The sequence below is a fragment of the Waltera sp. genome (assembly GCF_046969025.1).
GTDB classification, from domain to species: domain Bacteria; phylum Bacillota; class Clostridia; order Lachnospirales; family Lachnospiraceae; genus Acetatifactor; species Acetatifactor acetigignens.
Genome location: NZ_JBKVQF010000002.1, coordinates 1 through 57,671, shown reverse-complemented (window position 1 = coordinate 57,671; position 57,671 = coordinate 1). Strand labels below are relative to the sequence as shown.

The 57,671-nt window shown below is 47.8% G+C and carries 48 protein-coding genes (1 of these 48 running past the window's edge); 43 read left to right on the top strand and 5 right to left on the bottom strand.

What is annotated here, in order from left to right; translation table 11 throughout:
• The 3 genes in view from queA to ACLTOH_RS01290 are tightly spaced (each overlapping or abutting the next) and all read left to right on the top strand, a layout consistent with a single transcriptional unit that may run on beyond the window.
• Positions 1–122: the final stretch of a tRNA preQ1(34) S-adenosylmethionine ribosyltransferase-isomerase QueA gene (queA, locus tag ACLTOH_RS01300; protein ID WP_227064067.1), read on the top strand. It extends 922 nt beyond the left edge of the window; the window shows 122 of its 1,044 coding nt (coding positions 923–1,044); the start codon falls outside the window, past its left edge; the stop codon is at positions 120–122.
• The gene (locus ACLTOH_RS01295) at positions 122–460 is read left to right on the top strand and encodes a PilZ domain-containing protein (RefSeq protein ID WP_117464977.1); all 339 of its coding nucleotides are present in this window, start codon (positions 122–124) and stop codon (positions 458–460) included. The genes queA and ACLTOH_RS01295 overlap by 1 nt, the downstream gene beginning before the upstream one ends.
• A complete protein-coding gene (locus tag ACLTOH_RS01290; RefSeq protein WP_227064064.1) occupies positions 447–971 on the top strand; it encodes a VanZ family protein in 525 nt (174 codons plus the stop codon). The genes ACLTOH_RS01295 and ACLTOH_RS01290 overlap by 14 nt, the downstream gene beginning before the upstream one ends.
• A gap of 43 nt (positions 972–1,014) precedes the next feature.
• Here the strand turns inward: ACLTOH_RS01290 and ACLTOH_RS01285 are convergent, their stop codons facing one another.
• Complete coding sequence (locus tag ACLTOH_RS01285) at positions 1,015–2,115, bottom strand: prephenate dehydrogenase (protein WP_117464979.1); 1,101 nt, start codon at positions 2,113–2,115, stop codon at positions 1,015–1,017.
• Between the two features lie 199 nt (positions 2,116–2,314).
• Here ACLTOH_RS01285 and ACLTOH_RS01280 point away from each other — a divergent pair, with 199 nt between their 5' ends.
• From ACLTOH_RS01280 to leuS, 3 genes are all read left to right on the top strand, one after another.
• Positions 2,315–3,160, top strand: coding sequence for a formate/nitrite transporter family protein (locus ACLTOH_RS01280; RefSeq protein WP_118537236.1), 846 nt, complete (start codon positions 2,315–2,317; stop codon positions 3,158–3,160).
• Positions 3,161–3,801: 641 nt separating this feature from the next.
• Positions 3,802–5,895 (top strand): elongation factor G, encoded by a 2,094-nt coding sequence (locus ACLTOH_RS01275; protein ID WP_117467169.1) that lies wholly within the window; start codon positions 3,802–3,804, stop codon positions 5,893–5,895.
• A 312-nt stretch (positions 5,896–6,207) separates the two neighbouring features.
• The gene (gene leuS / locus ACLTOH_RS01270) at positions 6,208–8,619 is read left to right on the top strand and encodes a leucine--tRNA ligase (protein WP_412223147.1); all 2,412 of its coding nucleotides are present in this window, start codon (positions 6,208–6,210) and stop codon (positions 8,617–8,619) included.
• A 179-nt stretch (positions 8,620–8,798) separates the two neighbouring features.
• Here the strand turns inward: leuS and ACLTOH_RS01265 are convergent, their stop codons facing one another.
• The 3 genes from ACLTOH_RS01265 to ACLTOH_RS01255 all read right to left on the bottom strand — a co-directional run bounded on the left by ACLTOH_RS01265 (position 8,799) and on the right by ACLTOH_RS01255 (position 9,974).
• Positions 8,799–9,101, bottom strand: a complete 303-nt coding sequence (locus tag ACLTOH_RS01265; RefSeq protein WP_412223146.1) for a hypothetical protein — start codon at positions 9,099–9,101, stop codon at positions 8,799–8,801.
• Positions 9,064–9,555, bottom strand: a complete 492-nt coding sequence (locus ACLTOH_RS01260) for a hypothetical protein (protein ID WP_412223144.1) — start codon at positions 9,553–9,555, stop codon at positions 9,064–9,066. The genes ACLTOH_RS01265 and ACLTOH_RS01260 overlap by 38 nt, the downstream gene beginning before the upstream one ends.
• A gap of 152 nt (positions 9,556–9,707) precedes the next feature.
• Positions 9,708–9,974 (bottom strand): chorion class high-cysteine HCB protein 13, encoded by a 267-nt coding sequence (locus ACLTOH_RS01255; RefSeq protein WP_117467173.1) that lies wholly within the window; start codon positions 9,972–9,974, stop codon positions 9,708–9,710.
• 162 nt (positions 9,975–10,136) lie between these two features.
• On the opposite strand from ACLTOH_RS01255, the gene srtB reads away from it, so the two are divergent.
• The 7 genes from srtB to ACLTOH_RS01220 all read left to right on the top strand — a co-directional run bounded on the left by srtB (position 10,137) and on the right by ACLTOH_RS01220 (position 22,426).
• Positions 10,137–11,426 (top strand): class B sortase, encoded by a 1,290-nt coding sequence (gene srtB, locus ACLTOH_RS01250; protein WP_412223143.1) that lies wholly within the window; start codon positions 10,137–10,139, stop codon positions 11,424–11,426.
• A 3-nt stretch (positions 11,427–11,429) separates the two neighbouring features.
• Positions 11,430–16,328 (top strand): leucine-rich repeat protein, encoded by a 4,899-nt coding sequence (locus ACLTOH_RS01245; RefSeq protein ID WP_412223141.1) that lies wholly within the window; start codon positions 11,430–11,432, stop codon positions 16,326–16,328.
• Between the two features lie 24 nt (positions 16,329–16,352).
• Positions 16,353–17,660, top strand: a complete 1,308-nt coding sequence (locus ACLTOH_RS01240) for a leucine-rich repeat domain-containing protein (RefSeq protein WP_337418346.1) — start codon at positions 16,353–16,355, stop codon at positions 17,658–17,660.
• Between the two features lie 93 nt (positions 17,661–17,753).
• Complete coding sequence (locus ACLTOH_RS01235; protein ID WP_412223140.1) at positions 17,754–18,674, top strand: S8 family peptidase; 921 nt, start codon at positions 17,754–17,756, stop codon at positions 18,672–18,674.
• Positions 18,675–18,863: 189 nt separating this feature from the next.
• On the top strand, positions 18,864–20,276 hold the full coding sequence (locus ACLTOH_RS01230) for a 2-isopropylmalate synthase (protein WP_117467185.1): 1,413 nt from the start codon (positions 18,864–18,866) through the stop codon (positions 20,274–20,276).
• Between the two features lie 44 nt (positions 20,277–20,320).
• Complete coding sequence (locus ACLTOH_RS01225) at positions 20,321–21,025, top strand: GntR family transcriptional regulator (RefSeq protein ID WP_022312873.1); 705 nt, start codon at positions 20,321–20,323, stop codon at positions 21,023–21,025.
• Between the two features lie 192 nt (positions 21,026–21,217).
• Positions 21,218–22,426, top strand: a complete 1,209-nt coding sequence (locus tag ACLTOH_RS01220; protein ID WP_412223137.1) for an NADP-dependent isocitrate dehydrogenase — start codon at positions 21,218–21,220, stop codon at positions 22,424–22,426.
• A 504-nt stretch (positions 22,427–22,930) separates the two neighbouring features.
• Here ACLTOH_RS01220 and ACLTOH_RS01215 read toward each other — a convergent pair.
• On the bottom strand, positions 22,931–24,862 hold the full coding sequence (locus ACLTOH_RS01215) for an ABC-F family ATP-binding cassette domain-containing protein (RefSeq protein ID WP_412223136.1): 1,932 nt from the start codon (positions 24,860–24,862) through the stop codon (positions 22,931–22,933).
• Between the two features lie 138 nt (positions 24,863–25,000).
• On the opposite strand from ACLTOH_RS01215, the gene ACLTOH_RS01210 reads away from it, so the two are divergent.
• The 30 genes from ACLTOH_RS01210 to ACLTOH_RS01065 all read left to right on the top strand — a co-directional run.
• Positions 25,001–25,642: a redox-sensing transcriptional repressor Rex gene (locus ACLTOH_RS01210; RefSeq protein WP_262594802.1), complete on the top strand. Its 642-nt coding sequence runs from the start codon at positions 25,001–25,003 to the stop codon at positions 25,640–25,642.
• A 156-nt stretch (positions 25,643–25,798) separates the two neighbouring features.
• Entirely contained in the window at positions 25,799–26,437 is a 639-nt protein-coding gene (locus ACLTOH_RS01205; protein WP_337417290.1) for a hypothetical protein, read from the top strand.
• A 1-nt stretch (position 26,438) separates the two neighbouring features.
• Complete coding sequence (locus ACLTOH_RS01200; protein ID WP_412223135.1) at positions 26,439–27,953, top strand: NAD(P)H-hydrate dehydratase; 1,515 nt, start codon at positions 26,439–26,441, stop codon at positions 27,951–27,953.
• 20 nt (positions 27,954–27,973) lie between these two features.
• On the top strand, positions 27,974–29,149 hold the full coding sequence (gene alr / locus ACLTOH_RS01195; RefSeq protein WP_118503801.1) for an alanine racemase: 1,176 nt from the start codon (positions 27,974–27,976) through the stop codon (positions 29,147–29,149).
• 73 nt (positions 29,150–29,222) lie between these two features.
• Entirely contained in the window at positions 29,223–29,564 is a 342-nt protein-coding gene (locus tag ACLTOH_RS01190) for a type II toxin-antitoxin system PemK/MazF family toxin (protein WP_022312232.1), read from the top strand.
• A gap of 55 nt (positions 29,565–29,619) precedes the next feature.
• Positions 29,620–31,020, top strand: a complete 1,401-nt coding sequence (locus ACLTOH_RS01185) for a hemolysin family protein (protein ID WP_022312233.1) — start codon at positions 29,620–29,622, stop codon at positions 31,018–31,020.
• An 81-nt stretch (positions 31,021–31,101) separates the two neighbouring features.
• Entirely contained in the window at positions 31,102–31,830 is a 729-nt protein-coding gene (locus ACLTOH_RS01180; protein WP_118669137.1) for a YebC/PmpR family DNA-binding transcriptional regulator, read from the top strand.
• A gap of 23 nt (positions 31,831–31,853) precedes the next feature.
• Positions 31,854–32,798 (top strand): glycosyltransferase family 2 protein, encoded by a 945-nt coding sequence (locus tag ACLTOH_RS01175; protein WP_022312235.1) that lies wholly within the window; start codon positions 31,854–31,856, stop codon positions 32,796–32,798.
• Complete coding sequence (locus ACLTOH_RS01170) at positions 32,798–34,372, top strand: hypothetical protein (RefSeq protein WP_337763377.1); 1,575 nt, start codon at positions 32,798–32,800, stop codon at positions 34,370–34,372. Before ACLTOH_RS01175 ends, ACLTOH_RS01170 begins: the two co-directional genes overlap by 1 nt.
• A gap of 106 nt (positions 34,373–34,478) precedes the next feature.
• A complete protein-coding gene (locus ACLTOH_RS01165; RefSeq protein ID WP_337763378.1) occupies positions 34,479–35,222 on the top strand; it encodes a ClpP family protease in 744 nt (247 codons plus the stop codon).
• A gap of 44 nt (positions 35,223–35,266) precedes the next feature.
• Positions 35,267–38,059: a DNA translocase FtsK gene (locus ACLTOH_RS01160; RefSeq protein WP_337763379.1), complete on the top strand. Its 2,793-nt coding sequence runs from the start codon at positions 35,267–35,269 to the stop codon at positions 38,057–38,059.
• 42 nt (positions 38,060–38,101) lie between these two features.
• A complete protein-coding gene (locus ACLTOH_RS01155) occupies positions 38,102–39,772 on the top strand; it encodes a formate--tetrahydrofolate ligase (protein WP_412223133.1) in 1,671 nt (556 codons plus the stop codon).
• Positions 39,773–39,790: 18 nt separating this feature from the next.
• Complete coding sequence (gene folD / locus ACLTOH_RS01150; protein WP_337417287.1) at positions 39,791–40,645, top strand: bifunctional methylenetetrahydrofolate dehydrogenase/methenyltetrahydrofolate cyclohydrolase FolD; 855 nt, start codon at positions 39,791–39,793, stop codon at positions 40,643–40,645.
• 4 nt (positions 40,646–40,649) lie between these two features.
• Positions 40,650–42,122 carry an FN3 associated domain-containing protein gene (locus ACLTOH_RS01145; protein ID WP_227733236.1) on the top strand — a complete coding sequence of 491 codons (1,473 nt, stop codon included), beginning with the start codon at positions 40,650–40,652 and terminating at the stop codon, positions 42,120–42,122.
• Between the two features lie 28 nt (positions 42,123–42,150).
• Positions 42,151–43,029: a sulfide/dihydroorotate dehydrogenase-like FAD/NAD-binding protein gene (locus tag ACLTOH_RS01140; protein ID WP_337417286.1), complete on the top strand. Its 879-nt coding sequence runs from the start codon at positions 42,151–42,153 to the stop codon at positions 43,027–43,029.
• Between the two features lie 50 nt (positions 43,030–43,079).
• On the top strand, positions 43,080–44,465 hold the full coding sequence (gene gltA / locus ACLTOH_RS01135) for an NADPH-dependent glutamate synthase (protein WP_117466340.1): 1,386 nt from the start codon (positions 43,080–43,082) through the stop codon (positions 44,463–44,465).
• 44 nt (positions 44,466–44,509) lie between these two features.
• The gene (locus tag ACLTOH_RS01130) at positions 44,510–44,809 is read left to right on the top strand and encodes a Dabb family protein (RefSeq protein WP_117466339.1); all 300 of its coding nucleotides are present in this window, start codon (positions 44,510–44,512) and stop codon (positions 44,807–44,809) included.
• A 15-nt stretch (positions 44,810–44,824) separates the two neighbouring features.
• Positions 44,825–45,724 carry a TFIIB-type zinc ribbon-containing protein gene (locus ACLTOH_RS01125; RefSeq protein ID WP_117466338.1) on the top strand — a complete coding sequence of 300 codons (900 nt, stop codon included), beginning with the start codon at positions 44,825–44,827 and terminating at the stop codon, positions 45,722–45,724.
• Positions 45,724–46,203, top strand: a complete 480-nt coding sequence (gene rlmH, locus ACLTOH_RS01120; protein WP_412223210.1) for a 23S rRNA (pseudouridine(1915)-N(3))-methyltransferase RlmH — start codon at positions 45,724–45,726, stop codon at positions 46,201–46,203. The genes ACLTOH_RS01125 and rlmH overlap by 1 nt, the downstream gene beginning before the upstream one ends.
• Positions 46,204–46,222: 19 nt before the next feature.
• Positions 46,223–46,858 (top strand): endonuclease III domain-containing protein, encoded by a 636-nt coding sequence (locus ACLTOH_RS01115; protein ID WP_022312807.1) that lies wholly within the window; start codon positions 46,223–46,225, stop codon positions 46,856–46,858.
• 44 nt (positions 46,859–46,902) lie between these two features.
• Entirely contained in the window at positions 46,903–48,207 is a 1,305-nt protein-coding gene (locus tag ACLTOH_RS01110; protein WP_412223132.1) for a pyrimidine-nucleoside phosphorylase, read from the top strand.
• Positions 48,208–48,255: 48 nt separating this feature from the next.
• The gene (locus tag ACLTOH_RS01105; RefSeq protein ID WP_412223131.1) at positions 48,256–48,525 is read left to right on the top strand and encodes a YabP/YqfC family sporulation protein; all 270 of its coding nucleotides are present in this window, start codon (positions 48,256–48,258) and stop codon (positions 48,523–48,525) included.
• A 24-nt stretch (positions 48,526–48,549) separates the two neighbouring features.
• Positions 48,550–49,785, top strand: a complete 1,236-nt coding sequence (locus ACLTOH_RS01100) for a sporulation protein YqfD (RefSeq protein WP_412223130.1) — start codon at positions 48,550–48,552, stop codon at positions 49,783–49,785.
• Between the two features lie 7 nt (positions 49,786–49,792).
• Entirely contained in the window at positions 49,793–50,806 is a 1,014-nt protein-coding gene (locus ACLTOH_RS01095; protein ID WP_118503757.1) for a PhoH family protein, read from the top strand.
• 2 nt (positions 50,807–50,808) lie between these two features.
• On the top strand, positions 50,809–51,984 hold the full coding sequence (locus ACLTOH_RS01090) for a hypothetical protein (RefSeq protein ID WP_118503759.1): 1,176 nt from the start codon (positions 50,809–50,811) through the stop codon (positions 51,982–51,984).
• Positions 51,968–52,483 carry an rRNA maturation RNase YbeY gene (gene ybeY, locus ACLTOH_RS01085; RefSeq protein ID WP_022312801.1) on the top strand — a complete coding sequence of 172 codons (516 nt, stop codon included), beginning with the start codon at positions 51,968–51,970 and terminating at the stop codon, positions 52,481–52,483. The genes ACLTOH_RS01090 and ybeY overlap by 17 nt, the downstream gene beginning before the upstream one ends.
• 33 nt (positions 52,484–52,516) lie before the next feature.
• A complete protein-coding gene (locus ACLTOH_RS01080; protein ID WP_412223129.1) occupies positions 52,517–54,115 on the top strand; it encodes a hypothetical protein in 1,599 nt (532 codons plus the stop codon).
• A gap of 84 nt (positions 54,116–54,199) precedes the next feature.
• Complete coding sequence (locus ACLTOH_RS01075) at positions 54,200–54,862, top strand: TM2 domain-containing protein (protein ID WP_118669129.1); 663 nt, start codon at positions 54,200–54,202, stop codon at positions 54,860–54,862.
• A gap of 23 nt (positions 54,863–54,885) precedes the next feature.
• Positions 54,886–56,112, top strand: a complete 1,227-nt coding sequence (locus ACLTOH_RS01070; RefSeq protein ID WP_118669145.1) for an NAD(P)/FAD-dependent oxidoreductase — start codon at positions 54,886–54,888, stop codon at positions 56,110–56,112.
• An 86-nt stretch (positions 56,113–56,198) separates the two neighbouring features.
• Positions 56,199–57,671 (top strand): NAD(P)/FAD-dependent oxidoreductase (locus tag ACLTOH_RS01065; RefSeq protein ID WP_412223128.1); only part of this gene is annotated, 1,473 nt, incomplete at its 3' end.

The window sequence follows — 57,671 nt, the reverse complement described above, 5'->3', positions numbered from 1 at the left end:
TATCGGCACTTGCGGGAAGAGAACATATCCTGCACGCCTACGAAGAAGCAATCCGTGAAAAATACAGATTTTTCAGCTTTGGAGACGCTATGTTCATCGCTGACTTAAAAGGAGAAAAATAGTGGAAGAAAGAAGACGAAGCAAGCGTACAGAAATGAGTTCCACCCTGATGGTAAAGCGCCTGGACCAGGGAGACATGCAGGAAGTCAGCATAGACATCGTAGATGTATCTCCCAACGGAGTGGGCTTTTTGTGCAAGGAAGTGTTAAGTATCGGTGCAGTGTATGAATCGAAACTGAGGATTTGGACGCATGAAGTGCTGCATGCGTTCTTACAGATCGTCAGGATCGAAATGAAGGGAGATTCTTATACGTACGGGGCTGTCTTCATCGGAATGTCGGAGAGTGATGCGGCAAGAATCCGCGTATACCAGACGATTAACGACGATGAAAAACAATAAGAAAAAAATAGCAGTCAGTGTTGTGGCTGCTATTTTACTTGTACTGTTATATCTGTTGATTTTCGCTTTTTCTGGTCAGGACGGTGAGGAATCAGGCTCACTGAGTTCTATGATCTCGGAAAAATGTGCGGAGCTTCTGAATGCTATTTCCAGGAAACACTGGACACAGAATGTGATCAACAGTATGGCAGCTTATTTTGAACATCCAATCCGTAAACTGGCTCATTTCTCCGAGTATGCATGCATGGGAGTGCTGCTGTACGGTGTGTGGAGACCCTGGAAGGAGAGGAACCGGAAGCTGTATCTGCTGATCGTACTCTGGGTGTTTGTCTCCGCCGGAGCGGACGAGTTCCATCAGTTATTTGTCCCAGGACGCTATGGGTGTTTTGCGGATGTGGTGCTGGATACCTGTGGCGGTGCGTTTGGACTGCTCGTATGTGGCTGTGTGGAGAAAATAGTGCGGCGAAGGAAACAGAAGCGGAAAGATAAGGAAAAAGAGATCACTTTGTAGGTGATCTCTTTTTGTGTAGTGCGATGAGCCAGGTACAGGTTTTCTACTTCCTGTTGTGCAGACTGTAGCCCTTTTCGCAAAGAATCTTTGTGGATCTCTCGATGGCTTCTTCCTGATAGAATTCAATGCGCAGAACGCCGCCTTCGTACTCTCGGTTATGGACGATGCCGATGTTTTTGATACTGATATTTTTCAGGGCAAGAATCGTAGCCACGGCGGCAATCTCACCGGGTTCGTCGGCAATGTCAATGGTGATTGCATAAGAAGATTTTAACGGGCCGCTGGCAGTGTTGATGAAGGAATCCCGGTAGATTCTGGCACTGTCGAACAGTTCATACAGGTCATCACCGCTTTTGGCATTTAATTCCTGCTGAATCCCCTGCAGGGAAGCAATGTAGGAGGACAACAGTGTCGAGATATTTTCTGTATTGGTCAGGCAGATCTGCTGCCATACCGCAGCGGAAGAAGAGGCAATTCTGGTAATGTCCTTGAAACCTCCGGCAGCGATCATCTTCATCAGTCCGTCCGCAGAATCCTTGTCCCGCACCAGATTTACCAGAGATGCGGCAATGATATGGGGGAGATGACTGACAGCTGCAGTAACGTAATCATGCTGTGCCGGCTCCAGAATCATAGGGATGGCACCCAACTGCTGTACAAGATTTTTATAATCCGTGACTTTGTTTTCCGGAACGGAATCCGTGGGCGTGAGAATGTAATAGGCATTCTCCAAAAGAACGGCCTTGGAATTGATAAAGCCTATACGGTCACTTCCGGCCATGGGATGACCGCCGATAAACTGTCCTTCCAGACCGGCTTTTTTGATCTCTGTATGAATCTCACTCTTGACACTTCCCACATCAGTGAGCAGTGTCTTTGGTGAGAGAATTTCTTTTACAGCTGAGAGGTTCTCGTCATTTTTCTGTACCGGAGCACAGAGGAAAAGATAATCGCAGTCGGAGAAGGAAGCATCGATCCTTGTGGTGATCACGTTGGCAACACCACACTGGGCAGCCTCCCGCAGGGTATCTGCATTGATATCGTATGCAATGATCTGAGACTGAGGGAGATTCTGACGGATCGCCCGGGCGATGGAACCGCCGATCAGACCCAGACCGATAAAACCAAATGTAAGAGTACTCATGTAGATTTCCTCGATTCTGTTATTTGCTGCAAATAAATAGTATGACAAAGTCGGAAGATGTCCGTTTGTCCTTTAAACACTATAGCAAATTAACGTGCGAAAATCAAGAGAAGGAAATATTCTTTTCGGATTTGCTTGCAAGAGCTTTAGAAATATGGCAAGATGGAACTGTTCAAAAAGGATAAGGAGGAATTTGGTTATGCATTCACCTTTGGAAATTGCAAGAAATTATATAGAAGTCGGGATCCACAAGGTAAATCTGTCGATCTTTAAGACGATTCTGTTGGGATTTTTTGCCGGTATGTTCATCGGTTTTGCAGGAATTGCTTCGACTACGGCATCCAGCACCATCGGCATCGCATCGGTGGCGAAGCTGGTAGGCGCTGCGGTATTCCCAGCGGGTATGGCTATGGTACTGGTAGCGGGCAGCGAGCTATTCACCGGCAACAATCTGATCATACTGGCAGTGCTGGAGAAGAAAGTCACGGTATGGAAGATGCTGAAAAACTGGCTGTTTGTTTACATCGGCAACTTCCTCGGTGCGGCTTTTGTGGCAGTACTGGTAGTGGTGGGACGGACACCGGATCTTTTCGGAGAGCAGCTGGCACAGGCCATTGTTAATGCCGCGGCATCCCGGACAAATTTAAGTGTGGGTGAGGCTTTCGTAAGAGGTATCCTGTGTAATATTCTGGTGTGCATCGCGGTATGGATGTCCTTTGCTGCGAAGCGGGTCTCCGGCAAGCTTCTGACCAGTTACTGGCCCGTGATGCTATTTGTATTATGCGGCTTCGAGCACAGTATCGCAGATATGTATTTCGGTGTATGCGGTCTTCTGACAGCGCAGGTCTACGGCATTGCAGCAGAGAGCCTGACCTGGTTCAATTTCCTCGTAAAAGCCCTGTTGCCTATTACCCTTGGCAACATCGTTGGTGGTGCTGGGATCGTAGGATGCGGCTACTGGCTGGCATACCTCCACAGAACCCCGTACTCTGCAGATACTACAGCTGCCGAGCAGGAAGAGATTGATATTGCGGAAGAGTACTAAATTGAGAGTTAGTGAAATAATCCCGTAGCCCTTGGCAGGGTATAAGAAACGCGGCACGCTCGCGCTCTGTCGCAGAGCGTAGCGGTACATAAGCGGTCACAATACGACCGCTAAGTACCGACGTCTGCTTACGGCACTGCTTATTCTTATACCCAGCCGGGGCTACTGTTTTTTTAAAACTTTCCAAAATGCAGAACGCCCATGGCGGACGGAATGTCCTTCCGAGGATGTTTGTCGGGAGGTGGTGATATTTTCTCGAAAAGTGTAGAAAAACAGGGTGGAGCGAACAGGACGTTCGCGACAGGCGGACGTTGCCATGGATGGCAACTGGAGCCGTGCCCGTGCGGTTTAGAACCGCTACTCACTTTTCGTCAGAAAATTCCCACCGGGAGACCTTACATCGAGGAAGGACATTCCGTCCGCCATGGGCGTTCGTGGATTTGTTTCACTAACTCTCAATTTACCTGTCTTGTCCAATTATTCATGCTGCAAAGTTCTGACAACTTACAAAAATATGAAATAATTAACAATATTTACTTGTAATAGTAACATATATTTAGTAAAATACACGTAAGGGGTTAAAAATCCAATCCAACGGCTGGACAAAATACCCAAAATGCAGAATAAATGGAGGATGGGATATGAATATTTACACAACAGACAAGATCCGTAACGTAGTATTACTGGGCCATGGCGGCAGTGGCAAGACCAGTCTTGCAGAAGCCTTTGGTTATCTGTCAGGTATCACCTCCCGTATGGGCAAGGTAGATGACGGCAATACCCTCAGTGATTACAGTAAAGAAGAACAGAAACGTCATTTCTCTATCAGTACCTCCGTGATCCCCATTGAGTGGGAAGGATACAAGATCAATATTATTGATACACCGGGTTATTTTGATTTCGTGGGAGAAGTGGAAGAGGCAGTCAGTGCCGCAGGAGCAGCCATCATAGTAGTTAACGGCAAGTCCGGCATCGAAGTCGGCACCCAGAAGGCATGGGAGCTTTGCGAGAAATACAAGCTGCCCCGTTTTATCTATGTCTCCAACATGGACGTGGATAATGCCTCCTTCCGTCAGGTAGTGGAAGATATGACTAATCTGTACGGCAAGAAGATGGCACCGTTTCATCTGCCAATCCGTGAGAACGAGAAATTCGTAGGATACATCAATGTTATCACCGAGAGCGGTAACCGCTGGGAGGGTAAGGAAGTTGTTCCCTGTGAGGTACCGGATTACAGCCAGGCCAACCTGCAGATCTGCCGTGATACTCTGATGGAAGCCGTAGCCGAGACCAGTGAAGAATTCATGGAGCGGTATTTCGGCGGAGAGACCTTCTCTGAGGCAGAGATCCGTGCAGCACTCCGTACCAATGTCTGCGATGGCAGCATCGTTCCCATGACCATGGGTTCCAACATCCTGTGTCAGGGTATGTACACACTGTTAGATGATATTGTCAAATACATGCCCAGTCCCGAGAACAGAGAAGTGGCGGGCATCAATTTAAAGACCAATGAGATTTACCATGCGGATTACGATTTCGCCAAGGCAAAATCCGCCTATATCTGGAAGACCATAGTGGATCCTTTCATCGGAAAATACTCTCTGATCAAGGTAAACTCCGGTGTACTTAAGACCGACGACCTGCTGTACAACGTAGACCGTGACATTGAGGAAAAGATCGGCAAAATCTATGTACTGCAGGGCAATAAGCCCATTGAAGTCAGCGAGCTGCATGCCGGAGATATCGGAGCACTGGCGAAACTGACCGCAGCGAGAACCGGCAACAGTCTCTCTACCAAGGCCACGACCATCAAATATGGCAAGTTCGATATTTCCACTCCTTATACCTATATGCGGTATAAGCCGAAGAATAAGGCGGACGTGGATAAGATCTCCCAGGCATTGCAGAAGATGACCCATGAGGATCTGACCATCAAAGTAGTAAATGATGCAGAAAACCGTCAGACCCTGCTCTATGGTATGGGCGACCAGCATCTGGATATCGTGGTAAGCAGACTGCTGAACGAATACAAAGTAGAGATTGAGCTGTCCAGACCGAAGATCGCATACAAAGAGACTATCAAGAAACAGTCCGATGTGGAATATAAGTACAAGAAACAGTCCGGTGGACACGGCCAGTACGGTCATGTAAAAATGCGTTTTTCACCTTCCGGCGATCTGACCAAACCCTATGAGTTCGCAACAGAAGTCGTAGGTGGCGCGGTACCGAAGAATTTCTTCCCTGCGGTGGAAAAAGGTATTCAGGAATCCGTAGGCAGAGGACCTCTGGCGGCCTACCCGGTAGTCGGTGTCAAAGCGGTACTGTATGATGGATCCTATCATCCGGTAGATTCTTCGGAAATGGCATTTAAGACCGCGGCTATCCAGGCTTTCAAGAAAGGTGTCATGGAAGCAGGCCCCGTTCTGTTGGAGCCCATCATGTCCTTAAAGGTTACCGTGCCGGATGCCTATACCGGAGACATCATGGGAGATCTGAACAAGAGAAGAGGCCGGGTGCTGGGCATGACACCCATGAGCGGTGGCAAGCAGATCATCGAAGCGGATATTCCCATGAGCGGATTATTCGGTTATTGCACAGATCTGCGTTCCATGACCGGAGGCAGAGGGGATTATTCCTATGAATTCGCTCGTTACGAGCAGGCACCTTCCGACGTACAGGAGAAGGAAGTAGCGGCCAGAGCAGCAAAGGTTGCGGAGAACAATGCAGAAGACTAACGAGTAATTACATAACATACACAACAAAAAGAGACCGGTTGGCTTTCCGGTCTCTTTTTCGGTAGTGCGCAGTAAATATCATCGATATCGCTGCATCAGATTGATCAGTAATGTGATCCATGCAAACATGATTCATCACCTCTCGTATACAGCATATGCCCCGGCAGACGAAAATATGCAAAAAACCATGCGGATAGAGCCGCAGTCCTTGACAGTATCGGGAAAACACGATAAAATAATCGATAGTTTTTTAACGACTTGAGAACAAAAAATTTAAATAGAAAGCTTCTCATAGTTTAGGAGGAAATAATTATGGCAGTACCTTACAATCACAGAGAGGTAGAGAAAAAATGGCAGACTGTCTGGGATGATGAAAAAGCATTCAAGACTTCCGACGATTTCTCCAAGCCCAAATATTACGCACTGGTAGAGTTCCCTTATCCTTCAGGACAGGGATTACATGTAGGTCATCCGAGACCTTATACCGCACTGGATATCGTAGCACGTAAGCGCAGAATGCAGGGCTATAATGTGCTGTATCCCATGGGATGGGATGCATTCGGTCTCCCTACTGAGAACTACGCAATTAAAAATCACATCCATCCGAAGATCGTAACCAAGAACAACGTGGCAAGATTCAAGAATCAGCTGCATTCCTTAGGTTATTCTTTCGACTGGGACAGAGAGATCAACACCACAGATCCTGAGTATTATCACTGGACCCAGTGGATCTTCTTAAAGCTGTTCAAGGCAGGACTGGCTTACAAAACGGAGATGCCTATCAACTGGTGTACCTCCTGTAAGGTAGGTCTGGCAAATGAGGAAGTAGTGAACGGCGTCTGCGAACGTTGCGGTTCCGAAGTCATCCGTAAGGTCAAGAGCCAGTGGATGTTAAAGATCACCGAATATGCTGACAAGCTGATCCAGGGACTGGATACCGTAGATTATATCGAGCGTGTCAAAGTCTCCCAGAAGAACTGGATCGGTAAGTCCCAGGGTGCCGAGGTTGATTTCACCCTGACAGGCAAGGATGAGAAGCTGCGCATTTACACCACCAGACCGGATACTCTGTTCGGGGTTACTTACATGGTAGTATCTCCGGAGCATCCTGTTCTGGATAAATATAAAGATGAGATCAAGAACTGGGATGACATCGTGGCATATCGCGAGATGGCTGCGAAGAAGTCCGATTTTGAACGTACCGAACTGGCAAAGGATAAGACCGGTGTCTGCATTCAGGGCCTGACCGCTACCAACCCCGTGAATGGCAAGGAAATCCCTGTTTGGGTATCCGATTATGTACTGATGACTTACGGTACCGGCGCTATCATGGCAGTTCCTGCCCACGATGAGAGAGACTGGGAGTTCGCGAAGAAATTCGGTATGCCTATCATTGAAGTTGTTGCAGGGAGCCCTGTCAGCGTAGAAGAAGCTGTATATACCGATGTTGCTGATGGTACATTGGTCAATTCCGATTTCCTGAACGGCCTGTCTGTGGCAGAAGCCAAAGAGAAGATCATGAACTATCTGGAAGAGAAGGGCATCGGTAACCGCAAGACCAATTATAAATTAAGAGACTGGGTATTCTCCAGACAGCGTTACTGGGGTGAGCCGATCCCTATCGTACATTGCGATAAGTGCGGATATGTTCCCATTGATGAGAGCGAGCTTCCTCTGCAGTTACCCGATGTAGAGAGCTACATGCCTACCGATACCGGAGAATCTCCTTTGGCTGCCATGACTGACTGGGTAAATACCACCTGTCCCTGCTGTGGCGGTCCGGCAAAGAGAGAGACCGATACCATGCCTCAGTGGGCAGGTTCTTCCTGGTATTACCTGCGTTATACCGATCCTCACAATGACAAGGCACTGGCAAGTCCTGAAGCATTGAAGTACTGGCTGCCGGTTGACTGGTACAACGGCGGTATGGAACATACCACACTGCATCTTTTGTACTCCCGTTTCTGGCACAAGTTCCTGTATGATCAGGGCGTAGTACCTACTCCCGAACCTTACCAGAAGAGAACCAGCCACGGTATGATCCTGGGATCCAACGGTGAGAAGATGTCCAAGTCCCGTGGCAATGTGGTAAATCCGGACGATATCGTACAGGATTACGGTGCAGATACTCTGCGTACCTACGAGATGTTTATCGGTGCCTTTGATCTGAGCGCTTCCTGGAGTGAGGAAGGCGTAAAGGGCTGCCGCAGATTCCTGGAGAGAGTATGGAAGTTACAGGATATCCTGACAGACGAGGAAGGCTACAGCGCAGACTTAGAGACTAAGATGCACCAGACCATCAAAAAGGTCAGCAGCGATTTCGAGAACCTGAAGTATAACACCGCCATCGCAGCTATGATGTCCCTGATCAACGAGTTCTATAAGAAGAACACCATTACCAGAGGCGAATACAAGACACTGCTTACTCTGCTGAACCCCGTGGCTCCTCATATCACCGAGGAACTGTGGCAGACTGCCGGATTCGAGGGCAGACTGTATCAGGCAGCATGGCCTGAATTCGAGGAAGAGAAGACCGTAGAGAGCGTTGTTGAGATCGGTGTTCAGGTCAATGGCAAGATGCGTGTGACCATCAATGTTTCCAAGGATGAGACCAAGGAAAACGTCATCGCTATGGCAAAAGAAGCTCTGGGAGACAAACTGACCGGCAACATTGTAAAAGAAATCTATGTTCCCGGTAGAATCGTCAACATCGTAGCAAAATAGTTCAGCCATGGACAAATAAGTGAAATAAAATCATGCTTGCATGATTTTATGATCGAATATGTCCATGAGGTAAACGCCGTCTTATGAACAAAGGTAGTCACGTAGTGATGGAAAGCGTGATAACGCGACTTTGCGAATGGCGTTGGCTGAACGTTGAATAAAATAACTCTTGACAGACATTAAGCCTGCCGGGAGTTATTTTTTTGTGATCGGCTTTTCTCCAGAATATTTTCAATCTGACGAAGCTCCGATTCCGTACTGTATTTTTTGATAGCGGTGATGGCAGTCTGCATTTCCTGCGGGGTAAAAGTCAGGTGCTCCTGTTTCGCTTTACGCATGGCGGGCATGAGAAGTGCCATCATTTCTTTTTGATTTTTACCGTGCCCCTGGGCAAAAAGTTTCGAGAGAAAATCCAGTTTTTCTCTGGGGATGTCCTTCACGAGATCATCCTGCATCCAGAGGGGTGTCTTGGAATAGTCCATTTTTCTGACCTCCTGTGTCTGATTTTGCAGTGGAAAAAAGACCGGACAACATAGACGGATCCATGCCGGAGAGATCGGAGAAGCCCTCCGGGAACAATTCCTGCATGGTCTGCACCATTTCCATCATTTCCTGGAAATTATGAATATTGTCCATCATTTGTATGATTTGTTGAAGCGCTGATTTCTGAGTCTCGTCGCACAAGGGTATGAGATCATTACACAGTTCAGTGGCAGTTTCTTCGTTTGCAGAAGAGGGAGCAATGCACAGAGAAGTCTCCGGATGCCTGCGAAAAAGTGTAAGCGTGTATTGCAACTCCGACATTTTTATGTAAACAGCAAGTCCTTTCAGCAGCCGGGGATCCATATAATAAGCCAGTATTTTCAGAATCTGAATGCGGTTGGAAGTGAATAATGTGTCAAAGGCCGCCGCCTTGTCGATTCTCTTATCATCCATGTACCGATACCTTCCTGCAAAAGAGTTACTAGTATTTTATGAGAGCGGCGGCATGCTTATGCCGATCAATCCTTCGGGGTACAGAAAAGTCCGTACCCCGGAGTGATCGTGCCTACAAAGCTCCGGGAGATCCCGGAAAGCAGTATCAGAGATTAGCAACCGCAACCGTTGTTGTTACCGCAGCCACCGCCGCAGAAGCAGGACAGAAGCAGGATCCAGATCAGCCATTCACAGCAGTCATTGCCGCCGCAGCCATTGTTGTTGCCCAGCAGCCCGCAGCCGTTGTTGTTACCGCAGCCACCGCCGCAGAACAGCAACAGGATGATCCAGATGCAGCTGTTGCCGAAGATACCGTTACCACAGTTGTTATTGCCGCAGGAATTATTGCAGCCGCAATTTGTAGCAGTTAAGTCACTCATTTTTAGTGCCTCCACATTTTATTTATGCTCTATTGTATGCGGGGGAGCCTGTCAATGTTTCCGGAAAAGACTTGCAATAATTTCCGGATATAGTAAAATATAGATATCTATATAGACATGCATAGATTGTGAAAAGACAGATTTTAAATTAAGGATAGATAGATGGCACAGAAGATATATGTGGTAGAGGGGCGAAAGTTCCGCACGGAGGCGGATTATCAGAATGCCCTGAAGGATCAGCAGGTGATCGAGAATCTTCGGGTACAGACGAAGAAGATGAGCCTGGCAGATCAGAAGAAACTGCTGGAAGTGATCCGCAGCGGCAGGTGTAGATTCCATAGTATTCTGGGACAGGATTACATGGAAGAGCTGTCGGAGGACATTCAAAGACAGGAGGGAAAAGTACCGGAAACATCTTCGGCGAAAGGACATTCTCTTCAGAAAGAAAATACAAAAACAATCGGGAAGGCCCAAACTCCCAAAAATAGAAAAGAAGCATCAAAGAAAAAAGAAACTGTAAAAAAAGAAAGTCCTGATAAAAAAGTTCCCAAAAAGAGGCCGACAACAAAAAAGAAGACTTCTGTGAAGAAGAAAGCAGAACCGCAGTTTGACGAGGCAGAGATTGACAAAATCGTTCAGGAAGAATTGAAAAAACAGGAGAAACGAAGGAAACTTCTTGTGGTCTGTTGCAGTGTGATCGCAGTGGCATGCCTTGGCTATTTCGGAATTTATAACTGGTATAACATCCGTACTGCCGATAATTACAAGCAATTAAGTGAATTGAAGGATAAAGAGCCGGCAACCGGTCAGAATCAGGATCCTGTGATCCATTACACCGCGGATGAAACGCAGAGTACGCCCCCTCCGGTACTGGATGAATATAAAAATTTATTAAATAAGAACAAAAGACTAATCGGATGGGTAAAAATTGACGATACTAATATAGATTACCCTGTAATGCAGACAACGGATAATGAATATTATCTGGATCATAATCTGAATCAGGAGTATGATAAGAACGGATCCATTTTTATGGACAAGGACTGTGATGTGCTCAAGCCCAGTACAAACTTCATTTTATATGGACATCATATGAAGAGCGGGCAGATGTTCGGAAGCTTATCTTCATACAGCGACCAGAGCTATTGTGAGAAACATCCCTACATACAGTTTGACACCATCTATGAAAAAGGCCTGTATGAGATTATGTATGTATTCAGATCCCGGGTCTATAGTGAAGATGAAATCGTATTTAAATATTATCAGTTTATAGACGCCCAGAGCGAGCAGGAATTTGACTCCTATATGAATGATATGGCAGAGATGTCATTATATGACACAGGAGTCACAGCTTCGTTCGGTGACCAGCTTTTAACACTGTCCACCTGTGATTACCAGGAGAAAAACGGCAGATTTGTAGTGGTTGCCAAAAAGGTGACGACAAAGGAGTAAAGGATGACTAAGGGTAAAAAGAAGACTAACAGAAGATTAAAAAGGACAGTAAGGAAAACCCTGGGAACATTGTTCCTGGTCTCGGCGATCGTAGTAGCAGCGATTCCTACGGAAGGGCTGCGTGCTGAAGAAGAGATTGCAACGCAGGCGGCAGGCCATACACATGATACGACACATTCAGGTGCAAAATATAAGGTATCTATTCGTAGAGATGCTGCAGAAAGAACCGCAGATCTGTTAAATGGAGCTAAAAGTAGTGTGCCTGTGATGAAAGATTTGATTCCTATTGTCGAACCGACAGATACAATTTATACAACCGGAACAAATGACGATGGCACCAGCTATCAGTTTGCATATAAAATGTATGATAATGACTGGGCAGCTATTATCTTGGGATATAATAAGAGCAGTAATCTGCCTAATAATACGCTGACGATTCCTGATACTGTGAATGCATACATACAACCTACTGGAAATATGGGTACGGGACAGGGATATGTAGCAGCGAGTTCCAGCGGTGAACCGTTATATTATGAGAAATTGACAGAACATACAATTATGGTAGACACCACGGAACAGAAGACAGATAGTCTGGGCAATCCTGTTTTTGAAGATGGGAAACCAGTCTATGTTCAGGAAGAAAAAAAATATTCTACAGGAGAAATGGTGCCTTGTTATGCCACGGTGGATGAATGGAAGAAGTTGCCGCTGGAGAATTTCTATTATTATAAGTCAGGTTCCGTTATTACTAGTGCAGAAGCTGTGACGGGCTATAATGGTCCAAAACAGACCTATAATGATTTTGCACAGAGCGGAGGTGATAGTACTCATCAATGGATAAGGGAAGCTGCTGTTAAATATATTGGGAATCAGTATTTGAATGTAACAAATGATAATATATCTCACACATCTTCGTGGAGTATTCCAGCTGGTGGTGATTGGAACTATATCACAGAAGCTAATGCAGATAAAGGTGTGTTTGCTACTGCAGGTAATATTTCAACATTAAATATTGGTGAGAATCTTGTAGGCATCGGAAATTTTGCTTTTTATGAATGTACCAGTCTGAGTAGCGTAAGCTTTGGCAATGGTTTGAAGGTAGTTGGAAACTGGGCGTTTGCTGCTTGTGGAACTTTGAATAACGTAGATATTCCAGAAGCTTGTCTGTTACAGCAGATTGGTGATCATACCTTTTATAAATGTATTGGTTTAGATACTTTTAGAGTTCCTATTTCTGTAAAATATATTGGAGATTATGCCTTCGCAGAATGTAGTTTCTTGAACAGCATTGACCTGTGCAATTCCGGAAACGATAGAAGCGGAAGCATCTTGCAGGAGCTGGGATGGAATGTATTTGAAAATTGTCAGACTTTATCCTCCTTGACGTTCCCGTACAATTATCGGGAGACTCCGGATATATCTATTGTAAAGGGATGTAAGAATCTTCACTACATTGCAGCACAGGGAGACAGCTTCGCATTTACAGAGAAAAAAGACTCTGCAAATCCGAATGGCGTTTATTGCTTTGATTGCTTTAAGGAAATGTTATCGGGGGAGCCGGTTAACGGTACTTTTTATTTTGAGGGAACCAGCGAGTCGTCTCTGCATGATCTTGCTAAGGACAATTGCTTTGCATTTAGTTATGTAATCTTTGATTCCAATGCATCGCAGTATGTCAGTCAGAACAAGTACGAGTTGACTGTACAGGATCCGAAGGTAAGTGGAGAAGACGGAAGATCGACTTACGTTGTAGATTCGTCCAATAAACTGATCAGCTGCCGTGTTGGAAAAGGCGTTGAGACTCTGAATATGCCGGATCCTATCGGTCCTTATCATATTTATAATATTGACGCAAACATTTTTGCCAACTACTGTAACCTCAAAATGGTATCTCTGCCGGCAAGTGTGCAGACTATAGGTGAAAATGCGTTTAAGGGATGCCACAATCTGGCAACTGTTGTGTTCAATAACAGTTCTGTACAGATTGGTGAAAATGCATTTAAAACACAAGATTATACCGGTGCACAGCATATAAATTGTTCTGGAGTAGCTGCGGATCCAGATGGAACACCGAAAGTGAAATTGAAATTTGTAGGAGAAATTTCGTCACAGTCCACTCCTTATCTCTATGCCATGAGTGAGAATGGAAGATACAATAATGCAAGTCAGGTTAAGAGCTATGTTACATATTGCAGTGGATGGCCGTCAAATCTGATTGTGCAATATAACAGTGAGAAACAGGTTAGTGAGTTAACTGATTTCCCGGCTTTCAGTGAATTGAAAAAATATGCAAATAATCCGGATGATTATCCTTATTTGACAGATGAACAGAGAAGTGCTGCGGAGACAGCTTTAAATAAATATGGAAACTCATCATTGACAGAGAATGAGCAGAGCTTTATAGATTCGGCTCTGAATATAAAAATACCGGATGGCGTGCAGGCTATTGCAGATGGGTTATATAAGAGCAAAGAGACCAGTGATGAACAAGCAGGGTATACCGGCTTGGAAAAAACAGTAACTTTGTGGGGATTGGATAATATTGAAGCAGAGGATTTCCAGGGAGCTACCTCATTGACTGCATTGATCAGCAATGGTGATATGTCTTCTATTGAGGAAGGAGCTTTTAAGGGTTGCACAAATCTGAAGAAGGTTGAGATTAATGGAAATACTACATCCATAGGAGATAAGGCATTTGAAGATTGTAATGCTTTGACAGATGTGACATTATCTGGTACGATTACAGATTTGGGAATTATTCCTTTTACTGGTTGTGAAAATCTCAAGAGTGTAAACTTTACAGGAACAGATTATTTTTCTTGTGATAATTCTATTATTTATGGTATGAGTAATGGAACAAAGGCACGTATTATTGAGTGTTTGGAGGGACGCGACAGTAAATATGTTAAGGCTGATGAAACGGCTGGAGTGACTTCCTTGGCTCCCAGTGCTTTCGAAGGATGTAAAAATCTCAGAGAGATTGATTTGAGCCAAAGTGCAATTACGGTAGTTCCGGAAAGAGCATTTGCTGATACTACAAGTTTACAGAATGTTAAATTACCTCTTACGTGTACAACGATTCAGAATGATGCATTTAACAAGAGCCATCTGGATCGATTGGAAGGTGTTCAGAACGTTACAATCGTGGGTGATCTGGCATTTAATGAAATAGAAAAGAAAGATAATCCTAAGGATCTTCTTATTGTAACGCCTAAAGATACTTATATGTGGGAGTACGGAACGAATAAGGGATTTACCGTAGAAGAGACAAGCCGTGAAGACTATTATACAGTTATCTTCCGTGACTGGAATGAGGAACTGGGACAGTATATTAATGTGGATACCCAGACAGTTAAGGCAGGGGAAGATGCGGTGGCACCGGAACCAGCAGGAAAAGCTGGTGAAATTTTCCAGTACTGGGATCCTGATTACAGAGAAGTGTCTGAAGATCGTACCTGTGTTGCCTTTTACAGCAAGGAAGATCCCGATGCCAACAAGCTGACGGTAACCTTTGAAGACTGGAATGGTACTGTCATTAAGGAAATCAAAGTGTCCTCCGGCGGCAGCATCGCAGATGCGGATCTGCCCAATACCTCCAATCTGGTGAGAGACGGTTATGTCTTCACCGGATGGGACAGAGAGCTGACCAATATTACAGAGTCCTTTACCACCAGAGCAGTATACAAAGCTCTGAGTGAAGACGATATTGTCATCCGTTATATTAATAGCGTGACCAAGGAAGTATTCTATCAGACCACGATCAAGAAGGGATCTGTTGCACCCAGCATTCAGACTCCTACGGTCAGCGGATATACTTTCAAGGAATGGTTACCGGATATTGCAACGGCACTTACCGAAGATACAGATTTCTATGCGGTATATGAGACCAGTAGTTCCAATAACGGTGGAACGACCAGCCCGGGAACCGGTACCAGTCCGAATCCCGGCACCAGCACCAGCCCGGGAACCAGTACCAGCCCCGGAACGAACGGTACGACAGCTAAGATGTATACCCTGACTGTTAAGAACGGATCCGGATCCGGAAGCTACATAGCAGGTTCCCAGCCGATCATCGTGGCTAATGACCCGGCCAAGGGCATGCAGTTCAGCAACTGGACGATCGATCCATCCAATACCACTATAGCAAGTAAGGTATTATCGGCAACGGTAATCACCATGCCTGCGGGAAATGTAACGGTTACGGCAAACTATACAAAGTCAAACGGTTCTAATACCAGTACTTCTACCGGAAGCGGTAATTCTACGAATTCCAATTCCAACAGAAGGCCGAACAGTACTACCACAGGTAATGTTTCCGGCGGCAGAACCACTGTTGTTATTGACAAGAACGGTCTGTCCAATACCGGTGTGGTATCTGCAACGGTAAACGGATCTTCCGATAACTTTGTGATCAAGATCACTGAGAGCGCATCTGCTTCAGAGGAAGTAGTAAAGGCGTTGATGGCAGAGTATGGCAACGATATCAGTGCCATCAAGTATTTCCCGATGGATATCAGTCTCTATGATTCCACCGGCAATAACAAGATCACGGATACCACAGGATTGTCCATCAGCATTACCCTGCCGATTCCGGATTCTCTGATCACCTATGCAGGTAACAACAAGGTAGCAGGAGTGGTGAACAGTAAGTTAGACAAGCTGACACCGAAGTTCTCCACGATTTCCGGAGTATCCTGCATTACCTTTACGGCGGAGCATTTTTCACCGTATGTGATCTATGTGGATACGAACAACCTGACAGCCGGAACAATCACAGACAGCACTCCTAAGACCGGAGATGCCATTCATCCGAAGTGGTTCCTGTCTCTGGGTCTTGCATGTCTGTCCATGGTATTCTTCATGAAGAAGGATAAGAAGACTCTGCGCAAGGCAAGAGCCTAGTGAAAATAAAGGATGGGAAGGTTTATGAATCATAAAAAGTGGGTAGTTGCATTGGCATTGATAGCTACCGCATTGATCCTGACACATCTTCCTGTGTCGGAGGCAGATGCGGCAGCGTCTGCCTCTGATTTTCAGATTGAAGGCAGTACACTGACAAAATACAGAGGAAGCGATGAACGTGTCACGATTCCCGATACAGTGGAAGTTGTGGGTGAGAGTGCCTTTGAGAACAATCAGAAGGTACAGTTTGTTGTGGTTCCCAAGTCGGTGAAGCGCATGGATGCCTATGTCTTCTGGGGCTGTGATAATCTGGAAGAGGTTGTACTTGGCAAAGGTCTTACCTCAGTGGATGAATATGCTTTTTCAGGATGCACCGGACTGAAACAGATCACGATCCCTGAGAATGTACAGAGTATTGATGCACAGGCATTTGCCGGATGTACGAACCTTACGGATATTTATATTCCGGACACGGTGACAAGCATCGCAGACGATGCATTCTTAAATTGTGATAACGTAACGATTCATGCGGACGAAGGCAGCGTGGCTGAAAAGTTTGCACAGAAGCTGGCAGAGCAGAAAAGTCAGAGTCCTCTGGTAACGGCAGCGCCGACGGCGACACCGGCGGCAGACGGAACTTCAGATTCACAGGCAACAACAGAGCCTGCCCCCACTGAAACGCCGACCCCTGCACCGACACCGGTGCCCGGAAATGTGATCGGCAGTACCTTTGTCGTAGGAAATCATGCGATGGTTATGATGCTGCCTGAAGAAGAAACTGTGCAACAGGGCTATACGGAACCGGTAGCAGGACAGGAGACCGGAGGAGAAACGCAGGATATCACTGCGGAGGCAGAAGACGGTACGATTCCGGAGTGGAAATATTATCGTGACCAGTCGATCAAAGCAGTGAGTATACCAGAAGGAACCACGGAAATCGGACGCTTTGCTTTTTCCAGAAGTTCGGCAGAAAGTGTGACGTTCCCGGAAGGTGTGACCACTATTGATTATGCAGCATTTTATCACTGTGATGATCTGAATAGTGTGATATTGCCAGATACGGTGACCCGGGTGGAAGCCAAGGCATTTACGCATACCGGATGGATGGATGATTTTGAAGAAAACAGCATGGATGATTACCTGATCAGCGGGGACATTCTGGTGGCTTACAAGGGGGACCTTCCCGAAGTGACCATACCGGATGGTGTTCGCGTGATTGCTGATGAAGCATTCCGCAGTCATACCGAACTGAAAAAGGTGCATCTGCCTGCAAGTGTCACCAATATCGGTGACAGCGCATTCCCGGAGGGAATCGAAATTATAAATGAATAAGGGTCAGATTTTACCGACACCAGGATAAGAAACCGGCATAAGATAGAATAAGTCTTATGCCGGTTTTGTCTTATTTTACGGGGAAGGAACAAGATGCAGCGGGTAAGGGAACAGGTACAGGTGCCGGAACAATTGCATAGTGGGGCAGGACGTGTGAAATCTGTGACTGTTGCTGTGCTGGATACCGGAATTGCTTATCATCCGGATCTGGTAGGACGGCTGCTTGCTTTTTCCGACTTTGTAGAAGGCCGTTCCTTTCCGTATGACGATAATGGACACGGGACACATGTCTGCGGGATTGTATGCGGAAGCGGAGAACTGTCCGGAGGAAGATTTTGCGGAATGGCACCGGAGGCAAAGCTTGTGGTGGGAAAAGTGCTGGACAGACAGGGGGAGGGCTCCTGTGATTCCATGCAGGAAGCTCTGGAATGGGTACTGCGGGTGAAAAACAGGTATGGAATCCGTGTTCTGAATATCTCTGTGGGGATCGGAGACCTGAAGGAACGTTACAAGGAGCAGATGTTGCGAAAATCTCTGGAATTGTTGTGGGATCATAATATTCTCGTGGTCTGCGCTGCAGGTAATACCGGTCCGGAGGACGGTAGTATTTCGGAGATGGCCAGTAGCAGAAAGGTTCTGACGGTGGGTTGTCATGACGGAAGATATTGTAAAAATGATCCCGGAAGGTGTGAGACGTACTCCGGCAGGGGCAGAAGATATGATGTGACCCGTAAACCGGATATTGTGGCTCCGGGGACAAGGATTCTGTCCTGTAATGCTTTCTGGCAGAACCGGAACGGCAGAATCTACAGACCCTATGTAGCAAAAAGCGGCACATCCATGGCAACACCCATTATATCCGGGGCGGCAGCCCTTGCTATGGAAAAATATCCGGGAATTACCAATGAAGAATTTGTTCGTCTGCTGTCCCTTACAGCTACCGATCTGGGAGAGCCGTGGAACAAGCAGGGCTTCGGCATGCTTAATGTACGGAGATTATTAGAAAACAAGTAAAAGGATAAAATCACTGGGAAAAATAAAAAATATGATTAAAATAAGTCAATAAAATAAATACCAAAGATATTGACACAAATGGTATGATTGTATACAATGATACGAGAACTGCAAAATGTATTTTTACTGCGCAGAGTAAAAATTATAAAATCTTGCAGATATCGAATGTCAGGGAAGAGAGGTATACCAATGAGAGAAAGTGATGCATTTCAGAATCGTCCGGTCTCCATGAATCCGAAGAACAACCTTTTGGAGATTGAAGAGCATATGTACATACTGGATGATGTGGAGAAGCCGAACGTGTTCCGTAACATGTTCCCTTATTCCGAAATCCCCAAAATACCTTTTAATGATCGTATCGTGCCTCATAACATGCCAAAGGATATCTGGATCACAGATACTACCTTCAGAGACGGACAGCAGTCCAGAGCACCTTATACCACAGAGCAGATCGTAAAAATCTATGACTATCTGCATGAACTGGGTGGCCCCAACGGAATGATCCGTGCCAGTGAATTTTTCCTGTACAGCAAGAAGGACAGAGACGCTGTTTATAAATGTATGGAGAGGGGATACAAGTTCCCCGAAGTTACCAGCTGGATCCGTGCCAGCAAGGAGGACTTTAAGCTGGTAAAAGAGATCGGAATGAAGGAGACTGGCATTCTGGTCAGCTGTTCCGATTATCATATTTTCCTGAAATTAAAAATGACCAGAAGACAGGCCATGGATCACTATTTAAGCGTTATCCGTGACTGCCTGGAGGAGGGTATCAGCCCCAGATGTCATCTGGAGGATATCACCAGAGCGGATATCTACGGTTATGTGGTTCCGTTCTGCCTGGAACTGATGAAACTGATGAAGGAGTATCAGATCCCCATCAAGGTCCGGGCCTGCGATACCATGGGATACGGTGTCAACTATCCCGGTGCCGTTATTCCCCGTAGTGTACAGGGTATCATTTACGCAATCCATACCCACGCAGGTGTGCCGCATGAGCTGATCGAATGGCATGGTCACAATGACTTTTACAAGGCGGTGTCCAATTCCACCACAGCATGGTTGTACGGCTGTTCCGGTGTAAATACCTCACTGTTTGGTATCGGTGAGCGTACCGGTAATACACCGCTGGAGGCAATGGTATTCGAATATGCACAGTTGAAGGGTGATCTGAACGGTATGAATACCCGTGTCATCACGGAGCTGGCAGAGTACTATGAGAAGGAGATCGGCTATCAGATCCCGCCCAGAACCCCGTTTGTCGGCAAGAATTTCAACGTGACCAGAGCCGGTATCCATGCGGACGGTCTGCTTAAGAACGAAGAGATCTACAACATTTTCGATACCGAGAAATTCCTGAATCGTCCGGTATTGTGCGCTATTTCCAACACCTCCGGTCTGGCAGGTATCGCACACTGGCTGAACACCTATTATAAATTAAAGGGAGACAAGCAGGTACAGAAGACTTCCGAACTGGTAGCGGAGATCAAAAAGTGGGTAGACGAGGAGTACGCCGGTGGGCGTGTCACCGTGCTTACGGATGAAGAGATTGTGGCCTGCGTCAACCGTATCTGCCTGGAGAAGAACCTGAAGATCGGTGAGTAAGAAAATATGGCGGCATTTTTTGCTACCCGGAAATGAGGATTATAGTGAGTAAGTATGATGTAAAGCAGGAAGTAACGGATAAGTTCTCCCTGCGGGGACGGGTATTTCACAAGCTGAGAGAAGACATCTTAAGCGGAAAATATCAGGAACATGAAGAATTGAAGGAAGTGGCTATCGGCGAGGAGATGGGAGTCAGCAGAACCCCCGTCAGAGAGGCGTTCCGTCAGCTGGAGCTGGAGGGACTGATTCAGATCATCCCCAACAAGGGAGCCTATGTCACCGGTATTACCCAGAAGGATGTGAAGGATATTTACATGATCCGTTCCCTGCTGGAAGGTCTGTGTGCCCGTTGGGCTACGGAACATATCACCAAGGAGCAGATGGAAGAGATGGAAGAGAATGTCTATCTGTCCAAGTTCCATGCCCAGAAGGGGCATCTGGAGCAGCTGGCGGAGTTAGATAATCGTTTCCATGATATTCTGTATGAGGCATGTGACAGCAAGATGCTGGAGCATCAGCTGAAGGACTTCCATCAGTATGTCCTGCGTGTCCGCAAGAAAACATTGGCCAGTGCCAACCGCGGCCCCAAATCCAATGAAGAGCATGAGCAGATCATGGAGGCCATCAAGGCAGGCAATGCCGATCTGGCAGAGCAACTGGCACACCAGCACATGATCAACGCCTATGACAACATGGTGAAAAACGGTCTGAACGAGGCCTATGCACAGCAGGATAAGCCGCAGGAATAGGTTGCCTGTCTGTGAAAATTACTGTAGAATGTAATTATAATGTAATTATTCAGAGCCAATGGGCGAAGTAACCACATGAGCAAATAACATGCAGGCATGCTATTCGGTGAAGCTTTGCAGAAGCGATTTTGACAATGTGGTTCTGGATAGCTATTGCAAAGTAAAAGAATAAATACCGGAAAGGAAATCATTATGGAAAAGATCAAAATGACAACCCCTCTCGTAGAGATGGACGGAGACGAAATGACCAGAATCCTCTGGCAGATGATCAAGGATGAACTGTTACTGCCTTACATCGATCTGAAGACAGAGTACTATGATCTTGGACTGGAGCATCGTAATGAGACCGATGATCAGGTAACCGTGGATTCTGCCAATGCCACATTGAAGTACGGCGTTGCTGTAAAATGTGCGACCATTACCCCCAACGCTGCCAGAATGACAGAGTATAATCTGAAGGAAATGTGGAAGAGTCCCAACGGAACCATCCGTGCGATCTTAGACGGTACTGTATTCCGTGCACCGATTCTGGTAAAGGGTATCGTTCCTTATGTCAAGAACTGGACCAAGCCCATTACCATTGCCCGTCATGCTTACGGCGATGTGTATAAAAATACTGAGATCAAGGTACCCGGCCCCGGTAAGGCAGAACTGGTATTTACTGCAGCAGACGGCACCGAGACCCGTGAACTGATCCATAATTTTGATGGAGCAGGTATCATTCAGGGTATCCACAATACGAATAAGTCTATCGAGAGCTTTGCAAGAGCATGCTTCAGCTATGCCGTAGATACGAAGCAGGATCTGTGGTTCTCCACCAAGGACACCATTTCCAAAAAATACGATCATACCTTCAAGGATATTTTCCAGGAGATCTATGATAACGAGTACAAGGCAAAATTCGAGGAACTGGGCATTACATATTTCTATACCCTGATCGATGATGCCGTAGCCCGTGTCATCCGTTCTGAGGGCGGATTCATCTGGGCCTGCAAGAACTATGATGGTGATGTAATGTCCGATATGGTAGCTACCGCTTACGGCGATCTATCCATGATGACCTCCGTTCTGGTATCTCCCAGCGGCGTCTATGAGTACGAGGCTGCTCACGGAACCGTACAGCGTCATTACTACAAGCACTTAAAGGGCGAAGAGACCTCCACCAACTCCATCGCTACCATCTACGCATGGACCGGAGCTCTCAGAAAGCGCGGTGAACTGGATCAGATCCCCGAGCTGTGCAACTTCGCAGACAAGCTGGAGCAGGCATGCATCAAGACCATCGAAGATGGCAGGATGACCAAGAGCCTGTCCCTGATCTCTACCTGTGAGCATCCCGTGATCCTCAACAGCCTTGACTTCATCAAGGCTATCAGAGAGACACTGGACAGCCTGCTGTAAATTGAAAGTTAGCGAAATATCCTCGTAGCCCTTGGCAGGGTATAAGAAACGCGGCACGCTCGTACTTTAGTACGATGCGCTCCTGTCGCAGAGCGTAGCGGTACATAAGCGGTCACAATACGACCGCAATGCGTCCCTTGGGACGCTATGGTACCGACGTCTGCTTACGGCACTGCTTATTCTTATACCCAGCCGGGGCTACTGGTTTTTTTGAAAGCTTTCCAAAACGCAGAACTCCCGGCGTATGCGGTGCCATGTCGAAGATGTTTGTCGGAGGATGTTGATATTTTCTAGAAAAGTGCTGAAAGGCAGGGGGAAAGCGGACACGATGTCCGCGTCAGCCGATTGTCGACATGGATGTCGACTGTAGGCGGCCCCGTCATGACGAGAACTACTCATCACTTTTCGTAGAAAATTCACATCCGGAGACCTTACATCGAGACATGTGTATCGCATGCTCCGGGAGTTCGTGGATTTTGCCAATGTATTTCACTAACTCTCAATTTACTCTGCCAGTTCTTCCCACTGTTCATATAATTTTTCCAGCTGCTCCTGGCAGGCGGCCTGCTCTTTGGACAGTTCCTGCAATTTTGCCACCTGGGTGCCGATGGCGGGATCGGACATTTCGGTGTCGATCTCGGAGATGCGGGCTTCCAGCTCGGCAATCTGTTCTTCGCATTTTTTCAGGTCGTTTTCTTTCTTGCGGAGTCTCGCCTGTTCTTCCTTCTGGGCTTTCCAGTCCAATTTGACTTCGGATTCTGCAACCTTAGCGGCAACTGTGTTATCTGCGTCAGCACTCTGTGGAACACTGGCTTCTATTGCAGCCATCACGGTGTCGTGCTTTTCGAGATAATAGTCATAATTTCCAACATAATTTACGAATTGTCCCTCTGTCAGATCCAGGATCCTGTGGGCGGTACGGTTGATAAAGTAACGGTCATGGGAGACATACAATATCGTTCCTTCGTAACCGTTCAGGGCATCCTCCAGAATCTCCTTGGACATGATATCTAAGTGGTTCGTCGGCTCATCCAGGATGAGGAAGTTTGCGTTGGAGAGTACCAGCTTGGCGAGAGATACACGACCGCGCTCGCCGCCACTCAGATCACTGATACGCTTGAAAACATCCTCCCCGGTGAAGAGGAAAGCCGCCAGCACATTGCGGATCTGGGTATTGTTCAGGTAGGGATAATCGTCGGAGATCTCTTCGAACAATGTCTTGTCACTGTGCAGGACATGATGCTCCTGATCGTAATAGCCGATCTCCACATTGGAACCTAATCGGAAGGTGCCCTGATCGGCAGGAACGAGACCATTTAAGATCTTAAGCAGAGTGGTCTTGCCGCTGCCATTATCACCGATGATCGCCACGTGTTCGCCGCGCTTGATCTCGAAATTAACATCGGTAAAAAGCTTATGGGAATCAAAGCTTTTGGACAGATGCTCCACAGTCAGCACATCATTGCCACTTAAGATCCGGGGCGTCAGTGTCAGCTTCATATCCGTGCGGACCTCGGAGGGTTTTTCGATGACCTCGATCTTGTCCAGCATTTTCTCACGGCTTTCCGCCCGTTTGATGGACTTTTCCCGGTTGAAGGATTTTAATTTTTCGATGACCTCTTCCTGATGTTTGATCTCACGCTGCTGGTTCATATAGGCATTCCAGGCAGCAACGCGCAGCTGTTCCTTTTTTACGGCATAATCGGAGTAATTGCCCATAAAGGTTGTAGCCTTGGACTGGTCGATCTCGATGACTTTCCCGGCGATCCGGTCCAGAAAATACCGGTCGTGGGAGACGATGAGAACGGCTCCCTTGTAATTCAACAGATAAGTCTCCAGCCAGGCGATGGAATTCATATCTAAGTGGTTCGTCGGCTCGTCCAGGATGATGAGATCAGGGTTCTGTAACAGAAGCCGTCCTAACGCCACACGGGTCTTCTGACCGCCGGAGAGTGTGGCAACCGGCTTGGAGAATTCATCTTCGGTAAATCCCAGTCCCTTTAACACACCGACCAGCTCACTGCGGTAGAGATAGCCGCCGCCGGTCTCGAAAGCATGGGTGAGAGAGGTGTACTGCTTCATCAGGTCTTCCAGCGCATCTCCTTCGGCATGCTTCATATTGTTTTCGCATTCCCGGATCTTTTCCTCCAGGCGCAGCAGATCCGCCTTGACAGATAACAGTTCCTCGTAAATGGTGTGAGAGGTGTCCACAGTGCTGTTCTGTGCAAGGTATCCCAGGGTCTTGTCCCTCGCCAGAACCACCTGCCCGTCATCGGGAGTCATTTCCCCTACGATGATGCGGAGCAGTGTCGTTTTCCCGGCACCGTTGATGCCCACGATGGCAGCTTTTTCATGATCCTCTATATGAAAAGAGACATTTTTCAATACCTGATTTTCTACAAATGCTTTTGAAATATTCTGACAAGATAATATCATGGTAGTAAGTATCCTTTATTTCCAGCCCACGGAGACCGGGCTTTTTAAATTTCATTGTAACGAAAAGAAGAAAACCTGTCAATTCATTGACAAGTTTTTAACATATGGTGTATACTAAAAAAAACGGAGGTGAAAGTATTGGAAGTAAAAGAAATTTCACAGGCTGTGATTGGCAGACTGCCCAGATACTTTCGATATTTGGGGGAATTGAAGGATGAAGGTGTGGAACGCATCTCTTCGCAGGAACTTTCCGGACTGATGAAGGTGACCGCATCCCAGATACGTCAGGATTTTAATAATTTCGGCGGTTTCGGCCAGCAGGGCTATGGATATAATGTAGAATCTCTGTATCGTGAGATCGGTAAGATCTTAGGACTGGATAAGCAGCATAATTTCGTCATCATTGGAGCCGGCAATCTGGGAAGAGCGCTGGGCAATTATATGAACTTCGAGCGTCGTGGATTTATCTTCAAGGGAATGTTCGATGCGAACCCGGAACTAGTGGGTAAGGATGTCCGCGGTGTGAAGGTCATGCCCATGGATCAGCTGGAATCCTTTATCCGGGAGAAGGACATCGATATCGCTGTACTGACGATTCCCAAGACCAGTGCTGTGGAAGTGGCAGATAAGCTGGTGGCTAACGGGATCCGTGCTATCTGGAATTTCGCTCATGTGGATCTGAATGTTCCCGAGGGAATTCAGGTGGAGAACGTGCATCTGTCCGACAGCTTAATGAAGCTATCCTATAATATTAACCGTTACAGTTCAGACATGAAATAAGCAAGCGTATGATTGCTTATTTCATAGGCGGAGTGTCTGAAAATGAATAAAAGGAAAAGTCGCAAGGCGATGACGGATGCGAAGCAGCCGCTTTTATGAATTTCAGCGCACCGAGAAATAATACAACATGAAGTAAGGCATCAAAGGAGTGATATTATGGGCAACGGTAACGCAGAAGAAAATGCACAGGACCGACAGGCTGCTTTCAAAAATGCATTGACGGGAAAGCATCTGCCCGTACTCACCCTGGATAATAAATGGTATCGGTTGTTGAATAAGACCGGTTCCGTTCCGCTAAAAGAAACGGAAGATGCCCTGAATCAGCTGTTGAAACGACAAGGTAAGCTCAATACCGAGTCGAAGGATATCCGGAATCTGAAAAAGAAGCTGATGAAAGAAATCGTTCCTATGGTGGATGAGGCGGAACAGCAGGGCGAAAACAGTAAGCTGAACAAACAGATCGAGGATCATAAGCGCCTGATCGAGGAATGCAATGAGAAGCTGGAAGCATACGAAGATGAGTTAAAAGATATCCCCAGAGAGATCGAAAGAATAAATCTTCAGCTTATGATGTTTACTATGGACTGCTGCTATGATATTATGAAGGATAATGACAAACAGATCAAAGAGACTGCGGAGTGGGTGGGTGCGATCCGTATCGAACTGAAAAAACGTCTGATCGAAAAACAGCAGATGGAACAGCAGAATCAGGAGATCTACAACTACATGCATGATATTTTTGGTGCAGAAGTGGTCAATCTGTTTGACATGAAATATAATCCGGAGCAAAAATAGTATGAGATATCTGGTAACTGCACAGGAAATGAAGCAATACGATAAAAATACCATAGAGTACCTCGGCATCCCGGGGCCGGTTCTGATGGAAAGAGCGGCTCTGGCTGCGGAGGATTTTCTGAAAGAGCGCTTTGATGCCGTGAAGGAACGGACAAAAGTGCTCATTTTTGCTGGTATGGGAAATAACGGAGGAGACGGTCTGGCTTTGGCGAGACTTCTTGCGGCGGACGGTTATACGGTAGCGGTACGACTTGTGGGAGATCCGGAGAAAGCCACAGAGCAATGGAAGAGCCAGTGGCAGACCCTGCAACATTTTCCGGTGAAGACAGACAGTAATACGCAGGCAGATGAATATAATGTGATTGTAGATGCCTTGTTCGGTGTAGGATTGAGCCGCCCGGTGGAAGGCATCTATGCGGAAGCCGTAGAAGAGATGAATGTGGCGGAAGGATTTAAGCTGGCACTGGATGTTCCCAGTGGGATCTGCTCGGACACCGGACGGGTGCTTGGTTGTGCTTTCCTGGCAGATGCAACGATTACTTTTGGTTTCTGCAAGAGAGGCCTTGTAATGTATCCGGGAACCGATTATGCCGGGCAGGTACACATTGCAAATGTGGGGATCGGACCGGAGAGCTTTCTGGGACAGAGCCCGGAGATGTATACTTATGACAGCTGTGAACAGCATCTGCCGGACAGAACATCCTCCGGGAATAAGGGAACCTTCGGCAAAGCTTTGCTGGTGGCTGGGAGCAACGGCATGGCCGGAGCAGCAATCCTGGCGGCAAGAGCGGCGTATCGTACCGGAGCCGGTATGGTAAAAGTAATCACCGCAGAGGAGAACCGGCAGATCTTACAGCAGGGAATTCCGGAGGCTTTGTACGGATCCTGCAGACAGCTGTCCGAGAGCATGGAATGGGCGGATGTTATTGCTGTCGGTCCCGGCATCGGCAGAGAGGAACAGGCACGGGAATGCCTGAAAAAAGTAGTGGAAAAGAGCAGAAAACCATTAGTGATGGATGCGGATGCACTGAATCTTCTGGCGGAAGAAAACGGTAAGGAATTGGCAGAGAAGCTGCGTACCCAGGGGGCAGAAGGCAGAATTATCATTCTGACTCCACATGTGGGAGAATTGTCCAGACTGCTTGCGAAGACCATCCCGGAATGCAAGAAGGAGCTTCCGGAGTGTGGCAGAGAACTGGCAGAACGGTTTCACGGTGTGGCGGTTGCCAAGGATGCAAGAACGATTGTATGTAAAGAACAGGGAGAATTTTATCTGAATACTACAGGCAACAGCGGTATGGCCACTGCGGGCAGCGGAGATGTCCTGACGGGTGTGATCCTGGGACTTTTAGCTCAGGGTATGAATGCAAGTGATGCAGCTGTGAACGGTGTGTATCTCCATGGCAGAGCCGGTGAGCTGGCGGCAAAGCTCCATACGGAGTATGGGGTAATGGCGGGAGATATTGCGGATTGCCTGATGAAAGACTATGATGAGAAAGAAAGTGTGAAGAAATGATAAGCAAACTACAGGAAAAGATGAATTCCTACCAACGGGTATGGGCGGAAATAGATCTGGATGCCATTTGGGAGAATATGATCCATATGAAGGAAAATATTGCCCCGGAGACGAAGATACTGGCGGTCATAAAGACGGACGGTTACGGACACGGCGGTGTTCCCATTGCCAGAATGCTGGAGGATGTGGATTTTATGTTCGGCTATGCGGCAGCTACCTACGAGGAGGCACATGTCCTCAGGGAAGCCGGTGTGAAGAAACCGATCCTGATCCTGGGATATACTTTTCCTTATTGTTATGAGGAAATGATCCGGGAAGAGATCCGCCCGGCAGTGTATCGCAGGGATACCGTGGAAGAACTGGCAGAGGCCGCAGCAAAGGCCGGTAAGAAAGCCAAAGTGCATATCAAAGTGGATACCGGCATGGGAAGGATCGGTATCACTCCGGATGACGAAGGGCTGGATTTTGTAAAATTTGTCATGGAACATCCCGGACTGGAAGTGGAAGGTATCTTTACCCACTTTGCAAAATCGGATGAAGCGGATAAGACTTCTGCCAACCATCAGCTGGAACTGTTTCAGAATTTTATTGATAGAATACAGTCGGAACTGGGACTGGAGATTCCGGTAAAGCATTGTTCCAACAGTGCGGCGATTCTGGAAATGCCCCAGGCCAACATGGATATGGTACGGGCGGGAATCACGACCTACGGTTTATATCCTTCCGAAGAAGTAAGTAAGGATATTGTACCTCTGCGGGCTGCAATGTCTCTCTACAGTCATATCATTTACTGCAAGACGATCCATGCGGGGCAGAGTGTCAGCTACGGTGGATTGTTTACCGCAACAAAAGATACCAGAGTAGCCACCATCCCTGTAGGATATGGAGACGGGTATCCCAGAAGCCTGTCGGGAAAAGGCTACGTGCTGATCCACGGGAAAAAGGCCCCCATCCTCGGAAGGGTCTGCATGGATCAGTTCATGGTGGATATTTCCGGAATTCCCGGAGCCATGGAGGGCGATAAGGTGACGCTCCTTGGCGCGGATGGTCAGGAGCGGATCACGGCGGAAGAACTGGGAGAACTTTCCGGCAGATTCAATTATGAGTTTGTCTGCACACTGGGAAAACGAATTCCCAGAGTCTACCGTCGAAATGGTGAGATCACAGAAGTAAAAGATTATTTTGAAAATTTCTGACGGATCTAAAGTGTTCGTATAACTCCGGAAGAATCGGCAATACTTATGTTAAATCGCTGATGAAGGAGTAGAAATGAGAAGAGGAGATATCTATTACGCAGATTTGAGACCGGTCATCGGCTCGGAGCAGGGCGGCATCCGGCCGGTGCTGATCATCCAGAACGATGTGGGGAACAAACACAGTCCCACCGTGATCTGCGCTGCAATCACCTCAAAGATGAACAAGGCGAAGCTGCCTACGCATATTGAACTGAATGCCCGCCGCTACGATATGGATAAAGATTCCGTAGTGCTGCTGGAACAGTTGCGCACCATCGATAAAAAGAGGCTGAAAGATAAGGTATGCCATCTGGACGGAGACATTATGCGGAGAGTGAACCGGGCACTGAAAGTCAGCCTGGAGCTGGATACATAGCCCGATGCATAGTGTATCCGAAAATAGGATAAAATACGAAAGGATGAAATAAAATATGGACATGAGTGGGCCTGTGGCCATTTTTCTCTTTTTCCTGCTGTTGCTGGTGGATATGTTTTTCTATGGATTTGATGCCGCCATCGACAATCTGAATGAAAAGGAGATCCTACATAAAGCAGAGGAAGAAAAGGATCGCCGGTCCATGCGGCTGAGTGAAATGATCAGCCGTCCGGGGATCTATATCAATACGGTACAGCTGGTTATTACGCTGATCAATATTTTAATGGGAGCTTTTTATCTGAATATCTGGCTGCAGACCATTGACAAGGGACTTCATGTGATCAATGTGGGAGGCATGTCTCTGGAGAATGTGCCTACGGGAGTGCTTTCAGGGATTGCCACGGTATTGTCTTTTATTGCCATGATCTATATCCTGTTGACTTTCGGTGTGCTGATTCCCCGGAAAATGGCATCCAGACAGCCGGAGAAGTGGGCGTATGCCTGTATTGACCCGATTTATATTATCACCAGACTGCTGGCACCCCTGACGGGGCTGGTGAATCTGACAGCCAAGGGAATCCTGTTCCTCTTCGGTGTCCGCAACAATACGGATGAAAATGATGTGACCGAGGAAGAGATCATCAATATGGTGCAGGAAGGTCATGAGCAGGGTGTCATTCAGGCCAGTGAGGCGGAGATGATCTCCAACATTTTCGAATACGGAGACAAGGAAGCCCAGGATATCATGACACATCGTGGAAGTATCGTGGCCATTGATGGTGAGACGAAACTGAAAGATGCCATTGCTTCCATGCTGGGAGGCAAGAACAGCCGTTACCCTGTGTATGAGGAGAATATTGATCATATCATCGGTATCCTGCATCTGAAGGATGCCATGCGGTTCCATATCAGTGATGACAAGCTGGACCTGCCTATCGCAAAACTGGACGGGCTGCTCAGAGAGCCTTATTTTGTGCCGCAGACGAAAAATATCGATGAACTGTTCAAGGAAATGCAGTCCCAGAAGCTGCAGATGGCCATTGTGGTAGACGAATACGGACAGACCGACGGACTGATCGCCATGGAGGATATTCTGGAGGAGATCGTCGGCAATATCATGGATGAGTATGATGAGGATCAGGAATACATCAAGAACCGTGGCAAGGGCGAATATGTCATGGAAGGCAAGACTCCATTAAAGGAAGTGGAAGAGCTTCTGGGTATTACCTTCGACGAGGAAGAATTCGAGACTTTGAACGGTTTCCTGATCTCCAGACTGGACCGGATCCCGGAACCGGACGAGCAGTTCGATGTGGACTATAAGGGATACAACTTTAAAATCCTTTCCGTGGTCAAAAAAATGATAGGAAGTGTGTTGGTCCGGAAGCTTCCGGAGGAAAAAACACCGCAGAATGCAGAAGACGGACAATCAGTGCTTGAAGAAAAAAGAAAATAATGCTATGATAGAAAGAGCGTTATTGCGTAAAGACTACGCATACAAAGAGAAAGAAACTTTAAGTTCAAAGGAGTAACAAAAATGTCAGGACATTCCAAATTTGCTAATATTAAGCATAAAAAAGAAAAGAACGATGCTGCAAAGGGTAAGATTTTTACCATTATCGGCCGTGAGATCGCAGTCGCTGTAAAAGAGGGCGGTCCCGATCCCGCCAACAATTTCAAACTGGCAACCGTTATTGCCAAGGCAAAAGCCAACAACATGCCCAACGATACCATCGAGCGCGGTATCAAGAAGGCAGCCGGAGATGTGGGCAATGTAAACTATAAGTATGTGACTTACGAAGGTTACGGCCCCAACGGTATCGCCATCATCGTAGATGCACTTACCGACAACACCAACCGTACCGCTGCCAACGTAAGAAGCGCATTTACCAAGGGACAGGGTAATGTAGGTACTCCCGGATGTGTATCCTTTATGTTCGATAAGAAGGGACAGATCATCGTGGACAAGGAAGAATGTGATATGGAAGCGGACGATCTGATGATGATCGCTCTGGATGCCGGAGCGGAAGATTTCTCCGAAGAGGATGACAGCTTCGAAATCCTGACTGATCCCGATAACTTCGAAGAGGTACGCAAGGCTCTGGAAGATGCCGGAATTCCCATGATCAGTGCAGAAGTTACCATGATTCCCCAGAATTATGTAACACTGACCGATGAGACTGCAGTGAAGAACTTACAGAGAACCCTGGATCTGCTGGAAGATGATGATGACGTTCAGGCAGTATATCATAACTGGGACGAATAAATTGAAAGGTTAGGGGTAACAGCATGGAGAAACTTGCAATTGTAGTTCCTTGTTATAATGAAGAAGAGGTGTTAAAGATTGCTTCCGAGGCACTGAGGGGTGTGCTGGATGATCTGATCCATAAGGGAAAGATCGCGGAAGACAGTTTTATTCTGTTTGTAAATGATGGCAGTAAGGATCGTACCTGGGAGCTGATCGAAGAAGAGCATCAGGCACATCCGGTGCAGGTATGCGGTGTAAAGCTGGCCGGCAATGTGGGACATCAGTTCGCACTGACTGCCGGACTAATCACTGCCATGGATCTGTCTGATGTGACGGTTTCCATTGATGCAGATCTGCAGGATGATGTAGCTGTGATCGAGGAAATGATCGATAAGTTCCACAACGGCTGTGATATCGTATACGGTGTCCGTAAGGAGCGTAAGACCGATACTTTCTTCAAACGTACCACGGCGCAGGGATTTTATAAAGTCATGGAAATGATGGGGGTCAAGACTGTTTACAATCATGCGGATTTCCGACTAATGTCCAAGCGCGCGGTAGAACAGTTCTCCAAGTATCAGGAGACCAATCTGTTCTTAAGAGGTATGATGCCTTTGATCGGTTATCAGACGGACTGTGTATACTATGACCGTAAGGAAAGAGTGGCCGGTGAGTCCAAGTATCCTCTGAAGAAGATGCTTGCACTGGCATTCAACGGTATTTCTTCCTTCAGTGTGAAGCCTATCAGTATGATCCTGGGTGCCGGTATGATCATTGTGGCCTTAAGCGTTCTGGCTGCTATTTATGCGCTGATCTCTTATTGTACCGGACACGTGGTACCGGGCTGGACTTCCCTGATCCTGTCCATCTGGTTCCTGGGCGGTATTCAGTTGATGGCCATCGGACTGGTGGGCCAGTATATCGGCAAGATTTACATTGAGGTAAAACATCGTCCCAGATATAACATCGAAAAGGTACTGAAATAATGAATTATAAAAAAGGCATTTTAAGTGTTATATTGTGGTTCATTTATGCATTGACAGCGGGAACCGTACTGGTGGGCACGACAATGGTCATGCTCCTGCCGGAAGGTGGTTCCCGCCCAATCGGCCTTGTTATCGCAGGTGTATGGCTTGCGATGACAGGGCTGGTTGTTTTTCTGTTACATAGATTTCTGTGGGTAAAATGGGCACAAAACGGTGAAGGCTCAGGGCAGGTGAAACTGATTATCGAGGGACTGGCTGTAGTAGCTCTGATTGCTGTGGGAATCACACTTCGTGTAAGAGAGAGTATGCAGTACGATATCTCCGGGGCGGCCGGTAACATCTGGTTCGATGCGGTGAAAGTCACCGAGACCACGCGGATTCCTCAGGTGGTACACGGTGCGGTATACTTTTATCTGCAGGTGCTACACGGGCTGTTGGTATTTTTGGGTAATAAAATGACAGCGGCGCTGGTATTGCAGATTGTGCTGCAGATCCTGACCGGAATCTTTTTATATTTTGCGGTACGGAAACTGACCGGTATGGTGGCTGCAGTGGTATCTCTTGCGTACTGGATGTTATGCCCTGTTCTGTCTGGAGCAGTGATTCTGGGACCGGAACCGTTATATCAGTTATTGTGGATGATTGGTCTGTGTGTGTGCGTGGAAGCACTGGATAGTTTCAGGGGGCGGGGAGACACCCCCGGTATCCGTTCCGTGGGTGGATTTTTCTTAAGCGGTATTGTTATAGGAATTTTGGGCTATCTGGATGTCACAGGACTGCTCTTGCTACTCGTAGTGTTTTCTGCACTTTTTCTGGAGACAAAGCAACAGGTAAAATGGATGCGCAGAATCTGTGCCGGAGCATTGGGATTATTTGGTACAGTGGTGGCATTTTTTGCCTGCATCGCTCTGGATGCCGTGGGCAGCGGAAAGCAGATGGAAAATATACTTCTGGCATGGTGGAAAGTCTTTTCCCCGGGAAGATTCACATGGATCGCCCTCTATGAACAGCCGGCAGTTCACACATATGTGCCTGATAAGGTGGCCACGGTCATTATAGTTGCCGTTATGGTTACGATCCTTGCATGCGGCGCATTCAGTTACTGGTGTAGGAAAGAACACGAGAGACAGTCCGTGTGGATTGCTCTGGCGCTGGCACTTGGAATCTTAAACGGCTGCGGAATGCTGAGTGAAGATATGCCGGGACTTACGTTATTGTATCTGTTATTGGCAGTAGCTGCCGGCGCAGGAATACAGGCGGTTCTACCGTACGAAATGGAACTGCTGCGGGAAGTCAAAGGGGTGCTGCCTGAGACCGTTGAGGCAGTTCCTGTGGGAGCTGCTTCCACAAAACGCCGACTGAAAGTACAAGATCTGGAGACCGAGGAATTCCCGGAGGAAGAGCCAGCGGATTTCCAGGAAGAACCTGTAGAAACGGAAAAAATACAGCTGATCGAAAATCCACTGCCCCTGCCGAAAAAGCATGTGCCTAAGGTACTGGATTATAAGCTGAACGGTGATGATGACAGTGATTTTGATTATCCGGTAGCGGATGACGATGATTTTGATCATTAAACATAAACAATAAAAAAGCGGATATACTAAAAGACGATACGAAAGGCAAAAGCCCGGGTATCGTCTTTTTGTTTTTATAATCATCGGAACAGGGAGGAAACAGGCCATGCAGAATCAGAAAGATAACAATCAAAACAAGAAGGAAGCGCCGAAGACCGAGGCGGAAGAACACAGAGACGAAAGAATTGAAAAAACGGGACAACTGACGCTGTCGGATGCGGCATCCGGGGAAAAGATCCATCTGCTGACCATTATCGGTGAAATCGAAGGGCATGATAATCTCTCCGGTAATTCGAAGACCACGAAATATGAGCATATCCTGCCACAACTGGCAGCCATCGAAGACAGTGAAAAAATTGGCGGTGTGCTGGTACTTTTAAATACCATGGGCGGAGATGTGGAGGCGGGACTGGCTATTGCAGAGATGCTGGCATCTTTAAGCAAACCCACCGTATCCCTGGTGCTGGGTGGCAGTCATTCCATCGGGGTGCCTATTGCGGTGAGTTGTGACTATTCCTTCATCGTACCCACTGGAACCATGGTGATACATCCGGTAAGAATGAATGGCATGGTGATCGGTGTGCCCCAGACCTTTGAATATTTTAAACTGATCCAGGACCGGATCACGGGCTTTGTATGCAAACACTGTAAAATCAGCCGGACAAAACTGGAAGAACTCATGATGGAGACCGGATTCTTAACGAAGGATGTGGGAAGCATTCTGGTGGGAGAAGAAGCGGTGAACCACGGTATTATTGACGAAGTGGGAGGTATCGACCGGGCCATCTGCAGGCTTCGGAAGATGATCGAAGGGAACAGAAAAAGGGATGACAAGGCCATGGAAAAATGATATACTTCTAATTATGACTATAATGAAGTTAGGAGTATGATGACATGGCATCTTCATCAGGCAAAAGAACATCATCTTCCAATAGGACGAGAAAAAGTACCACAAACAGCCGCAGCAGGCAGGCGCAGAGAACAGCACAGGACAGTGAACTGTTCCATGAGATCGGTCTGATCGTTTTGTTTGTGGTAATGGTGATATTATTTTGTTGTAATTTTGGTATTATCGGCCCGGTCGGCAATGCGATCAGCGGGGTCTTATTCGGTATCTTTGGATTTACTGCATATATAGCACCTATTGTGATATTTCTGGCTGTGGCTTTCTGGTTCGCCAATGAGGGGAACCCTACCGCTGTACGCAAAATGATTGCAGGTGTCGTATTGTTTCTGATGCTCGGTGTGATCTGTGATCTGATCGCCAGGACTGCCGGCTCTATGGAACAGTATGATATCAAACTGTTATATACAAACTGCAGTACCGGTAAAAAGGGCGGAGGTATTCTGGCAGGAAGTATCTGCTATCTGTTGCTGCATTATCTGGAGACGGTAGGAACGGTTCTGGTGGTCTTATTGTGTTCTGTGATCAGTCTGATCCTGGTAACGGAGCGTTCTTTCTTAAACAGTATGCGAAACGGTGGTGACCGGATCCGGGAACTGTCCAGAGAGGATGCAGTGCGCAGACGGGAAAATGCACAGATCCGCAGACAGGAACAGGAGGAACGTAATTCCCAGAGAGAGGAAGCCCGTCGTATCCGGGAAGAGGAACGACGGATCCGTGAGGAAGAGCGCAGACTCCGTGCGGAAGAGAAAGAGAATGAGCAGATCTTAAACGCCATTCCCCGCAGAGAGAAAAAAGTCAGCGGTGTTATGATGGACACTTCCCTGAAAAAGCAGGAGGCACAGCCTGTGGGAAGACGGGAAGATATTCATGAGATCGTTTATGAAGAGGATGCACAGGAGATTCCTGTTGTGGAAGAGACCAGAGTGACCTCCAGCGATTTTGATAAGATCAAGGTAACGGGAATGCATCAGGTGACCATGCAGGAGGCCGCAGCAGAAGAACCTTACGAGGAGATCCCCGTGGAGGAAGTGACCAGTGCTGCTACCTTCAAAAAACCTTTTGAACGCAGAGAATCCTGGCAGGAGGAGGCAGCACTCCTGACACCTCAGGCGGAATCTATCCGGATTCACAAGGAAGATATCCCGGAGCCTGAGCCTGTCGTGCGGGAACCTGCAGAGACAGCAACGGCGGAAAGCCGCATACGACCGAAAATCACGGCACCGGAGCCGCCAAAGGGTAATTCTCTGGCAGAGGATCAGATACATAAGGATATTGCGAAAGCGGCCAAACAGCCTCCGGCAGAATACCGGATTCCGCCTCTGAGCCTGTTACAGAAGGGAAAAGCAGCTACCGGAGATTCCTCCAGAGAATTGAAAGAGACCGCCATGCGCTTGCAGCAGACGTTAAATACTTTCGGTGTAAAGGTAACGATTACCGATATCAGCCAGGGTCCCAGTGTTACCCGCTATGAACTACAGCCGGAACAGGGCGTAAAGGTATCCAAGATCGTAGGCCTGGCAGATGATATCAAGCTGAATCTGGCGGCAACGGATATTCGTATTGAGGCACCGATCCCCGGAAAGGCAGCTATCGGTATCGAAGTCCCGAACAAAGAGAACATGACAGTAGCACTCCGGGATCTGTTAGAGAGCAAAGAGTTTCAGGAGTTTAATTCCAATATTGCATTTGCCGTAGGTAAGGATATCGCGGGCAAGACTGTGGTGGCGGATATTGCCAAGATGCCTCATATGCTGATCGCCGGAGCTACCGGTTCCGGTAAGTCCGTATGCATTAATACGCTGATCATGAGTATTTTGTACAAGGCGCATCCGGATGATGTGAAACTGATCATGGTGGATCCGAAGGTCGTGGAACTGAGTGTCTATAACGGCATTCCTCATTTGCTGATCCCGGTAGTGACAGATCCCAAGAAAGCATCTGCTGCATTGCACTGGGGCGTCAGTGAGATGGAAGACCGTTATCGGAAGTTTGCCGATTATAATGTCCGTGATCTGAAGGGGTATAACAAGAAAATAGAGACTATGCCTGTTCCGGAAGGAGAGGAAGCACCGAAGAAGATGCCACAGATCGTCATTATCGTGGACGAGCTGGCGGATCTGATGATGGTATGCCCCGGCGAAGTGGAGGAATCTATCTGTCGTCTGGCACAGTTGGCCAGAGCCGCAGGTATCCATCTGATCATCGCTACCCAGCGACCCAGTGTGGATGTCATCACCGGACTGATCAAGGCCAATATGCCCAGTCGTGTGGCATTCTCCGTATCCAGCGGTGTGGATTCACGAACGATCCTGGATATGAACGGTGCGGAGAAATTGCTTGGTAAAGGCGATATGTTATTCTACCCGCAGGGTTATTCCAAACCGGCCAGAGTACAGGGTGCTTTTGTGTCCGACAAGGAAGTATCCGATGTGGTGGATTATCTCAAGAACCAGGCACTGGGCAATACCTATAGCAACTATGCAGAAGATATTGAAGAGAAGATCAAAAATATCGGCTCGTCAGGTGGTTCCTCCGGAAGCGGTTCTGGTGGCGGTAACGACAGAGACGAATATTTTGAGGAGGCCGCAAGGTTTATTATTGATAAAGACAAGGCCAGCATCGGCATGTTGCAGCGTGTGTTGAAAATCGGTTTCAACCGTGCTGCCAGAATCATGGATCAGCTTTGCGAATACGGCGTGGTAGGTGAAGAAGAAGGCACTAAACCCAGAAAAGTACTTATGAGCATGGAACAGTTCGAACAGCTGTTGGAGGAAATCTGACATTCGTTCGAGACTGTCTGAATAAACGGAGGGAAAAAGGACATGAAAACAGATATTGAAATCGCACAGGAAGCGGTAATGGAGCCCATCACCAAAGTGGCTGAAAGTATTGGCATTGAAGCAGATGACCTGGAACTTTACGGAAAATACAAGGCAAAGCTTTCCGAAGAATTTTTACGTAAGATCCAGGATCGTCCCAATGGAAAACTGATTCTGGTAACAGCTATCAACCCAACTCCTGCAGGAGAGGGTAAGACCACGACCACGGTAGGTATGGGAGAAGCTTTCGGCAGAATGGGCAAAAAGGCTGTAATTGCGCTCAGAGAGCCGTCCTTAGGCCCCTGCTTTGGTATCAAAGGTGGAGCTGCCGGCGGCGGTTATGCACAGGTAGTGCCTATGGATGAACTGAATCTGCATTTTACCGGTGATTTTCATGCAATCACCTCTGCCAACAACCTGTTGGCTGCGTTGCTGGACAATCATATCCAGCAGGGCAATGATCTGGGCATCGATACCCGGCAGATCGTGTGGAAGCGCTGTGAGGACATGAATGACAGAGTCCTTCGTAATATTGTGGTAGGACTTGGCAACAAGACAGACGGCTTTGTCAGAGAGGATCATTTTGTCATTACCGTAGCCAGTGAGATCATGGCGATCCTGTGTCTGGCAGACGATATGAAGGATCTGAAGGAGCGCCTGTCCAGAATCGTTGTGGCTTACAACTATCAGGGTGAGCCGGTGACCGCCGGTCAGCTGAAAGCAGTCGGTGCCATGGCAGCACTGTTAAAGGATGCCATCAAGCCCAATCTGATCCAGACCTTAGAGCATACTCCAGCATTGGTACACGGAGGTCCGTTTGCCAACATCGCTCACGGATGTAACTCCGTCAGAGCTACTAAGGCAGCCATGAAGATGGCAGACTATTGCATCACGGAAGCCGGCTTCGGTGCGGATCTGGGAGCAGAGAAATTTTTCGATATCAAATGTCGTAAGGCAGGACTTACTCCTGATGCAGTGGTACTGGTAGCAACCATCCGTGCACTGAAATACAACGGTGGCGTTGCAAAGGCGGATCTGGGAGCAGAGAATCTGGAAGCGTTGAAAAAAGGTATTGTGAATCTGGAGAAACATATTGAGAATCTTCAGAAATATGGTGTGCCTGTAGTGGTTACCCTGAACTCTTTTATCACCGACAGTGAGGCGGAGACCGCTTATGTCAGAGAATTCTGTGAGACAAGAGGCTGTGAGTTCGCACTCTCCGAAGTGTGGGAGAAAGGCGGAGAGGGTGGAATCGCTCTGGCTGAGAAAGTATTAAAAGCAATCGACGAAAAAGAGAACCACTTCCATGTTTTATATGAAAATGAACTGTCTCTTCAGGATAAGATCAAAAAGATCGCGCAGGAGATCTACGGAGCGTCTGATGTAGTGTTTGCTCCGGCGGCAGCAAAACAGTTAAAGAGACTGACGGAACTTGGCTTTGGTGATCTGCCGGTATGTATGGCAAAGAACCAGTATTCTCTGTCAGATGATCCTACGTTACTGGGAAGACCTTCCGGTTTTGAATTGAATGTAAGAGAGGTCTATGTGTCTGCCGGTGCCGGTTTTGTTGTAGTGCTCACCGGTGCGGTCATGACCATGCCCGGCCTGCCCAAGGCTCCAGCTGCTTACAATATCGATGTGGATGACAGCTGTAGGATCGTAGGCTTGTTCTAGTAAGGAGGAAAGTGTCTCATGGCACAGTTAATAGATGGAAAAGTTATTTCCGCACAGATTAAAGATGAAGTCAAAGAAAAAGTCGCAGGGTTAAAAGAGCAGGGCTGTGAAGTAATGCTGGCGGTGATCCAGGTAGGTGCGGATCCCGCATCTTCCGTATATGTCCGCAACAAGAAAAAGGCCTGCGAATATGTAGGTATCCGGTCTCTGGCATATGAACTTTCAGAGGAGACAACAGAGGAAAAATTACTGGAGCTGATCCGGGAATTAAATGACAGAACCGATGTCAACGGCATTCTGGTGCAGCTGCCGTTACCGAAACATATTGACGAAGAAAAGGTACTGGATTCCATTTCTCCTTTAAAGGATGTAGACGGATTTCATCCCCAGAATGTCGGTGCACTCTGCATCGGCAAGCCGTGCTTTGAGTCCTGTACTCCTGCAGGAGTCATACAGCTGCTGAAGCGTTCCGGTATTGAGATCGCCGGAAAAGAGTGTGTGGTGGTAGGCAGAAGTAATATCGTCGGCAAGCCCATGGCATTGTTGCTGCTTCGGGAGAACGGTACGGTGACGGTGGCTCACAGCCGTACCAAAGATCTGAAAGAAGTAACCAAAAGAGCGGATATTCTGGTGGTGGCTGTCGGCAAGCCGAAAATGATCACGGCAGAATATGTAAAAGATGGTGCGGTTGTCATTGACGTGGGAATTCACCGCAACGAAGAAAACAAGTTGTGCGGTGATGTGGACTTTGACAGTGTGGAGCCTGTATGCAGCGCCATTACTCCGGTTCCCGGCGGCGTAGGTCCTATGACCATAGCTATGCTGATGAATAACTGCCTGGAATCGGTATCCTTGCAGGCAGTAAGAGGATAATTATATGAAGTGTCCGAATTGCGGGGCGGAAATGAAAGAAGGTACGCTTTACTGCGAGCACTGCGGGGAGGATATCCATATTGTTCCCGATTTTGAACCGGAAATTGAATACAATATGGAGCAGACTCTGCATGATATTGCCAGGGAAATGACACCGGAAGAAGATGCCACGGACGATCAGGATGCACAGCAGAGCATGACGGAATTGCAGGACTGGGATGAAGAACCGCTGGAAAATACGGCAAAACATCCCTTTCGCTGGAAATTCATTGTACTGATCCTGGTGCTTGCGGTAGTAGCGGTGGTATGTACCGGTTTCGGAATCTCTTATTCCCACTATCATTCCGCTGAATATCAGATAAAGAGTGCGAGAGAGTATGTAGCTTCCGGGGAATACGATCAGGCGGTTACCTGTTATGAACGTGCGCTGGAAATCGATCCGGGGAACATCACCTTAAAATTTGAACTGGCGGATATTTATTTTCAGAAGAACAACAAAATGGAATATGAATATCTGCTTCGGGAGATTGTTGCGGATGCCGCAGCTACTTCCGAACAACTGGAAAGTGCTTATGGAAAGCTGATCGCCATCTATGCGGCCAGGGAAGATTATAAGACCATTAATGATCTGTTGTTGAACTGTGGTAATGTAAATATTATGAGTAAATACCAGAGCTATATGGCAATGGAACCGGAATTCAGTCTGCAGGAGGGATATTATACCAGCATCCAGCCTTTGAAACTGACAACTTTCGGAAGTGGTAAGATCTACTATACTACCGACGAAACCGAACCGGGAGAACACAGTCTGCTGTATACGGCACCCATCCTTTTAGAGAGCGGTGATTACTGTATCAAAGCCGTCTACATCAATGAGAATGGGATCAGTAGTCCAGTGGTTACCAAAAATTACCATATTGAGATCGAGGAACTGAGTGCTCCGGAGGTAACGGCGGTCAGTGGGGATTATGAATTCCCAATCAATATCGAGGTGACCGACGGATATGATGTTTATTACACAACGGATGGTTCCGATCCTACGCAGAATTCCACGGTGTATAATGGACCGATCCCCATGCCTCTTGGCAAATCAGTCTTCCGGTTTATCCGCATTGCGGAAGGAAGAAAGAGCGAGATCGTGGAGAAAAGCTACAATCTGGTCATGAACACGGAGTTTATGCCGGAGGATGCCGTGACAAAAGTAGTGAATTATGCCATAGAAAGTGGTAAAATAACGGAAGCATCCGGAAGCTTTGATGAATCCGGTGCCGCATATCTCTATCAGTATCAGTATGTGACGAACATCAACAAGATAGATGATTTCTATGTTGTTGCCGAGATCTACCGGGGAGAAGATGGGACAGTCACAAAGACGGGGAATCTGTTCGCCGTAAATGCCTATACCCGGGAACTGTACAAATTGCAGACCGACGAAAGCGGCCGCCATTATACGCTTGGTGACCGTTTAGATATATAATCCTAACAGAAGGGACGGAAAAAGAGAAATGTATAAGATCGTAAAAAAACAGGAGCTGACAACCAACATCTATCTTATGGAGGTAGAAGCAAACAGAGTGGCAAAGACCTGTGAACCCGGTCAGTTTGTCATCGTAAGAATGGATAGCGAGAGTGAGCGTATCCCTCTGACTATCTGTGATTACAACAGAGAAAAAGGAACAGTAACCATTGTGTTCCAGACCGTTGGTGCCGGTACAAAACTGATGGCACAGCTTTCCGAGGGAGAATACTTCCATGATTTCGTAGGTCCTCTGGGATGTCCTTCCGAGCTGGTAGAACAGCCTCTGGATGAGGTAAAGGCAAAGAAGATCCTCTTCGTGGCTGGTGGTGTCGGTGCGGCACCGGTATATCCCCAGGTAAAATGGCTGCATGAGCATGGCGTTGCTGCAGATGTTATCGTGGGAAGCAAGACCAAAGATCTTCTGATCCTGGAGAAGGAGATGGAAGCTGTCGCAGGAAATCTGTATGTAACCACCGATGACGGCTCCTATGGAAGAAGCGGTATGGTAACCCAGACCATCAAGGATCTGGTGGCAGAAGGTAAAAAGTACGATCTGTGTATTGCCATCGGTCCTATGATCATGATGAAATTCGTGTGTCTCTTAACCAAAGAACTGGAGATTCCCACAGTTGTCAGTCTGAATCCTATTATGGTAGACGGTACGGGAATGTGCGGCGCATGCCGTGTAACTGTCGGCGGCAAGGTAAAGTTCGCCTGTGTAGACGGACCGGAGTTCGATGGACATGAAGTAAACTTTGATGAGGCAATGAGACGTCAGCAGATCTACAAGACTGCAGAAGGACGTGCAATGCTGGCCCTGAAAGAGGGAGATACCCATCACGGTGGCTGCGGCAACTGCCAGTAGTCATACAAAAGTTTGAACACGATAAATCAGAAAGGCATGGTTAAAATAAAATGGATGTATTAAAGAGAATTCCTGTCAGAGAGCAGGATGCGAAGGAACGTGCTACCAATTTCAAAGAGGTTTGTCTCGGATATAACAAAGAAGAAGCAATGGAAGAGGCTTCCCGCTGCATTAACTGTAAAAATGCACAGTGTGTAAAGGGCTGCCCCGTAGCAATCCAGATTCCACAGTTCATTGAACAGGTGAAGAACGGCAACATTGAAGAGGCTTATCGTATTATCAGTGAATCCAGCGCTCTTCCCGCTGTCTGCGGCCGTGTATGCCCTCAGGAAAGCCAGTGTGAAGGAAAATGTATCCGTGGCTTTAAGGGAGATCCGATCTCCATCGGTAAGCTGGAGCGTTTTGTGGCTGACTGGGCAAGAGAGAATGGCATCAAGCCCACTCCCGCAGCACAGAAGAACGGTAAGAAGGTAGCTGTGATCGGTTCCGGCCCTGCTGGTCTTACCTGTGCCGGAGATCTGGCAAAGCTGGGATATGATGTGACCATTTTCGAAGCACTGCATGAGGCAGGCGGTGTACTGGTATACGGTATTCCCGAGTTCCGTCTTCCCAAGACCGGTGTTGTGGCAAAAGAAATCGAGAATGTAAAATCTCTCGGTGTTCATATTGAGACTAATGTGGTGGTAGGTAAATCCGTGACCATCGACCAGCTGATGGATGAGGAAGGTTTTCAGGCTGTATTCATCGGTTCCGGTGCCGGACTGCCGAAGTTCATGGGTATCCCCGGTGAGAATGCCAACGGTGTCTTCTCTGCCAACGAGTACCTGACCAGAAGCAACCTGATGAAGGCTTTTGATCCCGACTCCAGAACTCCTATCATGCATGGTAAGAAGGTAGCCGTTGTCGGCGGCGGTAACGTGGCGATGGATGCAGCAAGAACCGCACTTCGTCTGGGTGCGGAGGTACACATTGTATACCGTAGAAGCGAAGAGGAGCTGCCTGCCAGAGTGGAAGAAGTACATCATGCAAAAGAGGAAGGCATCATCTTTGATCTGCTGACCAATCCTACTGAGATTCTTTCCGATGATAAGGGATGGGTGACCGGTATGAAGTGCATCCGCATGGAACTGGGTGAGCCCGATGAGAGCGGCAGACGCCGTCCGGTAGAGGTTCCGGGATCTGAATTCGTGATGGAACTGGATACCGTGATCATGTCTCTGGGTACTTCCCCGAATCCTCTGATCTCTTCTACAACCAAGGGACTGGATACCAACAAGTGGAAGTGCATCATTGCGGACGAGAACAATGGTAAGACCACAAAGGAAGGTGTCTATGCCGGCGGAGATGCGGTAACCGGAGCAGCGACCGTTATTCTGGCCATGGGCGCAGGAAAAGCTGCTGCCAAAGGCATTGACGAATATCTGAGTACAAAATAAACACCCCGGATCCTGTCCACAGACAGGATGGAATGGAGGATTACATGGTAAGACATATTGTTATGTGGAGTCTGGAAGGCAATCTGACAAAACAGGAAAAGAAAGAGACCGCCGGGAAGATCAAGGAGTTACTGGAGCCCATCAAAGAGAAGGTTCCCGGTGCCGTAAAGGTGGAAGTGATCATCAATGAACTGGACAGCAGCAACCGGGATGTGGCTCTGATCTCTGAGTTTACAGATACTGAGGCGCTGGCTGCCTATCAGGTGCATCCGGATCATCTGGCAGCAAAGGAATATATTGGATCCGTGGCAGGCAACAGAGCCTGCCTGGATTACGAGTATTAAGGATGGTGTTGGTATATGGCATGGTGTCCGAAATGTAAAAACGAATATCGGGAAGGAATCACCGTATGTCCCGATTGCGGAGAAACGCTGGTAAGCGAGGAAGAATTGACGGACTGGACTTCCGTGCTGTTCGGTGAACAGGACGAAATGGAGAAACTGAAAGACTTCCTTACATACAATGGGATCCGCAAGAGCAAACTTTCCTTCGATGAGGCGGAGCAGGTCTATGAACTGTTTGTAGATGCAAAAGAGGAAAAACAGGCGAAGACGATTGCCCGGGTATTTCTGGAACAGCAGGAAAAAGAGCGGACGGAAAATGCTGCTGAGGAAGAGGCTGCGGTAGATGAATTCCTGATGCCGGAGACAGAAGAAGCATCGGAGGAAGTCAATCCCGGAGAACTGCTGAAAACAGCTTCCGCCCAGGGTGGACTTACTTATATGAACAGTGGAGCCAAAGCAGAGGAGAATCGTTCCTCTGCCTGGGTACTGCTGGTGGTGGGAATCCTCGGAATGCTTGTCATGATCCTGGGAATTACCGGCGTACTTCCTTTGAACATCGGCAACCCCTATATGTTCTACGGAGTGATGAGTGCTGTTTTCATTCTGTTCATTGTCATGGGCGTGGTATCCATGCGGAATGCAAAGCTTTTTGAGAAAAAGGCAGAGTCCGAGAACTCTCTGGTGGATACTCTTCTGAAGTGGAGTGAAGAAAATCTGACGGCGGAAAAAATTGACGCTCAGATTGAAAATGCTGCAGATACACCGGAAGAGGCTCTTTATTACAAGAGATTCGAAGTAATCCGCAGCCAGATGAATCATCAGTTTATGAATCTGGATCAGCAGATGCTGGAGAACCTTATTGACACAAAGATCTATGAACAGATCTTCCCGGATACAAACGGAGCAGAAGAATGATCAAAATATCCATCGTATGTGTAGGGAAGATCAAGGAGAAATTTTTCCGGGACGCCATAGAAGAATACAGCAAACGTCTGGGGCGTTATACGAAGTTAAATATCATCGAAGTGACGGATGAAATGACACCGGATGGAGCCAGTGCGGCTCTGGAAGATCAGATCCGTGAAAAAGAAGGGGCGAGGATCCTGGCGAAACTGCCACAGGATGCCCTGATCGTTACGCTGGAGATTGCCGGTAAAAACTTTTCTTCCGAAGAATTTGCGGCATGGATTGAAGATTGCACTGTCAGAGGAAAAAGCCATATCTGCTTTGTCATTGGCGGATCGCTTGGTTTGCATCCAAGTGTCTGTAAAAGAGCGGATCTGGCCTTAAGCTTTTCCAAAATGACATTTCCTCATCAGTTGATGCGAGTGATCCTGTGCGAACAGAACTATCGTGCATTCCGGATCATTCAGCACGAACCTTACCATAAATAAAGAGTAAAAGTAGAAGTATATGACAAAAAAACAACGTGCATTAGAAATTATAGAACGTCTGAAAAAGGAATACCCGGATGCCGGATGCACTCTGGATTACGATCAGGCATGGAAACTGCTTGTCAGTGTCCGCCTGGCAGCTCAGTGTACCGATGCCCGGGTAAATATCGTAGTGGAAAAGCTGTATGAGAAGTTCCCGGATGTAGATGCCCTGGCAGAGGCTCCGGTGGAAGAGATCGAGGCCATTGTAAAGCCCTGTGGCCTGGGTCACAGCAAAGCCAGAGATATCAGTGCCTGCATGAAGATTCTGCGGGATAAATATGACGGAAAGGTTCCAGACGATTTTGACGAATTATTGTCTCTGCCTGGAGTGGGCAGAAAAAGTGCGAATCTGGTCATGGGGGATGTCTTTGGCAGACCTGCCATTGTGACAGACACCCACTGTATCCGCCTGGTGAACCGTATGGGACTTGTGGACGGGATCAGGGAACCGGCAAAGGTGGAGAAGGAGCTGTGGAAGATCATTCCGCCCGAAGAAGGCAGCGATTTCTGCCACAGACTGGTATATCACGGCAGAGAAGTGTGTACCGCCAGAACCCATCCTTACTGCGAAAAATGCTGTATCAGTGACATCTGTAAAAAAGTCGGCATATAAAAGGCGGACAGGGAAATCTACTGCCGCAGACAGGAGCAAAGCCTATGAGGATGTATGACATTATCATGAAAAAAAGAAACGGCGGAGAGCTTTCGAAAGAAGAGATCCACTTTTTTATCGAGGGCTATACCCGTGGAGAGATTCCTGATTATCAGGTATCTGCGCTGATGATGGCGATCTACTTTCAGAAGATGACCGAGAAGGAGACTTATGAACTGACCATGGCCATGGCACACAGTGGTGAGATGCTGGATCTGTCCGGAATCCATGGCTACAAGGTGGACAAACACAGTACCGGAGGTGTGGGGGATAAGACTTCTCTGGCATTGACACCCATGGTGGCTGCCTGTGGGATCCTGGTGGCCAAGATGAGCGGCAGAGGCCTGGGCCATACCGGAGGGACCATTGACAAGCTGGAAAGCTTTCCAGGATTTTCCACATCACTGACCACGGAGCAGTTTATTGAAAATGTGAATCGGATCGGCATTGCCATTATGGGACAGACCGCAGATCTGGCACCGGCGGATAAAAAGCTGTACGCCCTGCGGGATGTGACAGCTACCGTAGATAATATGTCCCTGATTGCCAGTTCCATCATGAGCAAGAAACTGGCAGCCGGTGCAGATGCCATTGTACTGGATGTCAAGACCGGAAGCGGTGCCTTTATGAAGAGCAGGGAGGATGCTTTTGCTCTGGCGGAGGAAATGGTGAAGATCGGTAAGAATGCCGGACGTAAGACTATTGCCGTAATCTCGGATATGGATCAGCCGCTGGGGCGGGCCGTGGGAAATGCCCTGGAAGTGAAGGAAGCCATTGCAACCCTGCGGGGAGAGGGCCCGGAAGATTTCAAAGAACTTTGTATGGTACTGGGAAGTCGGATGTTACTTGCCGGTAGTAAGGCGGAGAGTGTCGAAGAGGCCAGAAATATGCTTACAAATGTCATCAGAGATGGCAGTGCTTTACGGAAGCTGGAGCAGTTTGTGGAGGCCCAGGGCGGTGACCCTGCGGCGGTAACGGATCCGGAGCTTCTGCCGAAGGCATCCATGGTGGTTCCTGTCTGTGCGGACAGAGATGGCTTTGTAGAAAAAATTGCCTGTGAGGATATCGGAATTTGTTCTCTGCTCTTAGGCGGCGGAAGAGAGACCAAGGAAAGTGAGATCGACCTGTCTGTTGGCATCCTCTTAGAGAAGAAAAAAGGGGATGCGGTGAAAAAGGGAGAGGTACTGGGATACCTTCATGCCAATGATGAGAAACGTCTGGAAGCGGCGAAGGAAAAGTTCCGGAGTGCCTATTTCATCACCGGCCATCAGCCGGAGGCAGAACCTCTGATCAAAGGGATTTTACAGTAACATATTCCGGCATCCGCTTTCATATAGTTTTATATGAAAATGAAGAGAATGCCATCGAAAAAAGAAAAATGGATCGATTCCCTGCAGTTACCCAAGGATGTCTGTATGGGAGCACTGCGGGTGACGCTGACGGGAAACTCCGAAGCCTGGATTGAAAATTACAGAGGAATCCTGGAATATACCGGAGAGCGGATCCTTTTGCAGGCCAAGACCTGTCAGGTGTGCCTGGAGGGAAACAGACTTTCCATCGACTATTATACCAATGAAGATATGAAGATCAGCGGAAATATCAGTGCACTGCGATATTTGCGTGAATAATCATTTGGATGAGAGGTTAACAGGATGACGGAGTGGGTCAAACGTCTGCAGGGTTATGTGAAGATCCGGGTATGGGGCTTTGCACCGCAGCGATTTATCAATCTGTGCAGTAATAAGGGAATATTGCTGTGGAATATAGAAAAACAGGAAGATGTTTATACCATGTGCATCGGCCTGCGGTCTTTTTACGAACTGCGGCCCATCGCCAGAAAGACAAAAGTAAGGGTAGTCATATCGGAAAGATATGGACTACCCTTTTTTGTGCCGGGAATGCTGCGCAGAAAAGCGTTTCTGGCAGGTTTATTTCTGGCGGTGGCTTTCTGGCTGATTTCGTCTTTATTTGTGTGGGATATTCAGGTGACTGGCAATTATCAGGTGACGGATGACGTGTTCTATTCCTTCCTGGAGCAGGAGGGCATTCACACCGGAATGCGAAGGAGTGAACTGAATATAGGTGAGCTGGAAAAACAGATAAGACGGAAGTTTTCGCAGGTTACCTGGACCTCCGGCCGTCTGGACGGGACCAGACTGGTGATCGAAGTAAAGGAAAACGATATGTCGGTTCCAGAAGTCGTGCAGGATGCGGCAGGGGCAGGAAAAGATCTGGTGGCAGAATGCAACGGGGTGATCACGGATATGATCGTGCGTTGTGGTGTCCCAAAAGTATCCATAGGCAGTGAAGTGGCAAAAGGAGATATTCTGGTGGAAGGCAGGATCCCCATTTATGCCGAGGATGGAACCGTCAGGGAATATCGGCCGGTGACCCCGGATGCGGATATAGTGCTGGAGCATACCGGAATCTTTCAGGCATATCTTCCGGCAGATTATATCCGGAAAAAATACACCGGAAGACAAAAGACATTTTATTTTATCCATTTCGGTGACCGGGAGTGGAAACCGGAGAAAAAAATGGATTTTTTGCAATATGACAGCGTGCTGGAAGCATGTCCCGTAAAAGCGTTGGAGTATCTGCAGATCCCCTGCATGGTAGGCAGGATCACGTACAGAGAGTATCAGAAAACTGAATATTATTATACAGTGTCGGAAGCAGAAACGGTTTTACAGAAAAAAATCATGGATTTTCTTGAAACTTTAGATGAAAAAGGGGTACAAATAATCTCGAAAGATGTTAAAATAGAAACAAAGTGCGCCGGCTGGACCGCACACGGGGAACTTTTGCTGCGGGAAGCGGCGGTCAGTCTGGTAGATTCCCGGGCGGAGGATACCGGAGCAGAAGATTTGGACAGAAATGAGGATTAAGACATAAATGAGTGTGACAGCAATCCGTCTGGAAATGGATACAGAACAGATGCAGAAGATCTTCGGTATGCAGGATGCGTACATCAAGAAGCTGGAACAGGATTTTCAGGTAACTATTGTGGACCGCAACGGAAGTGTAATGATCACCGGGGAAGAGGAAAACGTTTCGAAGGCCTCCCGGGTATTACGACAGCTGACCGCATTGTCGGATCACGGCAATGAGATCGAAGAACAGAGCGTGGATTATGCCATTGAAATGGGAAAAGAAGACCAGGAGGAAAAACTGATGGAGATGGATGCGGACTGCATCTGCCATACCATCAGCGGAAAGCCGATCAAGCCCAAGACCCTGGGGCAGAAGGCTTATGTGGATGCCATCCGGAAAAACATGATCGTATTCGGACTGGGACCGGCCGGTACCGGTAAGACGTATCTGGCCATGGCCATGGCGATCACCGCTTTTAAGAACAACGAGGTGAGCCGTATCATCCTGACCAGACCGGCCATTGAAGCCGGAGAAAAGCTGGGCTTTTTGCCCGGTGATCTGCAGAGTAAGGTAGACCCGTATCTGCGTCCCCTGTACGATGCCCTGTATCAGATCATGGGAGCGGAAAGTTTTGCCAAAAATATGGAAAAGGGTCTGATCGAAGTGGCACCGCTTGCCTATATGAGAGGCCGGACACTGGACAATGCCTATATTATTCTGGATGAAGCACAGAATACCACACCGGCACAGATGAAAATGTTCCTGACCCGTATCGGTTTCGGCTCCAAAGTGATCGTAACGGGTGACTCCTCCCAGAAGGATCTTCCCGTGGGAGCAAAATCCGGTCTGGATGTAGCAGCCAGAGTTCTGAAAAATATCGATGATATTGCCTTCTGTACCTTGACCAGCAAAGACGTGGTAAGACATCCGCTGGTACAGAAGATCGTAAAAGCTTACGATGACTATGAAGCCCGGACGATCAAAAGCAAAAGAAGTCCGAGATTAAACAAACGTCCGGATAAAGGAAACAGATAAATATGAAGAACAAAGAGAAAAACGGATTTTCGCGGCTTTTGCTGCCGGAGATCCTTACGGTACTGATCGGAGGTGCCGCAGTCTACGGACTGGGACTTTTGGGAAAACAGTTGTCTGTGGAAAATGCCCTGCGGGATGCCGTGATGGCAGCACTGGGACTTGCAGTGTCAGGATTTTTCCTGCGCAGGGAAGTAGTGGATTCCCGCCTGGATTATGATAACGGAGAGCACCTGATGAGATTCTGGACCGCTGTCTGGTGCAGCCTTTTGTTTTCGCTGACCTGTGCATTCCTTCCGGCGGGAGGATGGCCGTTTCTGGCGGTCTTTGTGGTATTGTCCCTGTTCAGCAATCTATCAGTGGGAATTGTGTTTTCCGGGGTGTTTCTGATGATTGCCACGCTGTGGGGACAGTCGGTGGGCATTTTTTTCCTGTATTTTATCAGCGGTGTTTTTGCAGCCTGTCTTTTCCAGCATTTAGAGCAGGAATTTGCCATCGGGATCCCCCTGTTCTTATCTCTGTTCTGCCTTTTGCTGTGCGAGACCGCAAATGTGGTACTGCTTGCCAATGAACATTTAAGTCTGGAACAGTTTCTGGTTCCGGCAGCAAATCTGATCGTGTCGGGAATACTGCTTCTGGGTATTTTGAAAATTTTTTCGGGTACAGTGGTGTTCAGGGATCGTGTAAAATATCTGGAACTGAATGACACCGAGAATCAGGTACTGGTAAAGTACCGCGAGGAAGACCGATCCGAATATTTCCTGTGTGTACATACAGCCTATTTCTGTGAGCGGATCGCAAATAAGCTGGAACTGGACAGGGATGCCCTGAAATGTGCCGGATTATATCACAGAAAAGGCTGGGATCTTATGCAGGAGACACCGGATATGGAATTCCCGGCAGGCGCATCGGAGATCCTGGAAGAATATAAAGGAACCCGGAAATACAAAAAAGCGGAGACCGCAGTGCTGTATTGTTCGGATGCGGTAGTCAGTGCGATCCTTTTGCTGTTGCAGAAGGAACCGGAGAAGAAGCCGGATTATGAGCAGGTGATTGACAGGATTTTTGAGAGAATCCGGGAAAAAGGTATTTTCAGCGAATGTGACCTGTCCTTAAGGGGCTGGAACCGGATGCAGAAGATATTCAAGGAGGAGAAATTATACTATGACTTTTTACGTTGAAAATGAAACCGATGAGACATTTTCAAATGGGGAAAACAGTTTCCCCATAGAGGAGACCGTGGAGCAGGTAGCCACGGCGGTTCTGGATATGGAGGGATGTCCCTATGAGATCCAGTTAAATGTACTGTTGACAGACAATGACGGTATTCATGCTTACAATAAGGAATACCGGAAGATTGACCGGGAGACTGATGTATTGTCCTTCCCCAATCTGGATTTCGATGAGCCTGGGGATTTTGAGATCTCTGAGGACAGAGAGGCAGATTATTTTGATCCGGATACAGGAGAACTGATCCTCGGGGATATCATTATTTCTGTGGACCGGGTCAAAGAGCAGGCGGAAAGCTATGGACACAGCCAGAAGAGAGAGTTCGCATTTCTGGTCGCTCACAGTATGCTTCATCTGTGTGGCTATGACCATATGGAAGAAGATGAGGCAAAGGTAATGGAGGCAAAGCAGGAGCAGGTTCTCGCATCCCTTGGAATTACAAGAGATTAAAAAGGGCGTGTCATACACGTAAAGGTAGCTTACATGAATCAGGTGGAAGTAAAAAGAAGACAAATACAGAGTTTTTCCTATGTCCTTGCCTGTATCAATATCTGGGTGTTCGGGAAAAGCATCGGAGATAACGGCCTGGGATATCTGGCAGCGGCTGTTCTGGTATTTGCCCTGTTCTGGGTGCTTACCGGGAAAAATCTGCCGGACAGAATGGGCAGAATGCTTCGGGGCAGAAATGCCAGGGGGCAGTATCGGAATGTCTCCAGAATGCGTAAGAACATGATGCTGTTCCAGATCGCAGAGGGACTTCTTGGGACTGTTTTGTGCATGAGTCTGGGCTGGATCCTTTTGGAAAAAGTCTTTCTGGTGCCTTACGGAAGCATGATCCTGTGGATCTTAAGCCCGGCACTTTTTCTTCGTTGTATCCAGTCGGTATTTTTAGGATATTTTCAGAGTGAAGGTTCGGAAATGCCATCTGCGGTATCTTCGGTGCTGCGGCAGGTATTTTTCCTGGGCCTGGGTCTGGTGTTCCTGGGGATTTTCCGGAACTACGGGGAGAAAGTAAGTCTTTTATTAAAAAGGGCAGACTTTACATCCATGTACGGAGCCATGGGTATCGCAGTGGGAATGCTGCTTTCGGAGGTGTTGGTACTGCTATTTGTCTTTGTGATCTACCGTGGCAGCATGGCAGGCAGAAGAGAAGCGGAAAGCGGTATGAAGGGAACGGACTCTTTCTCCTCGCAGCTGCGTACATTACTGATTCCTATGGGTGGGGATATTCTCAGAGACATGTTTTTATTACTGCCTTTGTGGATCGGCCTGCTTTTCTTCCAGAAAAGATCGGCGGATATTTATGCATCCGTTTCTGCGTATGGTATTTTCGTCGGCAGATATCTGATCACGATCCTGATGCCCGTAGCAATTTTAAGTGCGGGAATTCTGCCGGGGGTGGCCAGAACCGGCAGCCATATCCGCAAAAAAGAAGAAAGATATGCCAGAACTGCATTTCAGGCAGGAGTACAGGGGACGGTGGTACACGGATTCTTTTTCACGGCATGGATCGCGGTACTGGCAACACCACTGTCACAGGCTTTGGATAAATCTGCGGAAATGGCACTTACCGGTTTGTTCACTACGGGATCTTCGCTGATTCTGTGGCTTCTGCTTTTGTTTTATTTTTCGGAGATACTGGAACTTCGGGGGGAAAAGCATCTGCTCCTGGCAGGATACGGCATTCTGGATATCGTGAGCATCGTGATATTGCTGATTCTTCTGAATACGGGAAATACAACAACGGCATTATCTTTAAGCCTTGTGCTGGGGACGGCAGCGGGAGGAATTGTTCTCGGCATACTTGCCTGCCTTCGAATGAAGACCTGGCCGGATCTGTTGCGGACACTGGCAATTCCCGCCGGAAGCTGCTGTGCCTGCGGATTGCTGGCTTTTGGGCTGGAGAAGATCTGCCTGCCCCATCTGGGGGCAATGGTAACGGTGCTGCTGGAACTGGTGATCACCGGTGCGGTCTACTGGTTTTTGCTTTTGATGTTACTCAGTTTCCGTGGACAGGATCTGAATTATGTTCCCGGCGGTAAAGTGCTGCGTGCTTTCGGAAAAACGCTCCGGCTGCTCTAAAACTGTTTTACGGATGTATATTTTCGATAAAATAACTGATACTGATACAAAGAGTCAATAGAAACATCATGGATGTGAGGCAGTATGAAATTTGTAAAACGTATCAGTTACTTTTTTGTGATTCCGGTTGTGTTTTTAATTCTTGGAATCTTTCTTGGTGTCTGGGGCATTCATTTTTTCTATCCCGGACAATGGCAGGATCTGAATGAGAACCGACTTGCCCTGCCGCTCACGGAAGAGGAGACTGCGGCAGACACAGATCCTTATGAGGTGGCACCCAGTGTGGAGGCGGCAGCCTCCGGGGAGACACTTTGTGCGGATACCGAATATGTGTTGGAAGAGGCAGATATTGTACGGGGTACCACAGTGGAGACCTCATGGAAGATCCCACATAAATATATTGGGATGAACAGGGAAAATTTTCTGGAGACCATGGAACTCTATGCGGCCCATCCGCCATTGTCGGAGATCGAGCGGGGCTTTGTGGGGTTGGAGGTATTGTCTTTTTCCCGGGAAAAAGTAATGGTCCGTATGGATTACCGTTATGTCCAGCCCAGCGCAAGTTTTTATCTGGCGGTGTCGGACAATGAAGTGGTGGTCTATCTGGAAGACAGATCCACGGTATATATCAATACCGGGATCTCGCTGGAAGAATTGCCGGAACAGATACAGCTCCAGATCATGGACATGCTGTTTGTTCCGGATGAAGAAACATTGTATGATTTTCTGGAGACGTATTCGTCCTAGAATTCTGAATAAAGGTGATGCAGATGAAAAAACAGATCGGTGTAATCGGCGGAGGCGCTGCCGGAATGATGGCAGCCATAACCGCGGCAAAAGAAGGCGCACAGGTGACGATCCTGGAGCGTAATGACCGTGTGGGAAAGAAAATATTGCAGACAGGAAACGGGAAATGCAATCTGGGAAATCGTGCGCTTTCCGTGGAGTGTTATCACGGCGGAGATTTGGAATGGATCCGGGATGTGCTGGAACATTTTGATACGGAGGATACGATACGCTTTTTCCAAAGTATCGGTCTGATGGTAAAGGAGAAAAACGGCTATCTATATCCCGTGTGTGAGCAGGCGGCTGCGGTGCTGGACGTGCTGCGTTATGAATTACAGGCACTCGGTGTGGAGATACAGTATCAGTGCAAGATCACAAAGGTCGAAAAACTGGCCTCCGGAAAGCTGCAGGTCAGTGACGGAGAAAAGACATGGCAGTTCGATGCGGCGATTGTGACCTGTGGTGGAAAAGCCGCACCGGCTACCGGATCGGACGGCAGTGGATTTAAAATTGCAAAAAAAATGGGACACACCTGCATTCCTTCAGTGCCCGCACTGGTGCAGCTGCGCTGTCAGGAGACCGACCTGCTAAAGGGGATTGCCGGTGTCCGGGCGGACAGTGAGATCCGGGTCTTCTGTGACGGCGGGGAAATATGCCGGGAACGGGGAGAACTACAGCTGACGGATTACGGCATCTCAGGCATTCCCATTTTCCAGCTAAGCCGCAGGGTGAACTATCTGCTCAGGGACAGGCGGAACGTGACAGCACAGATTGACTTTTTGCCGGATCTGACACAGGAAAGCTATGAAGAATTACAGGCAGGGCGGAAACTTTTACAGGGAGACCGGACAGCAGAGGAATTCTTTACCGGAATGTTACATAAAAAACTGACCGCTGCGCTGCTAAAAATGGCAGGGATTCGTCTGGCTACTCCCATGAAGGAGATCCCGGAGGAAAAGATTCATGCTTATTATAATCTCTGCCGTAACCTGAAACTGCATATCACAGAGAGCAATCCTTACGAAAATGCACAGGTATCCGCCGGAGGCGTGGATGTACGGGAAATAAAGCCTACTATGGAATCAAAGATCTGCCCCGGGGTCTATTTTGCGGGGGAGATCCTGGACGTGGATGGCCGATGCGGGGGCTATAATCTCCAATGGGCCTGGAGCAGTGGTTATCTGGCGGGATACCACGCTGCGTTAGCATAAAATAATTTTTTACACGTGACGTATGCCTGCGTAAGGTGCAAAAGCTCCGGAAAGGCGGCAGGTCATTGAAAGATATGAGGATGAAAATGATCAGATTAAATCAGCTGAAGCTTCCGGTAGATCATACCCGGGAGCAGCTTATACATAAGACGGCACAGTACTTACGGATCCCGGCGGCGGATATCCTCGAACTGCAGATCGTAAGACAGTCTCTGGATGCCAGAAAAAAGCCGGCACTTTTTTACAGTTACAGTGTGAATGTAACGGTGAAAAAGGAAGAAAAAGTATATAAGGATGCCTGCCGCAGACTTGGAAAAGCCAATGTTCTGCTGACCGAAAAAACGGAATATCTTTTTCCTGCAGAAGGTTCAACGCAGCAGAAGCATCCCACTGTGATCATCGGAATGGGTCCTGCTGGACTTTTTTGCGGATATTATCTGGCACAGCACGGCTATGCACCTGTCATTCTGGAACGGGGTGCAGACGTGGATGCCAGACAGGCGGATGTAGAAGCTTTCTGGCAGACGGGCAGATTAAAGCCGGATTCCAATGTGCAGTTTGGAGAAGGCGGTGCCGGAACTTTTTCGGATGGTAAACTGAATACTTTGGTAAAGGACAAATACGGCAGAAATACGGAAGTATTGAAAACTTTCGTAAAGCACGGTGCTGATCCGGCAATTCTTTATCAGGCCAAGCCCCATATTGGTACGGATGTCCTGAGCAAAGTGGTAAAAAGCATGCGGGAAGAAATATTGCGTATGGGTGGGGAAGTCCGATTTCATAGTCAGATGACGGAGATCCTTACAGAGAACGGGCAGGTCACAGGAGTAAAGGTGAATGACACGGAAGTGCTCCCCTGTGAGCAGGTGGTACTGGCACCGGGGCACAGTGCCCGAGATACCTTTTCCATGTTGTACCGGAAGCAGTTTCCCATGTCGGCGAAACCTTTTGCAGTGGGATTCCGTGTGGAGCATCCCCAGAGCCTGATCAATATGAGTCAGTATGGCGCTGAGTCGGTAAAAGGTCTGGGTGCAGCGGCTTATAAGGTGACGGCTAAGACAAGCACCGGCAGAGGAGTGTATTCTTTCTGTATGTGTCCGGGCGGCTATGTGGTCAACGCATCTTCCGAGCCGGGAAGACTGGCGGTGAACGGTATGAGCTACAGCGGTCGTGACGGGAAAAATGCCAACAGCGCCATTATCGTTGCGGTGACTCCTGCGGATTACGGTTCCGATCATCCACTGGCAGGAATCGAATTCCAGCGGGGACTGGAACAGAGAGCTTATGAATTATGCGATGGGAAACTGCCGGTACAGCGGTACGGAGATTTTAGGGAGAAAGTCACCGGAGAGCATCCTGCGGAAACGGACGGAGTACAAAGAAGTGGCCCGGAAGCATTGGAACCACAGTGTAAAGGTGCTTATGAATGGGCGGATCTTACCGGAATTCTTCCGGCAGAGTGTAACCGGGCCTTCGTGGAGGGGATGGACAGCTTTGACAGACAGATCCACGGCTTTGCCTCTCCGGGAACGATCCTGACCGGTGTGGAAGGCAGGACG

Coding starts and splice junctions, on each gene's coding strand:
- ACLTOH_RS01290 (WP_227064064.1), top strand. CDS start 447: ATGAAAAACAATAAGAAAAAAATAGCAGTCAGTGTTGTGGCTGCTATT.
- ACLTOH_RS01285 (WP_117464979.1), bottom strand. CDS start 2,115: ATGAGTACTCTTACATTTGGTTTTATCGGTCTGGGTCTGATCGGCGGT.
- ACLTOH_RS01280 (WP_118537236.1), top strand. CDS start 2,315: ATGCATTCACCTTTGGAAATTGCAAGAAATTATATAGAAGTCGGGATC.
- ACLTOH_RS01275 (WP_117467169.1), top strand. CDS start 3,802: ATGAATATTTACACAACAGACAAGATCCGTAACGTAGTATTACTGGGC.
- leuS (WP_412223147.1), top strand. CDS start 6,208: ATGGCAGTACCTTACAATCACAGAGAGGTAGAGAAAAAATGGCAGACT.
- ACLTOH_RS01265 (WP_412223146.1), bottom strand. CDS start 9,101: ATGGACTATTCCAAGACACCCCTCTGGATGCAGGATGATCTCGTGAAG.
- ACLTOH_RS01260 (WP_412223144.1), bottom strand. CDS start 9,555: ATGGATGATAAGAGAATCGACAAGGCGGCGGCCTTTGACACATTATTC.
- ACLTOH_RS01255 (WP_117467173.1), bottom strand. CDS start 9,974: ATGAGTGACTTAACTGCTACAAATTGCGGCTGCAATAATTCCTGCGGC.
- srtB (WP_412223143.1), top strand. CDS start 10,137: ATGGCACAGAAGATATATGTGGTAGAGGGGCGAAAGTTCCGCACGGAG.
- ACLTOH_RS01245 (WP_412223141.1), top strand. CDS start 11,430: ATGACTAAGGGTAAAAAGAAGACTAACAGAAGATTAAAAAGGACAGTA.
- ACLTOH_RS01240 (WP_337418346.1), top strand. CDS start 16,353: ATGAATCATAAAAAGTGGGTAGTTGCATTGGCATTGATAGCTACCGCA.
- ACLTOH_RS01235 (WP_412223140.1), top strand. CDS start 17,754: ATGCAGCGGGTAAGGGAACAGGTACAGGTGCCGGAACAATTGCATAGT.
- ACLTOH_RS01230 (WP_117467185.1), top strand. CDS start 18,864: ATGAGAGAAAGTGATGCATTTCAGAATCGTCCGGTCTCCATGAATCCG.
- ACLTOH_RS01220 (WP_412223137.1), top strand. CDS start 21,218: ATGGAAAAGATCAAAATGACAACCCCTCTCGTAGAGATGGACGGAGAC.
- ACLTOH_RS01215 (WP_412223136.1), bottom strand. CDS start 24,862: ATGATATTATCTTGTCAGAATATTTCAAAAGCATTTGTAGAAAATCAG.
- ACLTOH_RS01205 (WP_337417290.1), top strand. CDS start 25,799: ATGGGCAACGGTAACGCAGAAGAAAATGCACAGGACCGACAGGCTGCT.
- ACLTOH_RS01200 (WP_412223135.1), top strand. CDS start 26,439: ATGAGATATCTGGTAACTGCACAGGAAATGAAGCAATACGATAAAAAT.
- alr (WP_118503801.1), top strand. CDS start 27,974: ATGAATTCCTACCAACGGGTATGGGCGGAAATAGATCTGGATGCCATT.
- ACLTOH_RS01190 (WP_022312232.1), top strand. CDS start 29,223: ATGAGAAGAGGAGATATCTATTACGCAGATTTGAGACCGGTCATCGGC.
- ACLTOH_RS01185 (WP_022312233.1), top strand. CDS start 29,620: ATGGACATGAGTGGGCCTGTGGCCATTTTTCTCTTTTTCCTGCTGTTG.
- ACLTOH_RS01180 (WP_118669137.1), top strand. CDS start 31,102: ATGTCAGGACATTCCAAATTTGCTAATATTAAGCATAAAAAAGAAAAG.
- ACLTOH_RS01175 (WP_022312235.1), top strand. CDS start 31,854: ATGGAGAAACTTGCAATTGTAGTTCCTTGTTATAATGAAGAAGAGGTG.
- ACLTOH_RS01170 (WP_337763377.1), top strand. CDS start 32,798: ATGAATTATAAAAAAGGCATTTTAAGTGTTATATTGTGGTTCATTTAT.
- ACLTOH_RS01165 (WP_337763378.1), top strand. CDS start 34,479: ATGCAGAATCAGAAAGATAACAATCAAAACAAGAAGGAAGCGCCGAAG.
- ACLTOH_RS01160 (WP_337763379.1), top strand. CDS start 35,267: ATGGCATCTTCATCAGGCAAAAGAACATCATCTTCCAATAGGACGAGA.
- ACLTOH_RS01155 (WP_412223133.1), top strand. CDS start 38,102: ATGAAAACAGATATTGAAATCGCACAGGAAGCGGTAATGGAGCCCATC.
- folD (WP_337417287.1), top strand. CDS start 39,791: ATGGCACAGTTAATAGATGGAAAAGTTATTTCCGCACAGATTAAAGAT.
- ACLTOH_RS01145 (WP_227733236.1), top strand. CDS start 40,650: ATGAAGTGTCCGAATTGCGGGGCGGAAATGAAAGAAGGTACGCTTTAC.
- ACLTOH_RS01140 (WP_337417286.1), top strand. CDS start 42,151: ATGTATAAGATCGTAAAAAAACAGGAGCTGACAACCAACATCTATCTT.
- gltA (WP_117466340.1), top strand. CDS start 43,080: ATGGATGTATTAAAGAGAATTCCTGTCAGAGAGCAGGATGCGAAGGAA.
- ACLTOH_RS01130 (WP_117466339.1), top strand. CDS start 44,510: ATGGTAAGACATATTGTTATGTGGAGTCTGGAAGGCAATCTGACAAAA.
- ACLTOH_RS01125 (WP_117466338.1), top strand. CDS start 44,825: ATGGCATGGTGTCCGAAATGTAAAAACGAATATCGGGAAGGAATCACC.
- ACLTOH_RS01115 (WP_022312807.1), top strand. CDS start 46,223: ATGACAAAAAAACAACGTGCATTAGAAATTATAGAACGTCTGAAAAAG.
- ACLTOH_RS01110 (WP_412223132.1), top strand. CDS start 46,903: ATGAGGATGTATGACATTATCATGAAAAAAAGAAACGGCGGAGAGCTT.
- ACLTOH_RS01105 (WP_412223131.1), top strand. CDS start 48,256: ATGCCATCGAAAAAAGAAAAATGGATCGATTCCCTGCAGTTACCCAAG.
- ACLTOH_RS01100 (WP_412223130.1), top strand. CDS start 48,550: ATGACGGAGTGGGTCAAACGTCTGCAGGGTTATGTGAAGATCCGGGTA.
- ACLTOH_RS01095 (WP_118503757.1), top strand. CDS start 49,793: ATGAGTGTGACAGCAATCCGTCTGGAAATGGATACAGAACAGATGCAG.
- ACLTOH_RS01090 (WP_118503759.1), top strand. CDS start 50,809: ATGAAGAACAAAGAGAAAAACGGATTTTCGCGGCTTTTGCTGCCGGAG.
- ybeY (WP_022312801.1), top strand. CDS start 51,968: ATGACTTTTTACGTTGAAAATGAAACCGATGAGACATTTTCAAATGGG.
- ACLTOH_RS01080 (WP_412223129.1), top strand. CDS start 52,517: ATGAATCAGGTGGAAGTAAAAAGAAGACAAATACAGAGTTTTTCCTAT.
- ACLTOH_RS01075 (WP_118669129.1), top strand. CDS start 54,200: ATGAAATTTGTAAAACGTATCAGTTACTTTTTTGTGATTCCGGTTGTG.
- ACLTOH_RS01070 (WP_118669145.1), top strand. CDS start 54,886: ATGAAAAAACAGATCGGTGTAATCGGCGGAGGCGCTGCCGGAATGATG.